The organism is Pseudomonas sp. NBRC 100443 (assembly GCF_030268185.1).
Classification (GTDB): domain Bacteria; phylum Pseudomonadota; class Gammaproteobacteria; order Pseudomonadales; family Pseudomonadaceae; genus Pseudomonas; species Pseudomonas citronellolis.
Genome location: NZ_BSQE01000017.1, coordinates 110,590 through 165,003 on the forward strand (window position 1 = coordinate 110,590; position 54,414 = coordinate 165,003).

The following is a 54,414-nucleotide window of genomic DNA, read 5'->3' on the forward strand; positions in this document are numbered from 1 at the left end:
GCGCCGGCCGTTGCAACCGATCGAAAGAGTGATTCGCCGACGCCATCATGCTTCCTCGCCCGCGGCCAGACGCAGGCCGTGGGCGTCGAGAATCTCGATGCCGGCGTAGCTCAGGCGCAGCACGCCGCGGGCTTCCAGCTCCTTGAGCAGGTGGTTGGTGGTCTGCCGCGACAGCCCGAGCATGGCCGCCAGCTGTTCCTGGGGCAGGTGCAGTTCGCGCTGGCTGGCCTGCGCCTCGCCGTAGCTGGCGGCCAGCATCAGCAGGCGCCGCGCCAGGCGCTGGGCGGCCGGCAGCAGGGCCTGTTCCTCCAGCACGGTGAAGGCCAGGCGCAGCTTGTGGCTCATCAGCAGGGCGAAGTCGCGCCAGTACTGCGGCTTTTCGGCGAGCAGCGCGTGCAGCGCCGGCAGCGGCACCTGCAGCAGGGTGGTGGGGCCTTCGGCGTAGGCGTCGTGGGTGCGCGGCTGGCCGTCGAACAGGCAGATCTCGCCGAACCAGTTGGGCGCTTCCACCAGGGCCAGCAGCGCCTCCTTGCCGCTGGCGCCCACCGCGCCGACGCGCATCCTGCCTTCGACCACGCAATACAGCCCGCAGGGCGCGTCGCCGCGGGCGAACAGGCGCTGCCCGGCGGGCAGGCGGCGGACGATGGCGGCCTGGCCGAGGGCTTCGCGCAGTTCGGCGGGCAGGTGCTGGAACCAGCGGCCGGAGGCGATGCGTTGCAGGCAGTCGGCGGTGTCGGGCATGGGCTTTGTCGGCTAGTTGACAGAGTGGTACGGCAGTCCAAGCCATGATGCCAGTACCTTGCCCGAGAACGACAGAACAATGAAAACACTCGTCGATCACTTGGCGCAGTACGCGGCCTACCACCGCGACCGCCGCAACATCCTCAGCCACTTCATCGGCATCCCGATGATCGTCCTGTCCATCGCCGTGCTGCTGTCGCGCCCGGGTCTTGAGGCCGGCGGCCTGTTGCTGGCCCCGGCGACCCTGCTGGCGCTGGCCGCGCTGGCGTTCTACCTGCGCCTGGACCTGCGCTTCGGCCTGCTCATGGGCGTGCTCCTGGCGCTGTCGCTGTGGGCCGGCGCGGTGCTGGCCGCGGGCTCCACCGCCAGTTGGCTGGCCTGGGGCATCGGCCTGTTCGTGGTGGGCTGGGTCATCCAGTTCGTCGGCCACTGGTACGAGGGGCGCAAGCCGGCCTTCGTCGACGACCTGGTGGGGCTGGTGGTCGGCCCGCTGTTCGTCGCCGCCGAGGCGGCCTTCCTGCTCGGCCTGCGCGACGAGGTGCGCCGCGCCGTGGAAGAGCGCGCCGGGCCGACCTGCATCCGCGAGCGCAAGGCGGCTGCCTGATCTCCCCTAGCCCGCGCCGGTGAGCCGGCGCAGGATTTCCGCGCTGCGCGCATCGGCGGGGAAGAAGGTCTCCAGCGCCAGTTCCGAGAGCGTCACGTCCACCGGCGTGCCGAACACCGTGATGGTGCCGATCAGGCTGAGCACGCCCAGCTCGGTGTTCAGTTGCACCGGTATCAGCACCATGTCGCCGCTGGCCTGCTCTTCGTGGGGCGGCGCCGGGTAGAGCGCGAGTTCGTCGCGCAGGGCCTGCAACTGCGGGTCGCCGCTGGCGTCGATGTCCCGCTGCAGGCGCGCCATCACGTGCGCCTTCCATGGCCCCAGGTTGAGAATGTTCGGCGCCAGGCCGCGCGGGTGCAGGCTCATGCGCAGCACGTTGCAGGGCGCGGCGAGCAGCTCGGGGGCCACGCCGATGAGGAAGACGCTCACCGCGTGGTTGGAGGCCAGCAGGTTCCAGTGGCGGTCCACCACCATCGCCGGGTTCGGTTCGTGGGCCTTGAGCAACTGGTCGATGGCCTGCCGCGCCACGGTCAGCGCCGGGTCGTCCAGCGCCCGCTCGGAATACACAGGCGCGTAACCGGCGGCGCCGAGCAGGCGGTTGCGCTCGCGCAGCGGGATGTCCAGCTGTTCGGCCAGGTGCAGGAGCATCTCGCGGCTGGGCAGGGCGCGGCCGGTCTCGACGAAGCTCAGGTGGCGCGTGGAGATGTCCGCGTCGCAGGCCAGGTCGAGCTGGCTGAGGCGGCGGCGCTGGCGCCATTGGCGCAGCAGGGCGCCGACGGGGAGGGTTTGGCTGTCCATGGGAACGAACGATAGACCTCCGTCCGGGGCCCGGCCATTACCTGGCAGGTAATCGACGCTGTGCCCGCCGCGGCGGATTCTTCGGCCAGGCGCCGCGGACCGGCGGCGCTTCGTTCAGGAGGATTCGCCATGACTCTGCTGCAACCGTCCCCGCTGCTCCGCCGTTCCCTGCAACTCGACGCCCTCGCCGGCGGCGCCACCGGCCTGCTGCTGGCGCTGGCCGCCAACCCGCTGAGCGGCCTGCTCGGCTTGCCCGTGGTACTGCTGATGGTGGCCGGCATCCTGCTGCTGCCCCTCGCCCTGGTGCTGGCCTGGATGGCCAATTGCGAGGTGCTGCCGCGCGCCGGCGTCTGGGCGGTGATCGCCGTCAACCTGCTGTGGGTGGTGGAAAGCCTGGGCCTGCTGGCCAGCGGCTGGGTGCAGCCGACCGTGCTGGGCTGCGCCTTCGTCATCGGCCAGGCGCTGGTGGTCGGGGTGCTGGCCGAGCTTGAGTTCTTCGGCCTGCGCCGCTCCGCCGCGCTGCATACCCTGTGAGGCCCGAGGGGCGGCCTTGCGGGGCCGCCCTTCGCTTCAGGCCAGCGCCTCGCGGACGAAGTCCAGGCGGTCCTGGCCGAAGAACATCTCCTCGCCGACGAACAGGGTCGGCGCGCCGAACATGCCGCGCTTGATGGCCGCCTCGGTGTTGGCCTTGAGCGCGTCCTTCACTTCCTGCTCCGCCGCCAGCGCCAGCAGCGCCTGTGGATCGAAGCCGGCCTCGGCCAGCAGCGGGCCCAGCACCGCCGCGTCGCCCAGGTTCAGGGCGTCCACCCACATGCCCTTGAACACGCAGGCCAACAGCGCCTCGAAGCGTTCCGGCTGGCGCAGCTGCACGCCGGTGGCGGCGCGCATCAGCAGCAGGGTGTTGATCGGGAAGTGCGGGTTCATCTTCAGCGGCACGCCGTAGCGGCGGGCGAAGCGCTGCATGTCGATCAGGGTGTAGCGGCCCTTGGCCGGGACGGCGATCGGCGAGGCGTTGCCGGTGGCCTGGAACACCCCGCCCAGCAGCACCGGGCGGTAGACCAGCTCGGCGCCTGCCGCGGCACAGATGCCCGGCAGCTGGGTGTAGGCCAGGTAGGAGGTGGGGCTGCCGAAGTCGAAGTAGAACTCGACGCTTTTGCTCATGGGTGATCCCTCTTTGTTGTCGTTGTGGATTACCAGCGTTCCATCCAGGGCCGCAGGTCCAGCTCGAAGGTCCAGGCGTCGCGCGGCTGGCTGTGCAGGTACCAGTAGTTGTCGGCGATGTGCTCGGGGTCGAGGATGCCGTCCTGGTCTTTCTGCGCGTACTTCTCCGGGAAGTTGTCGCGGATGAACTCAGTGTCGATGGCGCCATCCACCACCACGTGGGCCACGTGCAGGCCCATGGGCCCCAGCTCGCGGGCCATGCTCTGGGCCAGGGCGCGGATGCCGTGCTTGGCCCCGGCGAAGGCGGCGAACCCGGCGGCGCCGCGCAGGCCGGCGGTGGCGCCGGTGAAGAGCAGGGTGCCACGCTGGCGCGCGACCATGCGCCGGGCCACCGCCTGGCCGGTGAGGAAGCCGGAGAAGCAGGCCATTTCCCAGATCTTGAAGTACTTGCGCGCGGTCTCGTCGAGGATGCTGCAGGGCACGTTGGCGCCGATGTTGAAGACGAAGGCCTCGATGGGGCCGATGTCGCGCTCGATGGTCTCCACCAGTTCCGCCACCTGCTCCTCCTTGCGCGCGTCCGAGGCGAAGCCGTGGGCCTCGCCGCCCTCGGCGCGGATGGCGTCGACCAGCGGTTGCAGCTTGTCCGCCGAGCGGCGGGTGACGCAGGCGACGTAGCCCTCGCGGGCGAAGCGGCGGGCGATGGCGCCGCCGGTGGCGTCCCCGGCGCCGATCACCAGCACCACTTTCTTTTCGTTGGGGGAGGCAGCGCTCATGTTCGTTTCCTCTGTTCGTATGGGTAAACGATCGTTTGGTAAACGGACGTTATGTTATGCTTCCGGCAGCCGTCAAGCCGTTTCCGGAGCCCACGCCATGCGCTACTCAGCCAGCCACAAGGAAGAAACCCGCCAGCGCCTGCTGGAGAGCAGCGGCGCCATCGCCAAGCGCGAGGGCTTCGCCAGCGTCGGTGTGGACGCGCTGATGAAGGCGGTGGGGCTGAGCGGCGGTGCCTTCTACAACCATTTCCCGTCCAAGGATGCGCTGTTCGCCGCCATCGTCGAACGCGAACTGACGCGCAGCGCCGAGCGCCTGGGCAAGGCCGGCGACAGCCACGGCCGCGAGCGCCTGGAGCGCTGCCTGCAGCGTTACCTGACGCTGGCCCACGTGCAGAACGTCGACGGCGGCTGCGCCATTCCCGCTCTGGGCGCGGACATCGCCCGCGCCGACGAGCAGGTGCGCGGCACGGTGGAGGCGGCGATGCTCGGGCTGCAGCAGGCCTGGGCGGAGGAACTGGGGAATGCGGAGGACGCCTGGGCGATGCTTGCCCAGTGCGTGGGGGCGTTGTTGCTGGCGCGGATGACGGCCAGCGAGGAGACGCAGCGGGCGATCATCGAGTCGAGTAAAGCGTTCCTGCTGCGGCGGTTGGAGGATGGGGTTTCTTCGTAGGAGCGAGCTTGCTCGCGAACGGTGCCTCCCGGAAACATCGGTACCAACCGGAACACCGCCCCTCTCCCCAGCCCTCTCCCTGAAGGGAGAGGGGGCTAGTCCGTGCCGGCGTGAAGGCCGTGCCTCATGGAGGTATTAGGCGTTATGCGTAGTGTCAGGGAGAGCTGAAAAATCAGCACACGCCGAACGGCCCCTCTCCCTGAAGGGAGGGCTAGTCCGTGCCGGCGCGAAGGCCGTGCCTCATGGGGGTATCAGGCGTTATGCGTAGTGTCAGGGAGAGCTGAAAAATCAGCACACGCCGAACGGCCCCCTCTCCCTTCAGGGAGAGGGCTGGGGAGAGGGAGCGGAGTCAATCCAAAGCACCGTAGCCAGAGGGAGACACCATTCGCGAGCAAGCTCGCTCCTACGAAAAGCCCCCAGAGCCCCAGGGCCTCAGAGCCCCCGCAGGGCCAGGTCCGCACCAAGCAACAACAACCCCCCGAAGAAGCACCGGCGAAAGGCCGTCGGGCTGATGCGGTTGCGCAGCCACTGCCCCAGGTACATCCCCGCCAATGCCGGCAGCAGCGCCAGCAACGACACTCCCAGCACCGATGCATGCAACAGCGAGCCCTGCTGCCCGAGGGTGAGCGCCAGGGCCAGGGTGGAGACGGTGAAGGACAGCCCGAGGGCCTGCACCAGGTCGTCCTTCTCCAGGCCCAGCGCCTGCAGGTAAGGCACCGCGGGGATCACGAAGACGCCGGTGACCGCGGTGACGGCGCCGGTGGCCAGGCCGATCAGCGGCGACAGCCAGGCCTCGTGTGCCGGCGCCACCTGGAAGCGCTTCGCCGACAGCCCGAGCAGCGCATAGAGGACCAGCGCCACGCCCAGCAGCGGCGTGGCCGCCGCCCAGTGTTCGCCGCCCAGCCACCAGCCCACGGCCAGGGTGCCGGCGACGATGCCGGCGAGCATGCCCCACATCCGCCTGAGCAGCCCGAGGAAGCGCGGCCCGGCGGCCAGTTGCCAGACGTTGGTGACGGTGGAGGGCACCACCAGGATGGCCGCCGCCTGCATCGGCGGCATCAGCAGCCCGAGCAGGCCGACCGCCACCGTCGGCAGGCCGAGGCCGACCACGCCCTTGACCAGGCCGGCGAGGAGGAAGGTAAGGACGATCAGGTCCAGGTGCGCGGGCAGCGAGTCGAACATGGGCGGGCCTTGCCTTGGCGGTGGAGCGGGGCAGGATACCCGCAAACGAAGAACCCCGCCGTGGCGGGGTTCTTCTTCGACGGGCGGTGGCTCAGATATTGGCCACCTGCTGGTAGGCCTTGGGCTTGAAGTACAGCGTCTCGCCGCGGGCCAGGCCGACCAGGCTGTCGTGGTCCTTGACCACCTCGGCCTCGATCAGCTCGTCCTGGCCGTCCACCTTCAGCGTCACCCGGGTGATCGCGCCCAGCGGGCGGATGTCGCGGACTTCCGCCGCGCGGTGCGCTTCCACCGCCTGGCGCGACAGCGAGACCTCGTGCGGGCGGAACAGCAGGTGCTCGTCGTTGCCCAGGTGCAGGCGGTTGGAGTCGCCGAGGAAGTGGTAGACGAAGTCGCTGGCCGGGTTCTCGTAGACCTCGCCCGGCGAGCCGATCTGCTCGATCACGCCCTTGTTCATCACCACGATGCGGTCGGCGACTTCCATCGCCTCTTCCTGGTCGTGGGTGACGAACACGGAGGTGAGGTTGATCTCCTCGTGCAGGCGCGCCAGCCAGCGGCGCAGCTCCTTGCGCACCTTGGCGTCGAGGGCGCCGAAGGGTTCGTCCAGCAGCAGGATCTTCGGCTCCACCGCCAGGGCGCGGGCCAGGGCGATGCGCTGGCGCTGGCCGCCGGAGAGCTGTTCCGGGTAGCGGTCGGCGAGCCAGTCCAGCTGCACCATGTTCAGCAGCTCGTGGACCTTCTCGGCGATGCGGGTTTCGCTCGGACGCTCCTTCTTGGCCTTCATGCGCAGGCCGAAGGCGACGTTGTCGAACACCGTCATGTGGCGGAACAGCGCGTAGTGCTGGAACACGAAGCCGACGTTGCGGTCGCGCACGTCGTGCTGCGAGACGTCCTCGCCGTGGAACACGATGTTGCCGGCGTCCGGCGTCTCCAGGCCGGCGATGATCCGCAGCAGGGTGGTCTTGCCGCAGCCGGAGGGGCCGAGCAGGGCCACCAGCTCGCCGCTGTGGATGTCCAGGTTGATGTCGTCGAGCGCCTTGAAGGCGTTGAAGTTCTTGCTGACGTTACGGATTTCGATACTCATGGCTTATTCCTCGTCAGCTTTGACTTTCAATCGGGACAGGCGCGACTCGCTCCACTGCTTGAGCAGCAGGATGACCAGGGCCATCAGCAGCAGCAGGGTGGCGACGCTGAAAGCGGCGACGTGATTGTATTCGTTGTAGAGGATCTCGACGTGCAGCGGCAGGGTGTTGGTGACGCCGCGGATGTGCCCGGAAACCACCGACACCGCGCCGAACTCGCCCATCGCCCGCGCGGTGCACAGCACCACGCCGTAGATCAGGCCCCATTTGATGTTCGGCAGGGTCACGTGCCAGAACATCTGCCAGCCGTTGGCGCCGAGCAGGCGCGCGGCCTCTTCCTCCTGGGTGCCCTGTTCCTGCATCAGCGGGATCAGTTCGCGGGCGACAAAGGGGAAGGTGACGAAAATGGTGGCCAGGACGATGCCGGGCACGGCGAAGACGATCTGGATGTCGTGGTCGCTGAGCCACGGCCCGAAGTAGCCCTGGGCGCCGAACAGCAGCACGTAGATCAGGCCGGCGATCACCGGCGAGACCGAGAACGGCAGGTCGATCAGCGTCACCAGGATGCTCTTGCCGGGGAACTCGAACTTGGTCACGCACCAGGCGGCGGCCACGCCGAACACCAGGTTCAGCGGCACCGAGATGCCCACGGCGATCAGCGTGAGTTTCAGCGCGGCCAGGGCGTCGGGCTCGATGATGGCCTCGAGGAAGGTGCCGAAGCCCTGCTTCAGCGCCTCGCTCAGGACCACGAACAGCGGCATCAGCAGGAACAGGGCAAAGGCCAGCCAGGCCAGGCCGATGAGCGCCCGGCGGCCCCAGGGGTTGCCACGCCGGGCGGCGTTCGCCGCTTGTGCGGTGGAAAGCGTTACGGAACTCATGGCGCGCTCCTTACGGGGTCTCGATGCGGCGTTGCAGCAGGTTGATCAGCAGCAGCAGGACGAAGGCCACCACCAGCATCAGCACGCCGATGGCGGTGGCGCCGGTGTAGTCGTACTGGTCCAGCTTGACCATGATCAGCAGCGGCAGGATCTCGGTCTTCATCGGCATGTTGCCGGCGATGAAGATCACCGAGCCGTACTCGCCGACGCCGCGGGCGAAGGCCAGGGCGAAGCCGGTCAGCCAGGCCGGCAGCAGCGCCGGCAGCAGCACGTGGCGGAACACCTGCAGCGGCTTGGCGCCCAGGCAGGCGGCGGCTTCCTCGACCTCGCGGGGGATGTCCGCCAGCACCGGCTGCACCGTGCGCACCACGAAGGGCAGGACCACGAAGGTCAGCGCCAGGGTGATGCCCAGCGGGGTGTAGGCGATCTTGAAGCCCAGCTCGGTGGCGAAGCGGCCGATCATGCCGTTGGGGGCGTAGAGCGCGGTCAGGGCGATGCCGGCCACGGCGGTGGGCAGGGCGAAGGGCAGGTCGATCATGGCGTCGATGATCTTGCGCCCGGGGAACCGGTAGCGCACCAGCACCCAGGCCAGCAGAGTGCCGATCACGCCGTTGATCAGGGCGGCGATCAGCGCGGTGCCGAAGCTCAGCTTGAGCGCGGCGAGCACGCGCGGGGCGGTGATGATGGTCCAGAACTGTTCCCAGCTGAGCTCGGTGGTCTTGAGGAACAGGGCCCCCAGCGGAATCAGCACCAACAGGCTGAGATACACCAGGGTGTAGCCCAGAGTCAGCCCGAAGCCGGGTATGACCGGGGAGATGCGTCGTGACATTGAAACCTCGTTAGCTGAAAGCCGGAAGCTGGAAGCCTGAAGCTGAAAGCGGTGCCGAGGTCGACTTCCAGCTTCGCGCTTCCAGCTTCCAGCCCGTATTCACTGCGCCTGGTAGATTTTGTCGAAGATGCCACCGTCGTTGAAGAACTTGGGCTGCGCGACCTTCCAGCCGCCGAAGTCCTTGTCGATGGTCACCAGGTCCAGTTTCGGGAACTGGTTGGCGAACTCGGCGGCGACCTTGGCGTTGCGCGGGCGGTAGAAGTTCTGCGCGGCGATGCGCTGGCCTTCCTCGCTGTACAGGTACTTCAGGTATTCCTCGGCGACCTTGCGGGTGCCCTTCTTGTCGACGGTCTTGTCGACCACCGCCACCGGCGGCTCGGCCAGGATGGACAGCGAGGGTACGACGATTTCGAAGTTCTCGCCGCCCTGTTCCTTCTTGGCCAGGAAGGCTTCGTTCTCCCAGGCCAGCAGCACGTCGCCGATGTTGTTGTTGACGAAGGTGATGGTCGAGCCACGGGCGCCGGTGTCCAGCACGGGCACGTGCTTGTACAGGTCCTTGACGTAGTCCTGGGCCTTGTCGTCGCTACCGTACTGCTTCTTCGCCCAGGCCCAGGCGGCCAGGAAGTTCCAGCGCGCGCCGCCGGAGGTCTTCGGGTTGGGGGTGATGACTTCCACGCCCTGCTTGGTCAGGTCGCCCCAGTCCTTGATGCCCTTGGGGTTGCCCTTGCGCACCAGGAACACGATGGTCGAGGTGTAGGGAGTGCTGTTGTCCGGCAGGCGCGCCTGCCAGTCGGCCGGCAGCAGGTTGCCGAGCTTGTGCAGTTCGTCGATGTCGCCGGCCAGGGCCAGGGTCACCACGTCGGCCTTCAGGCCGTCGATGACCGCGCGGGCCTGCTTGCCGGAGCCGCCGTGGGATTGCTGCACGGTCAGGTCGTCGCCGCCCTGGGCCTTCCAGTGCTTGATGAAGGCCGCGTTGTAGGCCTGGTACAGCTCGCGGGTCGGGTCGTAGGAGACGTTCAGCAGTTGGGTGGCCGCGGCCGCGGGGCCGGCGATCAAGGCACTGGCCAGGGCGGCCAGGGCGAAACGGCGGATGGACATGTGCAGCTCCTGGATACGAATCTTCAGTGTTGTGCTTGTTGGCGTGTTCTTATCGGGGGCGTCGCGGTGGGGCGCGTGGGCCCCGGGGGTCAGCTCTGGCGGCTGGCGGGCTGCTGCAGGCGGAACTTCTCCTTGCGCTCGATCTGCACCACCTGGCCGTTGTGCACGGTGATCTCGACGGCGCCGAAACGCAGACCGCGCAGGGCGCTCTGCACTTCACGCAGGATGTTGGCTTCGTCCTGGCCTTCCAGGCTACGGAGGGTTGCGCTCATGATCTGGGCTCCTTGGTGGGCTTCGCCGGGCCGTCCCGGATGGGCGGCGCGTGCGGTGTGAGCGCATCTTAGGCAGGAGTCGAATATTCTTAAAAATACTATTTAAGAATTTTTATATTCCATCAGGTTTTAATTCGATTCGGTCGCCACCGCCCGGGCCCAGGGCAGCTCGTCGGCCGGCTGCGGACGGCCGTACCAGTAGCCCTGGCCGAAGTCGCAGGCGTGGTCGAGGAGGAAGGCCGCCTGGTCCGGGCGCTCGATGCCCTCGGCCACCACGCTCAGGCCCATGCTGCGGGCCAGGGCGATGATGGCGCGGGCGATGGCGGCGTCCTCGGCGTCGCCGGGCAGGCCGGCGACGAAGCCCTGGTCGATCTTCAGCTTCTGCACCGGCATGCGTTTCAGGCGCATCAGCGAGGAATAGCCGGTGCCGAAGTCGTCGATCGCCAGTTGCACGCCCAGCGCCCGCAGGCGCTGCAGCAGGGCCACCGACTGGTCGATGTTCTGCATGATGGCGCTCTCGGTCACTTCCAGCTCCAGGTGCCGCGGCTGCAGGCCGCTTTCCTGCAGGGCGCGGGCCACGCGCTGTTCCAGGCCGTCGCGGCCGAACAGGCGGCTGGACAGGTTCACCGCGACGAAATCCAGCGCCACGCCGTCGTCCAGCCACTGGCGCATCTGCCGGCAGGCCTGGTCCAGCACCCAGGCGTCGATGGCGGCGATCAGCCCGCATTCCTCGGCCACCGGGATGAATTCGCAGGGCGGCACCAGGCCGCGCTGCGGGTGCTGCCAGCGCACCAGCGACTCCACCCCGACCACCTGGCCGCTGGCCAGGTCGTGCACCGGCTGGTAGTACACGCGCAGCTCGTCGTGCTCCAGCGCCTGGCGCAGGGCGGCTTCCACCTGCACGTGGGAACGCGCGCGGGCGGTCAGCTCCGGGGTGTAGAAGGCGTACAGGTTGCGCCCGCTGGCCTTGGCCTGGAACAGTGCGGCATCGGCGTGGCGCAGCAGGTGGTCGACGTCGCGGGCATCGTCGGGGAACAGGCTGACGCCCATGCTGGCGGAGATGTAGATCGGCTGGCCCTGCACCTCGAAGGGCGCGTGCATGGCCTCCAGCAGGCGCTGGGCGAGGCTGCTGGCATGGTGCGGCTGCTGGCTCTCCAGGACCACGGCGAACTCGTCGCCGCCCAGGCGCGCCAGGGAGGCGTGCTCGTCGAGGCAGCCGCGCAGGCGCTCGGCCACCGTCTTGACCAGTTGGTCGCCGGCGCTGTGGCCGAGGCTGTCGTTGACGTGCTTGAAGTGGTCCAGGTCGAGCAGCAGCAGGGCGCCGCTGCCCTGTTCGCGCTCGGCGCGGGCCAGGGCCTGCTCGATGCGCTCGCGCAGCAGCAGGCGGTTGGGCAGCCCGGTGAGCGGGTCGTGGTGGGCGAGGAAGTCCAGCTCGTGCTGCGAGCGCTTGATGCTGCTGAGGTCGGAGAACACCGCGACGTAGTGCGTCAGGCGCCCCTGCTCGTCGTGCACGGCGCAGATGTGCTGCCACTGCGGGTACACCTCGCCGCTCTTGCGCCGGTTCCAGATTTCCCCGCACCACAGGCCTTCGGCGTTCAGGGCCTGCCACATGCGCTGGTAGAAGGCGTCGTCCTGGCGCCCGGACTTGAGCATCGAGGGGTTGCGCCCCACCACTTCGTCGGCGCTGTAGCCGGTGATGCGCTGGAACGACGGGTTGACGTGCAGGATCATGCCCTTGTCGTCGGTCACCAGCAGGCCTTCCTGGGTCGCCTCGAACACCGCCGCGGCCTGGCGCAGGTGATCGTTGGCCTTGCGCTGCTCGGTGACGTCGCGGCTGACGCCGGTCATGCGCAGCGGCTCGCCGTCGTGGCCGCCGCTCAGGCGCGCGCGGGCATGCACCCAGCGGTAGTTGCCGTCGGCGTGGCGCAGGCGGTAGGTGCATTCCAGGCGCTGGCTGCGCCGCTGCAGCAGGTCGCGGTGCTGGGCCAGCACGCTGTCGCGGTCGTCCGGGTGCAGCCGCTGTTCCCAGGTGGCGAAGCTGTCGCCCAGCGCTTCCTCGCTCAGGCCGAGCAGCCGCGCGTAGCCGGGCGAGTAGAACACCCGGTGGCGCTCGATATCCCATTCCCAGAGGCCGTCGTCCAGGGCGTCCAGGGCCCGCTCGAAGCGCCGTTCGCTGCGCTCGCGGGCGGCGAAGGTGCGCCGCATCCACCTGAACTGCCGGGCCAGCAGCAGGAACAGCACGCCGGCGCTGATGGCAAAGAAAAGATACTTTTTCGCCACCAGCCAGGGCAGCAGGTCGCCATCGCCCACCGCCAGGCGCAACAGCTGGTCGCTGGTCAACCCCCACAGGCAGGCGAACAACAGGTACAGCAGGCAGATGCGGAGGGCACTCGGGCGTGGATTCATTATCGCGAGGGGAGCGAGTTATTGGCTGCGCAGTATAGTGGATGGCCATTGGCCCCGGTTCATATCAAAAAGACCGGATGGTTTTCCCGCCGCGCTTGGTGATAATGCGAGCTGGCCCTTGCCTGGGCTGCCGACCATTTCCGAGGTTCATTATCATTCATGTGGTACAACGGTTTCCTTGACCTGCCGCTGTGGCAACTGATCGTGGTCACGCTGGTGCTCACCCACATCACCATCGTCAGCGTGACGGTCTACCTTCACCGCTATTCCGCCCACCGCGCCCTCGAGCTGCATCCGGCGCTGCAACACTTCTTCCGTTTCTGGCTGTGGATGACCACCGGGATGAACACCCGCGAGTGGACCGCCATCCATCGCAAGCACCACGCCAAGTGCGAGACCGCAGACGACCCGCACAGCCCCGTGTACAAGGGCCTGGGCACCGTGCTGCGCAAGGGCGCCGAGCTCTACCGCGAGGAAGCGAAGAACGCCGACACCCTGCGCATCTACGGCAAGAACTGCCCGGACGACTGGCTGGAGCGCAACCTCTACGGCCGCTTCCCGCTGGGCGGCATCGCCCTGATGGTGCTGATCGACGTGGCCCTGTTCGGCGCCCTCGGCCTGACCGTGTGGGCCGTGCAGATGGCCTGGATCCCGTTCTGGGCGGCCGGCGTCATCAACGGCCTGGGCCACGCCGTGGGCTACCGCAACTTCGAGTGCCGCGACGCCGCCACCAACCTGGTGCCCTGGGGCATCGTCATTGGCGGCGAGGAGCTGCACAACAACCACCACACCTACCCGAACTCGGCCAAGCTGTCGGTGAAGAAGTGGGAGTTCGACCTGGGCTGGGCCTGGATCAAGCTGTTCTGCTTCCTGCGCCTGGCCAAGGTGGCGCGGGTGGCGCCGATCGCCCACCGGGTGGAAGGCAAGGGCAGCCTGGACATGGATACCGCCATGGCCATCCTCAACAACCGCTTCCAGATCATGGCCCAGTACCGCAAGCTGGTGATCGGCCCGCTGGTCAAGCAGGAGCTGGCCAAGGCCGATGCCTCGGTGCGCCACCTGTTCCGCCGCGGCAAGCGCCTGCTCTCGCGCGAGACCAGCCTGCTGGAGGAGCGCCACCACGCGCGCATCGAGCGCCTGCTGCAGCACAGCCAGGCGTTGCAGGTGATCTACGAGAAGCGCCTGGCGCTGCAGCAGATCTGGCAGAAGACCAGCGCCAACGGCCACGACATGCTGGCCGCCATCAAGCAGTGGGTGCAGGAGGCCGAGGCCAGCGGCATCCAGTCGCTGCGCGACTTCGCCGAACAGCTGAAGACCTACTCGCTGCGCCCGGCTGTCTGAGTTGGCCTGATAACTGAGATGTGCATCACAAAAAGCCCGCCGTTCGGCGGGCTTTTTCTTTTTTTGTCGAGCGCTTAGCTAATTTTGCGGTCATAGACCTCTCGATTAGTTGTGGGAAGCTGAGACATGGACGATAGGTACAGGGCGCCGCAGGATCTCGACGAAGCGCTGCTGGCATTGCTGCACAGCCGCGCCGAGGTGGAGCGCCTGAAAGAACGCGAGCAACTCTTCAGCGCCCTGCTGGCCAGCGTCAATGCGGTGCTCTGGGCCTTCGACTGGCAGGCCCAGCGCATGGTCTACGTCAGCCCCGCCTACGAAAGCATCTTCGGCCGCTCGGCGGCCCTGCTGCTGGCCGACTACAACGAATGGCTCAACGCCATCTACCCCGACGACCTCGACTACGCCGCCAGCAGCCTGCTGCAGGTGCTCGAGCGCGGCGCCGTGGAGCAGCGCGAGTACCGCATCCTGCGCGCCGACGGCGAGGTGCGCTGGCTCAGCGACAAGTGCTTCATCAGCCAGCACAGCGAGGCGGGCCTGCCGCTGATGGTGGTCGGCATCGCCGAGGACATCACCGACAAGAAACACCTGGAGAGCGAGCTGCAGCGCCTGGCCACCACCGACGTGCTGACGCAGAGCAGCAACCGCCGCTACTTCTTCGACAATGCCGAGCAGGCCTTCAACGAATCCAAGCAGGCCGGCACGGCCCTGGCCTTCCTGCTGCTGGACGTGGACGACTTCAAGAAGGTCAACGACCGCTATGGCCACCAGGTCGGCGACCGCGTGCTGCAGCGCGTGGCCCAGTGCGCCTCCGGGGCGCTGCGCCGCGGCGACCTGTTCGGCCGCATCGGCGGCGAGGAATTCGCCGTGCTGCTGCCCGGCTGCGACCAGGTGACCGCCCGGCAGATCGGCGAGCGCCTGCAGCGCGAGGTGCAGCGGCTGCGCTTCAAGGAAGACGAGCAGACCTTCGGTATCAGCGTCAGCCAGGGCCTGACCCTGCTGCAGCCCCACGACGAAAACCTCTCGGCGCTCTACGGCCGGGCCGACGCCGCGCTCTACCAGGCCAAGCGCAACGGCAAGGACCGTATCGAACAGGCCTGATCGGCTCCCCGGCCCACTGCCTCTCTTGCGCCCTGCGCGTACCTCTTCCGGGAAATGGACCGGGAAGGGATACGGGCGCATTATTTATTCCAATAAGGAATTACATTTTAATAATTAATTCTTTTTGGATTTATTTCCGATTGCTTATCGTTGCCCCCAGCGTGGCCGCAGGGTCCAGGCAATGAAGTCCGGCGAGCATGGCGACAAACCGCCAGCCAGGCCGGGAAAGGTGGCGGATTTCCGCTGACCAGCGCGCAGCGAAGGACCAGGCTACGGGACGCCAACCCGCGCCAATCCACGTGTCGGGGTGTGCCGGGCCGATTGGCCCGCGGATTGCCATGTCGGGGTGAAGCCTCAGGCTTTGCCCACAAGAACAAGACACGAGCATTCACCATGACGCTGCCATGCCTTTCCGCAAGTTCCTTCCTGCCTGCCCACGTAGAGACCCCGCCCAGGGGCGACCGATCTGACGACCGCCGTTCGCCTGCAGGCCCGGGCCGTGCCCGGCCGCGCGGCTGTCCGGTGGGATTCGCGCCACGCGGCGCCTGGCGCTTTGCCGACTTCACACAAGATCAATAAATGGGGATTACCAATGAAGAGTCGTAACATCACGCAATCCACCCTGGCGTTGGCCGTGGCGGCCGCTGCCCTTGGCGCCCATGTTCCGCTGGCCAGCGCCGGCGGCTTCATCGAGGACAGCAAGGCCAGCCTGACCCTGCGCAACTTCTACATCAACAGCGACAACCGCAACGGCACCGCCGAGCCGAGCAAGCAGGAGGAGTGGGGCCAGGGCTTCCTGCTGAACTACACCTCCGGCTTCACCGAAGGCACCGTCGGCTTCGGCGTCGATGCCCTGGGCCTGCTGGGCGTGCGCCTGGACAGCGGCAAGGGCACCCACTACAACCCGACCAGCTCCAGCTTCTCGGGCACCGTGTTCCCCACCGATGGCGATGGCCGCGCGGTGGACGACTTCTCGCACCTGGGGGCGACCGCCAAGGTGAAGGTTTCCTCCACCGAACTGCGCTACGGCACCCTGCTGCCCAAGCTGCCGGTGGTGACCTACAACGACGGCCGCCTGCTGCCGCAGACCTTCGAGGGCGGCCAGATCACCTCCAACGAGTTCAAGGACCTGACCCTGATCGGCGGCCAGCTGGAACACACCAAGGGCCGCAGTTCGAGCAACAACGAGGGCCTGTCCATCGCCGGCGCCAACAATGCGCGCACCGGCGAGTTCGTCAACAAGTTCTACTACGGCGGCGTCGACTACAAGCTGACCAAGGACCTGACGCTGCAGTACTACTACGGCAACCTGCAGGACTTCTACAAACAGCACTTCCTCGGCCTGCAGCACAACTGGGCGATCGGCCCGGGCGTGCTGAAGACCGACCTGCGCTACTTCAACAGCAGCGACGACGGCAAGAACAGCCACGACTCGCGCTACTACACCTCCGGCTACTACGGCAACGGCGTGACCAAGGGCGAGGTCGACAACAAGGCCTACAGCGGCCTGTTCACCTACATCGTCAGCGGCCACAGCTTCGGCGTCGGCTACCAGCAGCTCAGCGGCGACAGCGACTTCCCGTTCATCAACAACGGCGACGGCGCCACCGCCTACCTGATCACCGACGTGCAGATCGGCAAGTTCCTGCGCGCCGGTGAGCGTACCTGGCAGGCCCGCTACGGCTACGACTTCGCCCAGGCCGGCCTGCCGGGCCTGACCTTCCAGGCCCTGTACCTGCGCGGCGACAACATCGACACCGCCCGCGGCGACCAGAGCGAGTGGGAGCGCGACATCAGCCTGGCCTACGTGATCCCGGACGGCACCTTCAAGGGCCTGGGCTTCACCTGGAAGAACGCCTCGCTGCGCAGCGGCCTGCCGGCCCAGGGCGCCACCCCGGCCCAGCGCGACCAGGACGAGAACCGCCTGATCGTCAGCTACACCCTGCCGCTGTTCTAGGCCCGGGCTTTCCGTAGGAGCGCGCCGGAGGTCGCGGTTATCGCGGACAAGGTCCGCTCCTACGGTTCCAGGAAGCACGGCTTTTCGTAGGATGGCGTTGAGCGAAGCGATACCCATCACCACGACCGCATGGGTTTCGCCAAGGCTCAACCCATCCTACGAGAAGCCAGGCTCGCCTGCGGCGTAGCGGATCTTATCCGCGATCCGGCCGGCGATGAAAAAGGCCGTCTCCCCCCGCGGGCAGACGGCCTTTTCGTTGGCTACCGGCTCAGCGTTTCTGCGGCGCCGGTTGCTGCTGGGTGATGCAGTGGATGTTGCCGCCGCCCAGGAGGATTTCCCGGCCCGGCACCATCACCACTTCGTGCTCGGGGAACACGCGCTGGAGGATGGCCTTGGCCTCGGCGTCCTTCGGGTCGTCGAAGCTCGGCGCGACGATGCCGCCGTTGACGATCAGGAAGTTCACGTAGGAGCCGGCCAGGCGGATCGACGGATCGCGCTCCTGGCTGCCTTCCACCAGGTCGACGCCGGCGCACTCTTCCTCGGTGGCGTGCAGCGGGCCGGGGATCGGCATCTTGTGCACCACCAGCTGGCGGCCCTTGGCGTCGCGGGCCTGCTCCAGCACGCGCATGGCGGCCTGGCAGCGCGGGTAGTTGGGGTCGTTGGCGTCCTCGGTCCAGGCCAGCAGCACTTCGCCGGGGCGCACGTAGCAGCAGAAGTTGTCGACGTGGCCGTTGGTCTCGTCGTTGTACAGGCCGTCCGGCAGCCAGATCACACTGTCCACCGCCAGGTGCTCGCGCAGGACCTGCTCGATCTCCTCGCGGGACAGGTGCGGGTTGCGGTTGCGGTTGAGCAGGCATTCCTCGGTGGTGATCAGGGTGCCTTCGCCATCCACGTGGATGGAGCCGCCCTCGAGCACGAAGCCTTCGGTGCGGTAGCGATCGCAGCGCTCGACCTGGAGGATCTTCGCCGCCACCTGGTCGTCGCGCAGCCAGGGGAAGTAAAGGCCGCCGTCGAGGCCGCCCCAGGCGTTGAAGGTCCAGTCCACGCCGCGCACGCCGCCCTGGTCGTCGACCACGAAGGTCGGCCCGGTGTCGCGCACCCAGGCGTCGTCGTTGCTGATCTCGATCACCCGGACGGCGTCGCTCAGGCGCGCGCGGGCGTTCTCGAACTGCGCGGCGGAAACGCAGACGGTGACCGGCTCGAAGCGCGCGATGGCCTCGGCCACGGCGCTGAAGGCGGCCTGCGCCGGCTTGCCGCCCAGGCGCCAGTTGTCCGGGCGCTCGGGCCAGACCATCCAGGTCTGGGTGTGGGGTTCCCATTCCGCCGGCATGCGGAAGCCATCGGCGCGGGGGGTACTGGTCAGAGTGGTCATGGGGTCACCAGATGCGGGCAGCTACGGACGAAGCGGCGGAAGGGATCGCCTCCCGCCGCGCGAGGTCATTCGGAGAGGTTCTCTCCGTCGAGGGTCGCGATCGGCCAGTATAGGTTCGGACGGCGGTCGCGGAACACACCCCAGGCGGTGCGGACTTTCTCCAGGGCGTCCAGATCGAAGCTGTGCAGCAGGATGCCTTCCTCGGTCTCGTTCAGTTCCTGGACCTTCTTGCCGAATTGATCGGCGATGAAGGAGGAGCCGTAGAAGGTGATGTCGTAGCCGTCCTGCTCTTCCTTGCCGATGCGGTTGGAGGCCACCAGCGGCATCAGGTTGGCGCCGGCATGGCCCTGCTGCACGCGCTGCCAGTGGTCGCGGGAGGTGATGCTGGCGTCGTGCGGCTCGCTGCCGATGGCGGTCGGGTAGAACAGCACCTCAGCGCCCATCAGCGCCATGCTGCGGGCGCACTCGGGGAACCACTGGTCCCAGCAGATGCCGACGCCGATGCGCGCGTAGGCGGTGTCCCAGACCTTGAAGCCGGTGTCGCCGGGGTTGAAGTAGTACTTCTCGTGGTAGCCGGGGCCGTCGGGGATGTGGCTCTTGCGGTAGACGCCCAGGTTGCTGCCGTCGGCGTCGATGATGGCGATGCTGTTGAAGCGCGCGCGGCCGGCGCGTTCGAAGAAACTGATCGGCAGCACGACTTTCAGCTCGGCGGCGACCTTCTGGAAGTGCAGGATCGCCGGGTTCTCTTCCACCGGGGTGGCCAGCTGGGTGTAGTCGGCGTTGGGCTTCTGGCAGAAGTAGGGGGTCTCGAACAGTTCCTGGATCAGGATGATCTGCGCGCCCTGGGCGGCCGCCTGGCGCACCAGCTTCTCGGCGTTGGCGATGTTGGCCTGGACATCCCAGGAGCACGCCATCTGGGTGGCGGCGACGGTGACGGTACGGGTCATGGAACACCTTTTTATTCGGATACTTATCGGCCTTCCGGGTTGGGCGGCGGCCGTGGGGTGCTGCGAGAAGGCGTGAGGTCGACGTCTTTCGCGGCGCTGGGGCGATTTATATCCGATAAAAATCGACTTTTGAAGCGGTATTTCTCTATCGCGGCATCGAATCCGATAAAAAGACAGATAAATATCGGACTTAAGGCTGCGGGCAAGAAGGGACTGGAGGAGCGAGCTTGCTCGCGAACGCCCTGGCACCGCGATGTTCGCGAGCAAGCTCGCTCCTACGAAGAGCCCGTGCCGCTTACAGCTGCCGTTTAGGTAGGAAGGGCGGCAGATACAGCGACAGATAGGCATCGAACACCCGCATCCCTTCCTCGGCCAGGCGCGGTTCTATGCGCCCGTGGCGTTGCACCGAGAGGGCGTAGACGCGGTCGCCCAGTTCCATGGCCAGGCTGAACACTTCGATGTCCCGGGGCAGTTCGGGCAGGTGGAAGTGGTGGTCGAACAGGGCCTGCATGGAGCGGCCCAGCTCCATGTCGTGCTGGCGGTCGGCGAGGGTCACCTCGGCCAGGCCGTGGCTGGCGAGGATCAGCTGGCGCGCCGCGGCGTCGCCGGCGTAGACGGCGAGCATGCGTTCCTCCACCAGCCGCGAGAGGTCGCGCCAGTCGCGCAGGGCGTCGTGGTCCACCGGCGCCGCCAGGCAGGCGCGGAAGGCGGCGTGGACCTCGCCGGTCAGCGCCTGCAGCAGCGCCGGCACGCTGGGGAAGAAGTGGTAGACCGAGGACGGCGGTATGTCCGCCCGCTCCGCCACGGCGTAGATCGACAGGCCGGCGGTGCCGTCTTCGGCGAGCAGCGCGCGGGCGGCGTCGAGGATGCTGGCGATGCGCGCCTGGCTGCTGGCGCGGGGCTTGCGGGAGCTGGTGGGGGCGGGCATGGGGTTCTCCAGGCATGAGCGGGCTATTGGACGCCAGCTCATGCGTCCGGAGCAAGTTCGCAGGCCCTGGCGCGCGGCGCGCCGCTGGCCGTCAGTGGTCGGCCAGCAGCTTGTCCCAGGTTTCCTTGAACACCGGCGCGGTCTTCTCCGGGGCGGTTTCCAGGGCGAACAGGCGGCGCTTGGTCTCCTGGTCCGGGTACAGGCCTGGCTGCTGGCGCAGCTCGGCGTCGAGGAAGGCCGCGGCGTCGACGTTGGCGTTGGGGTAGAGGGTGGCGGCGGTGACCTGGGCGGCGACCTTCGGCTGCAGCATGAAGTCGATGAAGCGCAGGGCCAGGTCCGGATGCTGGGCGCTGCTGGGCACCACCAGGTTGTCGATGAACAGCACCGAGCCCTCCTGCGGCACCATGAAGTGCACCGGCTGCCCGGCGCGGGCCGCATGCAGGGCGTCGCCGACCCAGGCCATGGCCACGCACAGCTTGCCGTCGTTGAGGTCCTGGATGTAGCGCTCGCTGTCGATGTAGCGCAGGTTCGGGCGCAGCGCCTCGAGCACCTGGCCGGCGCGGCGGATTTGCGTCGGCGCGCTGCGGGCGAAGTTGCGCCCCTGGTAGTTCATCAGCACCGAGAAGGTCTCGTCGGGCGCGTCCAGCAGGCTCAGCCCGCAGCTCTTCAGGCGCGCGCTGTATTGCGGGTCGAACAGCAGGCTCCAGCTGTCCGGCACCGGCCCGCCCAGGGCCTTCTCGGCCTGCGGCTGGTTCACCGCCAGGCCCACGGCGCCCCACAGGTAGGGCACGGCGTGGCGGTTGTCGGGGTCGACGGCGGCCAGCTTGCTCATCAGCTGCGGGTCGAGGTGGCTGCGGTTGGGCAGGCGGGTGAAGTCCAGCGGCTGGATCAGCTTGTCCTTGATCAGCTGCGGCAGGTCGTTGTGGGAGGGGACGGCGACGTCGATCTTCTCGCCGGAGCGCAGCGCCTGCTTGAGTTCTTCGGCGGTGCTGTAGGTGTGGTACTCGACGCGGACGCCGCTGGCCTTCTCGAAGTCCTTGAGCGCTTCCGGGGCGATGTAGTCGTTCCAGTTGTAGACGCGGATGACGTCCTCGGCCTGGACGAACAGCGGGCAGAGCAGCAGCAACAGCGGGGCGAGCAGGCGTGGCATTGGCATTCTCCCTATGTCAAGGCACAGCATGGACGGCCGGCGGCCATCCCGGGGGCTTGGTTGCAGCGTGGTGCGGCAGAGCAGGGTACGGCGGGGCGCCCGCCCGGCGGGCAGGGCGGTCAGACGAACGCCGGCGCGGGGCCGGCGTCGCCTGGGGTGTTGCTTATACGGTGTGCAGGTACCAGTTGTACTCGAGGTCGGAGATCGAATACTCGAACTCCTGCATCTCGTGTTCCTTGCACGCGACGAAGATGTCGATGTACTCGGGGCTGATGTACTTGTTCATCACGTCGCTGTCGTCCAGCTCGCGCAGGGCATCGCGCAGGTTGTTCGGCAGGCTCTGCTCCAGCTGATCGTAGGCGTTGCCTTCGATCGGCGCGCCCGGCTCGACCTTGTTGACCAGGCCGTGGTGGACGCCGGCGAGGACCGCGGCCAGCAGCAGGTAGGGGTTGGCGTCGGCACCGGCCACGCGGTGTTCCAGGCGCACCGCTTCCGGCGCGCCGGTGGGCACGCGCAGCGCCACGGTGCGGTTGTCCAGGCCCCAGCTCGGCGCGTTCGGCACGAAGAAGGCCGAGCCGAAGCGGCGGTAGGAGTTGACGTTCGGGCAGAGGAAGGCCATGGAGGCGGGCAGGGTCTCGAGCACACCGCCGATCGCGTGACGCAACGCGGCGTTCTGCTCGGGATCCTCGCTGGCGAAGATGTTCTTGCCATCCTTGTCCAGCAGCGACACGTGGACGTGCAGACCGTTGCCGGCCTGGCCCGGGTAGGGCTTGGCCATGAAGGTCGAGTCCATTTCATGGTCGTATGCCACGTTCTTGATCAGGCGCTTGAGCAGCACCGCGTAGTCGCAGGCCTTGAGCGCGTCGTTGACGTGGTGGAGGTTGACCTCGAACTGCGCCGGGGCGCTCTCCTTGACGATGGCGTCGGCCGGGATGCCCTGGGCGCGGGCGCCGTCGATGATGTCCTGCAGGCAGTCGGCGTACTCGTCGAGGTCGTCGATGGAGTAGACCTGCACCGATTGCGGGCGCTTGCCGGAGATGGGCGAGCGCGGCGGCTGCGGACGGCCGTTCACGTTCTCCTGGTCGATCAGGTAGAACTCCAGCTCGAAGGCCGCGACGATGGACAGGCCCATGTCGGTGAACTTCTGGACGACCTGGCGCAGTACCTCGCGTGGGTCGGCGAAGAACGGCTCGCCTTCCATTTCATGCATGGTCATCAGCAGTTGCGCGGTCGGACGCTTCTGCCAGGGTTCCATGGCGATGGTGTTGGGGATGGGATAGCAGACACGGTCGGCGTCGCCGATATCCAGGCCCAGGCCGGTGCTTTCAACGGTGGAGCCGGTGATGTCGAGGGCGAACAGCGAGGCGGGGAGGTTGATGCCTTTCTCGTAGACTTTCGGCAGGTTGCTGCGCTCGATGCGCTTGCCGCGAACCACGCCATTCATATCTGCAATAAGGAGGTCGACGAACTGGACCTCGGGGTGTTCCTTGAGGAACTCGGTCGCTTCTGAGAGCGGAACGGCACTCGGGGGTACCGACATGGTGCAACACCTTTATTGTTAAAAATATCAATCATGCGGGGGCTAGGCTGTGAGTCAATCCGAAAGGCCTGTTGATGTCAATAGCGCCACTTCCTGCCCCCTGATGGTGCAAGGCGGCCATTTCTGGGGCGTTTCGGCTTGTCTCAGGGGCCGTGAAAGCGTGCTGCCATGGGATGTTCAGAGAGGCGTGTGCAATTTTTTACAGGACTATTGTGTAAAAAAATGAACAGCGCTAAGCTCGGTCGCAACCCATAACACTTACAAGCACGGGTGTCCCATGTCTCGCCTGCCGTTAATCGGCGTGACCGCCTGCGTCAGGCAAGTCGGTCATAAACCCAGCCATACCGTCGGTGACAAATACGTCAGTGCCGTGGTGGCCGGGGCCAATGGTCTACCGCTGATCATTCCAGCCCTGGGCGAATCGCTTGACCAGGACACCTTGCTCTCCAGCCTCGATGGGCTGCTGTTCAGCGGATCACCGTCGAACGTCGAGCCCCATCATTATAGTGGTCCCGAGAGCGATGCAGGCACTTTGCATGACATCGCCCGTGACGCTACTACACTGCCGCTCATTCGCGCTGCGATCGCCGCCGGCGTGCCGTTGCTCGGCATCTGCCGCGGGTTCCAGGAGATCAACGTGGCTCTAGGCGGCACGCTGCACCAGAAGGTGCACGAAACTCCAGGCTTCATGGACCACCGCGAGCCGGCCAACCAGCCGGTCGAGGTGCAGTACGCCCCGCGCCACGTCGTCGACGTGCAGCCGGGCGGCATTCTGGCCGGCATCGGCTTGCCGGCGCAGATCCAGGTCAATTCCATTCATGGCCAAGGCGTTGCACGTCTGGCGCCGGGCCTTCGCGTAGAAGCACTGGCGCCTGACGGGTTGGTCGAGGCCTTCTCCGTAGAAGGCGCCAGGGCCTTCGCCCTCGGTGTGCAGTGGCACCCGGAGTGGCAGGTCCGATCCAATCCCAACTATCTCGCCATCTTCCAGGCATTCGGCAAAGCCTGCGGCAAGAGGGCGAGGCAACGTTGAGTCCGGCGGTTGGGGCCGGGCTCTCAAAACCCTGAGGTCTTTATGACTACCAAGCTAGACCAGCTGACCGGCTGGCTGAAGGAACGCAAGATCACCGAAGTGGAATGCATGATCGCCGACCTGACCGGGATTGCCCGGGGCAAGATCGCGCCGACCAACAAGTTCCTCAACGAGAAGGGCATGCGCCTGCCGGAGTCCGTGCTCCTGCAGACCGTGACCGGTGATTACGTCGAGGACGACATCTACTACGACCTGCTGGACCCGGCCGACATCGACATGGTCTGCCGCCCGGACGAGAATGCCGTGTTCCTCGTCCCCTGGGCCATCGAGCCCACCGCGATGGTCATCCACGACACCTACGACAAGCTCGGCAACCCCATCGAGCTGTCGCCGCGCAACATTCTCAAGCGCGTGCTCAAGCTCTACGCCGACAAGGGCTGGAAGCCGATCGTGGCGCCGGAGATGGAGTTCTACCTGACCAAGCGCAGCGACGACCCCGACTACCCGCTGCAGGCCCCCGTGGGCCGTTCCGGGCGCCAGGAAACCGGCCGCCAGTCCTTCTCCATCGATGCGGCGAACGAATTCGACCCGCTGTTCGAGGACATGTACGACTGGTGCGAGGCCCAGGGCCTGGACCTGGACACGCTGATCCACGAGGAAGGCACCGCGCAGATGGAAATCAACTTCCGTCACGGTGACGCCCTCGACCTGGCCGACCAGATATTGGTGTTCAAGCGCACCATGCGCGAGGCCGCGCTCAAGCACAACGTGGCCGCGACCTTCATGGCCAAGCCGATGACCGGCGAGCCGGGCAGCGCCATGCACCTGCACCAGAGCATCGTCGACATCAAGACCGGCAAGAACATCTTCTCCAATGCCGACGGCACCATGAGCGAGCTGTTCCTGCACCACGTCGGCGGCCTGCAGCGCTTCATCCCCGAGGCCCTGCCGCTGTTCGCCCCGAACGTCAACTCGTTCCGCCGCTTCCTGCCCGACACCTCGGCGCCGGTGAACGTCGAGTGGGGCGAGGAGAACCGCACCGTGGGCCTGCGCGTGCCGGACTCCAACCCGGAGAACCGCCGCGTGGAAAACCGCCTGGCCGGCGCCGACGCCAACCCCTACCTGGCCCTGGCCGCCAGCCTGCTGTGCGGCTACATCGGCATGGTCGAAGGCATCAAACCCAGTGCCCAGGTCAAGGGCCGCGGCTACGAACGACGTAACCTGCGCCTGCCGCTGACCATCGAGGCGGCACTGGAAACCATGGAAGGCAGCAAGACCCTTGAACAGTACCTGGGCAGCAAGTTCATCCGCGGCTACGTCGCGGTGAAACGCGCCGAGCACGAGAACTTCAAGCGGGTGATCAGTTCCTGGGAGCGGGAGTTCCTCCTGCTGTCCGTCTGATCGGCGTGGGGCCCGGCCCTGCCGGCCGGGCCCCGTGTTCATTACAGAGAGGTTTTACCAAAATGACGAAACAGACCAGCGCCCAGACCCAACATTGGCAGGCGCTCAGCCGCGAACACCACCTGGCTCCGTTCACCGACTACAAGCAACTGAACGAGAAGGGTGCGCGCATCATCACCAAGGCCGAAGGCGTGTACCTGTGGGATAGCGAGGGCAACAAGATCCTCGATGGCATGGCCGGCCTGTGGTGCATGAACGTCGGCTATGGTCGCAAGGAGCTTGCCGAGGTCGCCTACAAGCAGATGCTCGAGCTGCCCTACTACAACCTGTTCTTCCAGACCGCGCACCCGCCGGCGCTGGAACTGGCCAAGGCCATCGCCGACATCGCTCCCGAAGGCATGAACCACGTGTTCTTCACCGGTTCCGGCTCGGAGTCCAACGACACCGTGCTGCGCATGGTCCGCCACTACTGGTCGATCAAGGGCAAGCCGCAGAAGAAGGTGGTCATCGGCCGCTGGAACGGCTACCACGGCTCCACCGTCGCCGGCGTCAGTCTTGGCGGCATGAAGGCCCTGCACAGCCAGGGCGACCTGCCGATCCCGGGCATCGTGCACATCGCCCAGCCCTACTGGTACGGCGAGGGCGGCGACATGTCGGCGGAAGAGTTCGGCGTCTGGGCCGCCGAGCAGCTGGAGAAGAAGATCCTCGAAGTCGGCGAGGAGAACGTCGCCGCCTTCATCGCCGAGCCGATCCAGGGCGCCGGCGGCGTGATCGTTCCGCCGGACACCTACTGGCCGAAGATCCGCGAGATCCTCGCCAAGTACGAAATCCTGTTCATCGCCGACGAAGTCATCTGCGGCTTCGGCCGTACCGGCGAATGGTTCGGCAGCCAGTACTACGGCAATGCCCCGGACCTGATGCCGATCGCCAAGGGCCTGACTTCCGGCTACATCCCCATGGGCGGCGTAATCGTCCGCGACGAGATCGTCGATACCCTGAATGAGGGTGGCGAGTTCTACCACGGCTTCACTTACTCTGGTCACCCGGTGGCCGCGGCAGTGGCCCTGGAGAACATCCGCATCCTGCGCGAGGAGAAGATCGTCGAGACCGTGAAGGCGGAAACGGCACCTTACTTGCAAAAGCGCTGGCAGGAACTGGCCGACCACCCGCTGGTGGGCGAGGCCCGTGGCGTCGGCATGGTCGGCGCGCTGGAGCTGGTGAAGAACAAGAAGACCCGTGAGCGCTTCGAGAACGGCGTGGGGATGCTGTGCCGCGAGCACTGCTTCCGCAACGGCCTGATCATGCGCGCGGTGGGAGACACTATGATTATTTCGCCGCCGCTGGTCATCACCAAGCCGGAGATCGACGAGTTGATCACCCTGGCGCGCAAGTGCCTCGATCAAACCGCCGCCGTAGCGCTGTCTTGAGTCTTTCACCGGACCTTTGACAGACTGCGCCTGTGCGTTGGCCAGGCTCACCGGGTGGTGAAGGCGGAAAGCCGCCGACGCCACCCGGAACATCAAAAACAATTGGAGCTACCCGCATGTTCAAAACCTTCGGCAAGACCCTGCTCGCCGTGACTCTGGCGGGCGCTGTGGCCGGTATGGCACAGGCCGATGACAAGGTACTGCACGTTTACAACTGGTCCGACTACATCGCCCCGAACACGGTCGACGAGTTCACCAAGGCCACCGGCATCAAGGTCGTCTACGACGTCTACGACAGCAACGAAGTGCTGGAGGCCAAGCTGCTGGCCGGCAAGTCGGGCTACGACGTGGTGGTTCCCTCGAACTCCTTCCTCGCCAAGCAGATCAAGGCCGGCGTCTACCAGCCGCTGGACCGCGACAAGCTGCCGAACTGGAAGAACCTGAACCCGGACATCATGAAGACCCTCGAGGTCAGCGACCCGGGCAACAAGTTCGCCATCCCCTACATGTGGGGCACCATCGGCATCGGCTACAACCCGGACAAGGTCAAGGCCGCCCTGGGCGACGGCGCCCCGGTGGATTCCTGGGACCTGGTGTTCAAGCCCGAGAACATCCAGAAGCTGAAACAGTGCGGCGTGAGCTTCCTCGACTCGCCCACCGAGATGATCCCGGCGGCCCTGCACTACCTGGGCTACAAGCCGGACAGCCAGGATCCCAAGGAAATCAAGGCCGCCGAAGAGCTGTTCCTGAAGATCCGTCCGTACATCACCTACTTCCACTCCTCCAAGTACATCTCGGACCTGGCCAACGGCAACATCTGCGTCGCCATCGGCTACTCGGGCGACATCTACCAGGCCAAGTCCCGCGCCGTGGAAGCCAAGAACAAGGTGAAGGTGGCCTACCACATTCCGAAGGAAGGCGCCGGCGCCTTCTTCGACACCGTGGCCATTCCGAAGGACGCCGAGAACCCCGAAGGCGCTCTGAAGTGGATCAACTTCCTGCTCGAGCCGAAGGTGATCGCGGAAATCTCCGATACCGTTTCCTACCCCAACGCCAACTCCGCGGCCACGCCGCTGGTGAACGAGGAAATCCGTAACGACCCGGGCATCTACCCGAGCGACGCGGTCATGAAGAAGCTGTACGCCTTCCCGGACCTGCCGGCGAAGACCCAGCGCCTGATGACCCGCAGCTGGACCACCATCAAGTCCGGCAAGTGACGCCCCGGCCCGGTCGTTCGTCCCGAACGGCCGGGCAGGGCGCAGGGTGGTGGCGGCGCGGTCGCAGGCCCGCCACCGCTCTGCAGGCACGGATCATCTGCAGTGGGATGGCCGTTGGTTGCAGCTAGGGCTGCAGAAGCGCTCGCGCGCGCCACGGAAGGCCCGGACAAGCTGTAAACGCCAACACAAAGAAGCTTCATGACAACAGAGAGGACCGACGTGTGCGCATTCCCTTCCGCAAAACCCTGATCGCCGCCATCTCGACCCTGGGCCTGGGCGCCGCCGTTGCGCAGGCCGAGCCGACCGTCCACGTGTACAACTGGAGCGACTACATCGGCGAGACCACTCTGGCCGATTTCGAGAAGGAAACCGGCATCAAGCCGGTGTACGACGTCTTCGACTCCAACGAAACCCTCGAAGGCAAGCTGCTGGCCGGCCGCACCGGCTACGACATCGTGGTGCCGTCCAACCACTTCCTCGGCCGCCAGATCAAGGCCGGCGCCTTCCAGAAGCTGGACAAGAGCCAGCTGCCGAACTGGAAGAACCTCGACCCGCACCTGATGAAACAACTCGAGGCCAACGACCCGGGCAACCTCTACGGCGTGCCCTACCTGTGGGGCACCAACGGCATCGGCTACAACGTCGACAAGGTCAAGGCCGTGCTCGGCGTCGACAAGATCGACTCCTGGGCCGTGCTCTTCGAGCCCGAGAACATGAAGAAGCTCAGCCAGTGCGGCGTCGCCTTCCTCGATTCGGGCGACGAAATGATGCCGGCCGTGCTCAAATACCTGGGCCTGGACCCCAACAGCACCAACCCGGCCGACTACGAGAAGGCCGAGGCCAAGTTGATGGCGGTTCGCCCCTACGTCACCTACTTCCATTCCTCCAAGTACATCTCGGACCTGGCCAACGGCAACATCTGCGTCGCCGCCGGGTTCTCCGGCGACGTGTTCCAGGCCGCCAACCGCGCCAAGGAAGCCGGCAAGGGTGTGAACATCGCCTATGCGATTCCGAAGGAAGGCGCCAACCTGTGGTTCGACATCCTCGCCATCCCGAAGGATGCGTCGAACCCGAAGGAGGCCCACGCCTTCATCAACTACCTGCTCAAGCCCGAGGTGATCGCCAAGGTCAGCGATTACGTCGGTTACGCCAACCCGAACCCCAAGGCTGGCGAATTCATGGATGAGTCCGTGCGCGACAATCCCGAGGTCTACCCGCCTCAGGAAGTACTCGACAAGCTCTTCGTGCAGCACGAGCTGCCGCCGAAGATCCTGCGCCTCATGACCCGTTCCTGGACCAAGATCAAGTCCGGTAAGTAATCCAAGTACGCCCGGCCGCGGGGGCCGGGCGTCCAAAAGTTGGGAGTTGTGGTAAATGGCTATAGCCTCCGGTGCCTACAAGAAAGCCCTCGCGGGCGACCAGCAGCCCAAAGAGGTGTTGGTAAAAATCGACCGGGTCACCAAGCAGTTCGACGAAACCCTTGCGGTGGACAGTGTTTCCCTGACCATCAAGAAGGGCGAAATCTTCGCATTGCTCGGCGGTTCCGGTTCCGGTAAATCCACCCTGTTGCGCATGCTGGCCGGCTTCGAGCGGCCGACCGAAGGTCGCATCTTCCTGGATGGCCAGGACATCACCGACCTGCCGCCCTACGAGCGGCCGATCAACATGATGTTCCAGTCCTACGCGCTGTTCCCGCACATGTCGGTTGCGCAGAACATCGCCTTCGGCCTGAAGCAGGACGGCCTGCCCAAGGCCGAGATCGACAAGATTGTCGAGGAAATGCTCAAGCTGGTGCAGATGACCCAGTACGCCAAGCGCAAGCCGCACCAGCTCTCCGGCGGCCAGCGCCAGCGCGTGGCCCTGGCCCGTTCGCTGGCCAAGCGGCCGAAGCTGCTGCTGCTCGACGAGCCCATGGGCGCCCTGGACAAGAAGCTGCGCTCGCAGATGCAGCTGGAACTGGTGGAGATCATCGAGCGCGTCGGCGTGACCTGCGTGATGGTGACCCACGACCAGGAAGAGGCCATGACCATGGCCCAGCGCATCGCCATCATGCACCTGGGCTGCATCGAGCAGATCGGCAGCCCGATGGACATCTACGAGACCCCGGCCAGCCGCCTGATCTGCGAGTTCATCGGCAACGTCAACATGTTCGACGGCCAACTGGTCGAAGACCTGCAGGACCACGCGGTGATCGCCTGCCCGCAGCTGGAAAACCCGATCTACATCGGCCACGGCATCAGTACCCGCGCCGAAGACAAGCGCATCACCTACGCGCTGCGTCCGGAGAAGGTCATGGTCAGCGCGCAGAAGCCGGAAAACCTCGAGCACGAAGGCTTCAACTGGGCCCAGGGCACCGTCTACGACATCGCCTACCTGGGCGGCCACTCGGTGTACTACATCAAGCTGGCCTCGGGGATGATCGTCCAGGCCTTCATGGCCAACGCCGAGCGCCACGTGGCCCGCCCGACCTGGGACCAGCCGGTGTACATCAGCTGGTACGACGACAGCGGTGTGGTGCTGCAATCATGAACATCAGCAAATCGCTCATGAAGCGCCTGCCGCGTGGCCGGCACGCCGTGATCGGTGTGCCGTTCATCTGGCTGTTCCTGTTCTTCCTGCTGCCCTTCGCCATCGTGCTGAAGATCAGCCTGGCGGCAGCGGACGTGGCCATCCCGCCGTACACCGAAGTGTTCCAGTACGCCGACCAGACCCTGCAACTGGTGCTGAACCTCGGCAACTACCTGATGCTGACGGACGACCCGCTCTACATCGACGCCTACCTGGGCTCGCTGAAGATGGCGGCGATCAGCACCTTCCTGTGCCTTCTGATCGGCTACCCGATGGCCTACGCCATCGCCCGCGCCAGCAAGGAAATGCAGACCGTGCTGCTGCTGCTGATCATGATGCCGACCTGGACGGCGATCCTGATCCGCGTGTACGCCTGGATGGGCATCCTCTCCAACAACGGCCTGCTCAACGGCTTCCTGATGTGGCTGGGGGTGATCAACGAACCGCTGACCATCCTCAACACCAACCTGGCGGTGTACATCGGTATCGTCTACTCGTACCTGCCGTTCATGGTGATGCCGCTGTACGCCAACCTGGTGAAGCACGACATGAGCCTGCTGGAGGCCGCTTCCGACCTGGGCGCGCGCAACTTCACCAGCTTCTGGAAGATCACCGTGCCGCTGTCGAAGAACGGCATCATCGCCGGCTGCATGCTGGTGTTCATCCCGGCGGTGGGCGAATTCGTCATCCCGGAACTGCTCGGCGGCCCCGAGACGCTGATGATCGGCAAGGTGCTGTGGCAGGAGTTCTTCAACAACCGTGACTGGCCGGTGGCGTCCGCCCTGGCGGTGGTCATGCTGGCGATCCTCATCGTGCCCATCATCCTGTTCAACAAGAACCAAGCCAAAGAACTGGAGGGCAAGGTATGAACAAGCGTTGGTCCTTCTCCAACATCATGCTTGTCCTCGGCCTGCTGTTCATCTACGTGCCGATGGTCATCCTGGTCATCTACTCGTTCAACGGCTCCAAGCTGGTGACCGTGTGGGGCGGCTGGTCGGTGAAATGGTACGTCGGCCTGCTGGACAACACCCAGCTGATCAGTTCGGTGTTCCGCTCCCTGGAAATCGCCGTGTACACGGCGGTCTCCTCGGTGATCCTGGGCACCCTGGCGGCCTTCGTGCTGACGCGCATCCCGCGTTTCCGCGGCCGCACGCTGTTCGGCGGCATGGTTACCGCGCCGCTGGTCATGCCCGAGGTGATCACCGGTCTGTCGCTGCTGCTGCTGTTCGTGGCCATGGCCCAGCTGATCGGCTGGCCGCAGGAGCGCGGCATCGTCACCATCTGGATCGCCCACACCAGCTTCTGCTCGTCCTACGTGGCGGTGGTGGTGTCGGCGCGCCTGCGCGAGCTGGATCTGTCCATCGAGGAAGCGGCCATGGACCTGGGCGCCAAGCCCTGGAAAGTGTTCCTGCTGATCACCATCCCGATGATCGCGCCTTCGCTGGCGGCCGGCGGCATGATGTCCTTCGCCCTGTCGCTGGACGACCTGGTGCTGGCCAGCTTCGTCTCCGGCCCCGGTTCCACCACCCTGCCGATGGAAGTGTTCTCCGCCGTGCGCCTGGGCGTGAAGCCGGAGATCAACGCGGTGGCCAGCCTGATCCTGCTGACCGTCTCGCTGTTCACCTTCTTCGCCTGGTACTTCACCCGCCAGGCCGAGGAGCGCCGCAAGCGTGCCGTCCAGGAGGCCATGGAAGCCACGGCCACCGACTGGCAGAAAGGTTCGCCGGCCACCGTCTGAGGTCGTCTTGTCGGCCGGCTGCAGCCGGTGCCTGCGAAAACCATGGGCCACCTTCGGGTGGCCCATGTTTTTGGGGGAGACGGACATATGCCGAAGGGCAAGAAGAGTCGGTCTTCTCAGAAGAATCTGACAGCTAATCGCCGCAACTTCCCTGCATTTGCCAACTACTATTCAGTGTGTCCGTTGGCGGTTGCCGGCTATTCCCCGCAGCTTGGTCGGCCTCCGTGATCCCGGGCAATTTGCCAGTGCTTTCCACAGCACCCAGGCGGGAGGTGGCGCCCAATACAACACCCCAATAGTTATCCCTAGGGGGAATAACGCGCCAGGGAGCTTCGGCGCCTCCCGCAGTCCCTTCTCACGGAAACGACGAACCCCGCAGCATGCGGGGTTCGTCGTTTCTGGCGCGGCCTAGCGGGCCTGCGGCACCAGCCTGAGCAGTCCGTGGCTGTTGGCGGCGACCTCGTCGGGCGCGAAATGCTCGGCGTGGTAGCGGCCTTCGACGTAGTCCTCGGCCTGGTCCTTGTAGTGCGCATCGAAGAGCACGCCGCTCTGGCCCACCGGGTTGATGCCCAGGGCGTGGGTGGGGTCGGCGAAGTCCACCAGGCGCCGCGTCGAGGGCCCGTAGGTGACGGCCCAGGGCGCCGGGCCGATGGGCGCCGAGAGGTTGTTGGGCACCTCGTGGCCGCCGGGCGCGGCGAAGGGGCCGATGTTGAACAGGCGGTCCAGCGGCTTCTGCATGCCCAGCGGGTGCACGTGGGTGAGGGTGTGCGCCGCGCCCCATTGCCAACTGGCCGGGTCCTCGCCGAAGGTGTCGCGCAGGTGCTTCAGGCTGGCCTGCCAGGCGGCCTTGACGATGTCCGCGCGGCTTTCCTTCTGCGCCGTGGCGCGGTCGTCCCACCAGGGCGAAGCGTCGTCGGCGGCCAGCCGTGGCAGGGCGCTGTCGATGGCCCGGGTGCTCAGCAGGGTGTTGAAGAAGGCGTCGCCCATCTCGTCGTGCATGGCGCCGTAGGCCAGTTGGTAGAGGAACTGGCTGAACAGGGTGGCGGCCAGCGAATCCAGCGGGTAGTCGCCCTTCCAGGCCGCCAGCTGCTCCACCAGCGCCTTCTCCTGCTCGCCGCTCGCCGCCTGGCGCAGGCTCGGCAGCAGCGGCGCCAGGGTGCGCGGGCCGTAGTCGGTGCCGGTGTCCAACTGCAGCGCCTGGCTGTTCTGCAGGTCCCACTTCACCGAGGCGTCGGCCAGGTGCCGGTCCAGGCGCTGGCCGCGGTCGGCCAGGTTGTAGTAGCCGGGCACCGGCCGGCCGTTGGCGGGCACCGGCTGGAAGTTGGCCGAGACGATGTAGCCGCGCGCCGGGTTCTCTTCGTGGGGGTTCTCGACGAAGGGGTAGAAGCCGTCCTTGTCCGCCGCGGCGGTGCTGCCGTCGAGGATGAAGTTCGGATCGACGCCGGCCGGGCGCTTCGGCAGTTGCGCCGAGGCCCACCAGGCGATGTCGCCGCGGGCATTGGCCCAGACCACGTTGAGCCCCGGCGCGTGGATCTGCGCGGCAGCGGCGCGGGCCTTGTCCAGGGTGTCGGCGCGGTCGAGGTGGTAGAAGGCGTCCAGCAGCGGGTTCTCGGTCTGCAGGAAGCCCCACCACATGGCGATGGGCGTCTTGCCCGAGGCGGCGCCCAGGGCGTCGTTGACGATCGGCCCGTGGGGCGAGCTGCGCAGCACCAGCTTGACCGGCGCCTGGCCCTTCACCGCAATGCTCTGCTCCTCGCGCGCGAGGTCCACCCACTGGCCGTGGTACCAGACCTGCTCGGGGTTGGCCGGGTTGGTCTTCTCGGCCACCAGGTCCATGTCGTCGTTCTGGAACATGGTCAGGCTCCAGCCGAAGTCCTTGTTATGGCCGAGCATGGCGAAGGGCACCAGGGCCTGGTGGTGGCCGTAGAGTTCGAAGCCAGGGGCGCTGAGCTGCGCCTCGTACCACACCGAGGGCGCGGCGAAGCGGATGTGCGGGTCGCCCGCCAGCAGCGGCCGGCCGCTGCGCGTGCGGCTGCCGGAGACCACCCAGGCGTTGCTGCCCTCGTACTGCGGCAGGCCGGCGGCTTCCAGGGCCTGCTGGCTGATCTGCGCCAGGGCGCCGAGGTCCTTCCAGTCGCCGGCGGCCAGCGCGGTGGGGCGTTGCAGCACGCCCTCCGGGTGCCAGGCCAGGTCGAAGGCCTTCAGGTAGCCGGCGCCCAGGTCGTCGCGGATGTAGGTGAGCACCGGCTCGGTGCGCAGGGCCACGGCGAAGCTGTAGGCCAGGTAGCCGGACACGGCGAGGGTGTCCTCCACCGTGAAGGGCCGCTTGGGAATGCCCAGCACGTCGAATTCCAGCGGCTTCGGGTGGCTGGCCTGGTACTGGTTGATGCCGTCCAGGTAGGCCTCCAGGGCTTTCCAGGCGGGCGACTGCCTGTCCTGGCGGGCGGCGTACTCGGCGGCATGGTCGCGCAGGCGCAGGGTGCGGAACAGGCGGTCGGTGTCCACCAGCTTGGGCCCCAGCACCTCGGCCAGCTCGCCCTTGGCCAGGCGGCGCAGCATCTCCATCTGGAACAGCCGGTCCTGGGCGTGCACGTAGCCCAGGGCGCGGTACAGGTCGCTTTCGTTCTGCGCACGGATGTGCGGCACGCCACGCTCGTCGTAGCGCACCTCGACCTCGGCCTGCAGCCCGGGCAGCCCGGCCAGGCCGTCGCGGATCGGCTGCTTGCCATGCAGGTACCAGGCGCCCCCGGCGGCAGCGGCCGCCACCAGTACGGCAAGAACGGTCAACGTGCGTTTCATGTAGCGGCTCTCCTTGTTGTTCTGGGCGGATTCTGCGCATTCGCGCCGGGCGCTTTCATTGACCAAACGCGCGCAAGCTGCAAGTCTTCGGTCAAAAGGAGGCTGCATGTCCCTCGCCAGCGCGCCACTCACCCATTCGGCCACCCTGCGCCGCCTGCTCTACGAGGCGCTTACCAGCCTGGGGCTGGAGCCGGCGCGCATCTACCGCCAGGCGCTGCGGCGCGTGCGCCTGGCGCCGGTGAGCGCCGACGGCCGCCTGCTGCACGACGAGGTGCCGCTGTTCTGGGCGGCGCTGCCGGAGCTGAGCGGTGACGTGGACATCGGCCTGCACCTGGCCGAGGCGATGAAGCCGCGCCTGCTCGATGTGGTCGGCTATCTGCTGCTGGCCAGCCGCGACCTGGAGCAGGCGCTGCACAGCTTCCTGCGCTTCCAGCACATCCTCTCCGGCGGCCTGGCCGCGCAGTTGCGCGAGGAGGGCGAGCAGGCGCGGCTGGTCCTCGACATCCATTACCGCGACTGCCCGCCGCTGCGCCAGCAGATGGAGTGCCTGCTGCTGCTGTTCATCAAGCTGCTGAAGGCGGTCAGCGACGACGAGTTCGCCTGTTCCGCCATCGAGTTCCGCCATGCCGCGCCACGGCGCCTGGCCGAGCACCGCCGGCTGTTCGGGCTGACGCCGCGGTTCGCCTGCGCACACGACGCCTTGCTGTTCCCGCGCGCCCTGCTGCGGCGACCGTCGCGCACGGCCAACGCCGCCTTGCACGGCGTGCTCACCCGCTATGCGGAGGAGGAACTACAGCGCCTGCAGGAGAACGACCTGCTCAACCGCCTGCGCTATCTGCTGGCCCATCGCCTGGGCCGCGAACCCTGCACCCTGCAGGCCTGCGCCGAGCTGCTGGGCCTGCCGGCCAGCGCCTTGCAGCGCAGCCTGGCCGGGCAGGGCAGCGGTTTCCGCGAACTGCACGAGGAAGTGCGCCGCCAGCGCGCCACCGAGCTGCTGGCCGAAGGCGTGGCCATCCGCGAAGTGGCGCGGACCTGCGGTTTCGCCGAGCTGTCGCCGTTCTATCGCGCCTTCCGGCGCTGGTTCGGGGTGCCGCCGGAGGTGTACCGGCGGCGTTTGCAGGAGATGGCGCAGGCGCACTGAGGCGTCCCGCGCCGGGCTCATTCGGCCAGCGGGATCTCGCTGGCCATGTCCAGCAGGGCCATGGCGTCGAGCTGCGTCTCGATCTGCAGGAAGCGCATGGCGCGGGTCGGCGAGACGGCCTTGGCCATGCGCGCGATGTAGCGGTTGCGCAGGTCCAGGCGCAGTTGCTGGAGCTTCTCGGCGCGCTTGAGCAGGGCGCTGGCGTCTTTGTCGGAGACCTTGCCGGTGTTGTAGGACTTGGCGTAGTCGAGGATCAGCGCCAGGTGGTGCTTGCTCAGCTTCTCGGCCTCGCTGCGGTAGGTGTTGTAGATCGGCCAGAACGCCTCGCCTTCCTTGCCGGTGAGGTTCATGTTGGCTTCGACGATGCGTTTGCGCTTGTAGTCGATGTCGGCCAGGCGGTTGTCGATCTCCGCCTTGTGCTCGGACATCACCTGGTCGGGACTGGGCGCCTGGTCGTCGGCGCCGGCCAGCAGCGGCAGGCTGAGCAGGGCGCACAGGGCGAGGGTGGGGCGTAGCGGCATGGGAGGCTCCTTGTAGTCGCGCGCCGGCCCTTCATGGGCCGGCTCCGGCTAGTGTAGATGCTGGCGCCCGGCTGTCCGCCCGCCAGGGGCAATAGCAGCCTTGGGCGAGGCTCTGGGTGGACTGCACCGGGCGGCCGTCGATCAGCGCCTGCAGCACCGGTTCGATGAAGCTGTTGGCCGAGCTGCACACCGCGCCCTCGCTGTAGGGGCCGAAATAGGCCAGGCGGCCCTGGCGGTCCCAGATAGCCACCGCCGGGCTCGCCGGCAGCGCCTCGGCGCCAGGCGGCGTGGCCAATGGCCGCAGGGCCTGGAGGGTGGCGGGCAACTGGCCGTGGCTGCCGGGCTTCTGCACGGCGAAGAACTGCACGCCGAGCGGGGCGAAGCGCGCCAGCAACTCGGCGAGGTGCTGCTGGTTGCCGACGTTGCACGGGCAGGCCGGGTCCCAGAAATGCACCAGGCGGATGGCGCCGGGGCCGGCCAGTTCGGCCGGCAGCTGCAGGCCGGCGCCGCTGAACAGCGTCGGCTGCGCGTCGAAGGGGCGGATGTAGCGCTGCTGGAACCACTGGTAGGCGCCCAGCAGCATGGCGGCGAGCAGCGCGGCCAGGCAGGCGAGGATGAGCGTGCGGCGGGCAGGCATGGCGAATCCCGGTAAGATAGCCCCCAAGAGTGCCATGCCGTCGCTTGTGGCAGAACCGCCCGGATGCTGCCGGGCGCTTGTCCCAGCGTCACCGGAAACCGCGGAAAACCCCGATGCCAGAAGCCTTCCAGCCCGATCTGCTGCGCCAGCGCCTGCGACCCCTGACCGCAGCCGAACGCGACGCCCAGGTCCTCGCCTACCAGTCCTTCTACGGGCTCGACCTGGCGGCCCGCTACCCGGGCCTGGAAAGCCGCCTGGGCTACTTCGAGTGCGCCGGCTACCGCATCGCCGCGCAGCTGTGGCGCCCGCCCCTGGCCCGCGGCAGCCTGCTGCTGCTGCACGGCTACTACGACCACATGGGGCTCTATGGCCACGTCATCGACTGGGCGCTGGACCTGGGCCTGGCGGTGATCGCCTGCGACCTGCCGGGCCACGGCCTGTCCAACGGCGCGGCGGCCAGCATCAACGACTTCGCCGAGTACCAGGCGGTGCTTGCCGGCCTGCTGGACGCGGCGGCGCAGCTGGACCTGCCGCAGCCCTGGCACCTTTTCGGGCAGAGCACCGGCGGCGCCATCCTGCTGGACTACCTGCTCACCGGCGCGCCGCGCCCGGAGCTGGGCCACACCCTGCTGCTGGCGCCGCTGGTGCGGCCGCGCGCCTGGGGCTGGTCGAAGCTCAGCTACCAACTGCTGCGGCCCTTCGTCGACTCCATCCCGCGCAAGTTCACCGACAACTCCAACGACGCCGGCTTCCTCGCCTTCCTCCGCGATCGCGACCCGCTGCAGCCGCGCATCCTGCCCACCGCCTGGGTGGGCGCGCTGGCGCGCTGGATTCCGCACATCGAGGGCGCGCCGCCCAGCGCGCGCAACCTGCTGGTGGTGCAGGGCGACGCCGACGAGACGGTGGATTGGCGCTACAACCTGAGGGTGCTGGAGGAGAAGTTCGAGCGCATCGAGTGCCTGCTGCTCACCGGCGCGCGGCACCACCTGGCCAACGAGAGCGAGGCGCTGCGCCGGCGCTACTTCGATTTCCTCGGCGAGCGCCTGAGCTAGTTCGAGGGGGCGGAAGCCAGCCCGGCCTTCACCGCGGCTAGGGCCGCCTGGTAGTAGGCCTGGCCGGCGGGCGACTCGGCGAAGTCGGCGAACTGCTGCAGCTCGGCGTCGGAGAGCCCGCGATAGACGTACAGCAGGGTGTTGTCGAGGTCGGCGCCGATCTGCTGCACGACATTCTGCCGCTGCCCTTCGAGCAGCCCCTGGCCCTGGCCGAGCAGGCCGGGGAGCATCTGGCTGAGGCTGTCGGCGGCCACGCTGGCCAGCGCCATGCTGACCTCGGCGCCGGCCTCGCTGGCCGGCAGGGCCCGGCTCAGGCGCTGGGCCAGCTGCTGGCGCTGCGGCGTGGCCTGCTGGCGCGGCAGGCCGTTGGCGTACTGGGCGAGCTGGTCGCTGCGGGTGGCGAGGGTTTCCGCGGCGGCGATCTTGCGCCCCAGGGGCGATTCGAAGAAGGCCAGCGCCGGGCCGCTGTCCGCCAGGTTCCGGCGCAGGCCGGCCAGCGCCCGGGCGTCGATCTGCGCCGGGGCGAAGCGCTGGTCGCTGTTGTTCACCAGGGCCTGGTACAGCGCCGGCGGCAGGTTGGCCTGGTAGCGCTTCTGCGCGGCGTGCAGGGCATCGTTGAAGTGCGCGCGTTGTTCCGGCCAGCCGGCGGCCTGGTAGAGGCGCTGGTAATCGTCGGCCAGTACGGGTAGGCCCAGCATCAGCAGGGCAAGGGCAAGCAGTGCACGCAAATCGGGTCCTCCTGGCGGCAGTGGCCATCCGCCGCGGCTATTGTCGGCAAGCCCGGCCCCGCTTGTCGAGGCGCTTGTCGCCGGCGTTACAATAGCGCATGAACCCGCACGCCGATTCCTCCCCCCTGCAAAACGCCGTCGACGACCTGGCCGAACGCGGCTGGTCGCTGCAACGCGACTTCCTGCCCGCGGACCTGATCGCCGCCCTGGCCGCGGAGTGCCGCAACCGCGCCGCCGCCGGCGAGCTGGCCTCGGCCTCGGTGGGGCGCGGCGCTGGCCAGGCGGTGCGCGAGGGCATCCGCGGCGACCGCATCCAGTGGCTGGGGCCGGGGCAGGCCGAGGCCTGCGACCGCTACCTGGGGCTGATGGACGAACTGCGCGTGGCGCTCAACCGCGCGTTGTTCCTGGGCCTGGAGGACTTCGAGTGCCACTTCGCCCTGTATCCGCCGGGCGCCTTCTACCAGAAGCACCTGGACCGTTTTCGCGACGATGACCGCCGCTGTGTGTCGGCGGTGCTCTACCTCAACGACGACTGGCTGCCCGAACATGCCGGCGAACTGCGCCTGTACTTCGCCGACGGCAGCCACGACGATGTGCCGCCGCTGGGCGGCAGCCTGGTGCTGTTCCTCTCCGGCGAGTTCCCCCACGAGGTGCTGCCGGCCCACCGCGAACGCCTGTCGCTGACCGGCTGGTTCCGCCGCCGCAGCGACGCCCCGCTCTAGGGCTCAGTGGCCCCAGACGCGGATGGTGCCGCTGATGTCCTGGATGTCGCGCACCTCCAGGCTGCCCAGGCGGCTTTCACCGACGTAGAGGTCGCCGGCCACGCGCACGCGGATGGTCTGCGCCGGCAGGCCGCCGTCATTGAGCTGCCTGTTGATGGTGGTCAGGTCCGGCAGGGTCAGCGCCAGCTGCTGCTGGCCGTTGCTGCCCTGGACCACGTCGACCTGCAGGGTCGGCAGCTCGACGCCGAAGAACGGCAGGCTCAGGCCCAGCTGCGCCGCGCCCAGGGGCAGCGCGCCGCCGCGGCCGTCCGGGCAGACGGCGGCGCTGGTGCAGCCGTTGTCGATCTTCAGGTTGCGCAGCGAGACGCTGCCGCCGTCGTCGACCCAGGCGGCCTTGCCGATGCTGGCCATGACGTCGGCGCGGATGCTCAGGCCCTCCTGGCCGGTGATGCGGCCGAGGTTTTCGTTGTCCAGCGGTTCGAGCGCGGCCTGGCTGGCGCCGGCGGCGCACAGCAGCAGGCCGCCGAGCAGGTGCGGCAGGCTGAGAGGCTTGAGCATGGTGGCGGTTCCCTCGCGGTGGGCGACATGGCGAGGCAGTCTGCGCGCGATGCGCCCGGCCCGCCATGCCGGCGCGGCAGTTCCAGCCGAAGGATGGGCCCGACCATCGGCGGGTGGCCGCCATCGGTTGCCAGGTGACCGGGTCCGATGTGCGGGCTAGTCTGTTGCGATCGAAAAGGGAGTGTTTCGCCCATGCAGAAGATTCTCGTCAGCCGCTGCCTGCTGGGCCACCGGGTGCGCTACGACGGTGGCAGCCACGGCCCCTTCGACCTGCTGGAACGCTGGCAGGCCCAGGGCCGGGTGGTCGCGCTGTGCCCGGAAGTGGCCGGCGGCCTGCCCACGCCGCGCGCGCCGGCGGAGATTCCCGGCGGCCGCGGCGCCCTGGTGCTGGAAGGCCAGGCGCCGGTGGTGACGGTGGATGGCGTGGACGTCACCGGCGCCTTCGTCCGCGGCGCCGAACAGGCCATGGCGCTGGTCGACCGCCATGGCATCCGCCTGGCCATCCTCAAGGCGCGCAGCCCTTCCTGCGGCAACCGCGAGAACTACGACGGCAGCTTCTCCGGCCTGCGCGTGCCCGGCGAGGGCGTCACCGCGGCGGCGCTCAAGCGCATGGGCGTGCTGGTGTTCAGCGAGGAGGAACTGGACGCCGCGGCGGTCTGCCTGGCTGGCCTGGAAGCCGGCGGCTGAGTTCGTTGTGATAGCCTGCAAGGCTCGGCGTAGAGCCTTCCGACAGCCCTTGTTGCACTCTTTCCCTTGAGCCGTCGGCGTGGCGACCTATGCTGAAGAGTCCCGCCGGAGGTTCGCTGCAGCGTGCCGGGCCTCCCCATCCCGCTCATAAGGAGAACTCCATGAAGCTCACGTTGCCTTGCCTGGGCCTTGCCGGCCTGCTGCTCGCCGCCTCCACCGCCGCGCTGGCGGCCGGCATGCCGCGTACCCCGGCGCCCGAGGGGGCCAAGGTGTATTTCATCGAACCGCAGGACGGCGCCACCGTCGGCCAGACCTTCACCGTCAAGTTCGGCCTGGAAGGCATGGGCGTGGCCCCGGCCGGCGTCGACTCGCCGAGCACCGGGCACCACCACCTGCTGGTGGACCTCAAGGAGCAGCCGGCCATGGACATGCCGCTGCCGATGACCGACAACATCCGCCACTTCGGCAAGGGCCAGACGGAAACCAGGATCACCCTGCCGCCGGGCAAGCACACCCTGCAACTGCTGCTGGGCGACAAGAACCACGTGCCCTTCGAGCCGAACGTGGAATCCAAGCAGATCACCGTCAACGTGAAATGATGGTTGGGTCTCGGGCCGGCGAGATCGGGCTGATATGCCTGTAGGAGCGGATTCATCCGCGATGCTCTTGAGCGGCGGAGAACCTCTCGCGGACGGAGTCCGGCAATGCACCACGTAGGATGGGTTGAGCGGAGCGATACCCATCAACCACCGCATGGGTTTCGCAGGCTCAACCCATCCTACGAAAAGCGCCCCGGCGCGGCGGGCAAGACAGCCGCTCCTGTGTGGCAGTGGAGACCCTTCCAGAAACGAAAAAAGGAGGCCGAAGCCTCCTTTTTTCTTGCCGCCGAGCGGTCCTTAGAACAGGACGCGGCTGCGGATGGTGCCGTTGACGTGCTGCAGCTTCTCCAGCGCCAGGTCCGAGTACTCGGCGTCGACGTCGATCACCACGTAGCCGACCTTCTCGTTGGTCTGCAGGTACTGGCCGGAGATGTTGATGCCGTTGTCGGCGAACACCTTGTTGATCTCGCTCATCACGCCCGGGATGTTGGCGTGGATGTGCAGCAGGCGGTGCTTGCCCGGGTGCGACGGCAGGGCGACTTCCGGGAAGTTGACCGAGGACACCGAGGTGCCGTTGTCGCTGTACTTGACCAGCTTCTCGGCCACTTCCAGGCCGATGTTGGCCTGGGCCTCGGCGGTGGAGCCGCCGATGTGCGGGGTCAGGATCACGCGGTCCAGGCCACGCAGCGGGCTTTCGAACTCTTCGTCGTTGGACTTGGGCTCGACCGGGAACACGTCGATGGCGGCGCCGATCAGGTGCTCGTCCTTGATGGCGTTGGCCAGGTGGTCCAGCTCGACCACGGTGCCGCGGGCGGCGTTGATCAGGATGCCGCCCTTCTTCATGGCGCGGATTTCCTTCTCGCCGATCATCCACTGGGTGGACGGCAGTTCCGGCACGTGCAGCGAGACGATGTCGCACAGGCCCAGCAGCTCGTGCAGCGAGCCGATCTGCTGCGCGTTGCCCAGCGGCAGCTTGGTCACCACGTCGTAGAAGAACACCTGCATGCCCAGGGCTTCGGCCAGGACCGAGAGCTGGGTGCCGATGGAGCCGTAGCCGACGATGCCCAGCTTCTTGCCGCGGATCTCGAAGGAGTTGGCCGCCGACTTGATCCAGCCGCCGCGGTGGCAGGAGGCGTTCTTCTCCGGGATGCCGCGCAGCAGCAGGATGGCTTCGGCCAGCACCAGTTCGGCCACCGAGCGGGTGTTGGAGTAGGGCGCGTTGAACACCGCGATGCCGCGTTCGCGGGCGGCGTTCAGGTTGACCTGGTTGGTGCCGATGCAGAAGCAGCCCACCGCGATCAGCTTCTTGGCGCAGTCGAAGACTTCCTCGGTGAGCTGGGTGCGGGAGCGAATGCCGATGAAGTGGGCGTCGGCGATCTTTTCCTTCAGCTCGTCGCCGGACAGCGCGGTCTTGAGGTACTCGATGTTGGTGTAGCCGGCGGCCTTGAGGGTATCAACGGCATTCTGGTGCACGCCTTCCAGGAGAAGGAATTTGATCTTGCTCTTGTCGAGAGAAGTCTTGCTCATCTGCTTGAACCTGTAGTCCCGGGATAATGGCTAGAAAATGAACAGCTCTGGCCGAACCGGCCGGTGCCGCAGCTCGGCGCCAGGTGGCGAACTGCGTGGGGTGCGTATGCTAGCATGTTCTCCCTTTTCCTTGTCCGGTTGCGACCTGAGCTGTTCTCAGGACGACCATGAACCATTTGAGAGTTCCCTCGATGACCCGCGAAGCCCTGATCGAATCGCTCAAGCCCCTGCTGGAGCCCGGCAAGCTGCTGACCGATGCCGATTCCCTGGATGCCTATGGCAAGGACTGGACCAAGCACTTCGCCCCGGCGCCGCTGGCCATCGCCTTCCCCAAGAGCATCGAGCAGGTGCAGGCCGTGGTGCGCTGGGCCAACGAGCACAAGGTCGGCCTGGTGCCTTCGGGCGGGCGTACCGGGCTCTCCGCCGCCGCCGTCGCCGCCAACGGCGAGGTGGTGGTGTCGTTCGACTACATGAACAGGATCCTCGACTTCAACGCCTTCGACCGCACCGTGGTGTGCCAGCCGGGCGTGGTGACCAAGCAGCTGCAGCTGTTCGCCGAGGAGCAGGGCCTGTACTACCCGGTGGACTTCGCTTCCTCCGGCTCCAGCCAGATCGGCGGCAACATCGGCACCAATGCCGGCGGGATCAAGGTGATTCGCTACGGCATGACGCGCAACTGGGTGGCCGGCATGAAGGTCGTCACCGGCAAGGGCGACCTGCTGGAGCTGAACAAGGACCTGATCAAGAACGCCACCGGCTACGACCTGCGCCAGCTGTTCATCGGCGCCGAAGGCACCCTGGGCTTCGTGGTCGAGGCCACCATGCGCCTGGAGCGCACGCCGAAGAACCTCACCGCGATGGTCCTCGGCACCCCCGACTTCGACTCGATCATGCCGGTGCTGCACGCCTTCCAGAGCAAGCTCGACCTGACCGCCTTCGAATTCTTCTCCGACAAGGCCCTGGCCAAGGTCCTGGCCCGCGGCGACGTGCCGCCGGCCTTCGAGACCGACTGCCCGTTCTACGCGCTGCTGGAGTTCGAGGCCAGCACCGAGGAAGTGGCCAACGAGGCCCTGGCCACCTTCGAGCACTGCGTCGAGCAGGGCTGGGTGCTGGACGGCGTGATGAGCCAGAGCGAGCAGCAGCTGCAGAACCTGTGGAAGCTGCGCGAGTACATCTCCGAGACCATCTCGCACTGGACGCCGTACAAGAACGACATCTCGGTCACCGTCAGCAAGGTCCCGGCCTTCCTCAAGGACATCGACGCCATCGTCGAAGCCAACTACCCGGACTTCGAAGTGGTCTGGTTCGGCCACATCGGCGACGGCAACCTGCACCTGAACATCTTGAAGCCGGAGAACCTGTCCAAGGACGAGTTCTTCGCCAAGTGCGCCACCGTCAACAAGTGGGTGTTCGAGACCGTGCAGAAGTACAACGGCTCCATCTCCGCCGAGCACGGCGTGGGCATGACCAAGCGCGACTACCTGGGTTACTCTCGCTCCGAAGCCGAGATCGGCTACATGAAGGCGGTCAAGGCGGTGTTCGATCCCAACGGGATCATGAACCCCGGCAAGATCTTCGCCGAGTAAGCCAGTCATCCCAGAAGGGCCGGTTCACCGGCCCTTCTCGTGTTCGGGGCCGACGGAACGGCCGGCAGCGCCCGCGGGAGGCGGGCACCGCGCAGCGCCACGAGCGCCGCGGGGCATCCCATTCATCCGTCCAGGAGTCGGTCATGAGTTACCAGCATCAGTACGTCGACGGCACCCGCATCCACTTCCCGCTGGGCAAGGTGGTCTGCGTCGGGCGCAACTACGCCGAGCACGCCAGGGAGCTGAACAACCCGGTGCCCACCGAGCCGCTGCTGTTCATCAAGCCCGGCTCCTGCACCGTGCCGGCCGAGGGCGGCTTCGCCATTCCCGAGGGTCGTGGCGACGTGCACTACGAAGCGGAGATCGCCGTGCTGATCGGCAAGCCGCTGTCGCGCACGCCCAGCCGCGAGGAAGTGCTGGACGCCATTTCCGGCTACGCCCCGGCGCTGGACCTGACCCTGCGCGACGTGCAGGCCAAGCTCAAGGAAAAGGGCCTACCCTGGGAGCTGGCCAAGTCCTTCGACGGCGCCTTCGTGCTGGCGCCCTTCGTCAGCGCCGACCGCTTCCCCGACCCGGCCGACATCGGCATCCGCCTGAGCATCGACGGCGAAGTGCGCCAGGACGGCAACAGCCGCGACATGCTCAACCCGATCGTGCCGCTGATCCAGCACGTCGCCGGGCACTTCTCGCTGCAGCCGGGCGACGTGGTCTCCACCGGCACGCCGGTGGGCGTGGGCCCGCTCAAGCGCGGCAGCGAGCTGGTGCTGGAACTTCCCGGCGCCAGCCGGTTCGAAAGCCGCGTCCTCTGAGCCGTACCCCGCCAAAGGCCGCCATTCGTGCGGCCTTTGCGTTCTGCGGGGCGTTCCCACCCAGACAACAAGAACTCCCCGATGACCCAGGTCCGATCCTCTCGTCTTCTGCGCTGGCTGCTGCTGGCCTTGCTCTTCGCCGCCGTGGTGCTGGTGGTCCTGACCAAGCTGTTCCACTGGGACGACCGCGCCCGCCTGTGGTGGCAGGAAGAGAACACCAGCGAGCAGGCGCGCGCCGACAGCGTCTGGCTGCCCGGCTACCGCGCGGTGATCCAGGGCAAGCCGCTCAAGGGCGGGCTGGAAGGCCAGGAAACCTCCGATCTGGCCTACAACCCGGTGACCCGCACGCTGTTCACCGTGACCGGCAAGAAGCCGCTGCTCGGCGAGCTGTCGCTGGACGGCGAGGTGCTGCGGGTGATCCCGCTGCTGGGCCTGGAGAACCCCGAAGGCGTGGCGGTGCTGCCCAACGGCAACGTCGCGGTGACCGACGAGCGGCAGAACTCCCTGACCATCTTCCACCTCGACCCGCAGACCCACGAGCTGAGCACCGCCAAGCTGGCCAGCTTCGACCTGGGCAACCTCGGCGAAAAGAGCAACAAGGGCTTCGAGGGCATCGCCTGGGACCCGGCGCAGAAACGCCTGCTGCTGGGCCGCGAGCGCGACCCCATGACCCTCTTCAGCTGGACCAGCGACGGCAGCCCGGGGCTGACCGGCAGCATGCGGCCGCTGCCCAGCGAGCAGCTGTACATGCGCAACGTCTCGGCGCTCAGCGTCGACCCGCGCACCGGCCATACCCTGGTGCTGTCGGCGGAGTCGCACCTGCTGCTGGAGCTGGACGAGAAAGGCGAGCCGGTCAGCTTCATCAGCCTGCTCGGCGGGCTCAACGGCCTGCACGACAAGATCCCGCGCGCCGAGGGCGTGGCCATCGACGAGCAGGGCACCATCTACATGGTCAGCGAGCCTGAACTGTTCTACGTGTTCCGCAAGCTCAAGGACGACGACAAGGGCGGTTAAGCCTGGATTAAGGGCGGATTCAGGCTGGTTTCAGCCTGTTCGGCTAATCTGATTTCAACGAAAACAGCCAGGAGGCTACTTCATGAAATCCATCCGTCTTCCCCTGATCGCCGCCATCGCCCTGTTCTCCGGCGCCACCTTCGCCGCCGGCTACACCGGCCCGGGCAGCAATGCCGCCAAGCCCGCGGCGACCGGCCCGGTGAACACCGTGAAAGCCGCCCAGGCCGCCGCCGACGACGCCCCGGCCGTGCTGGAAGGCGTGATCACCAAGCGCCTGCACGGCGAGCACTACGAGTTCAAGGACGCCACCGGCAGCATGCAGGTGGAGATCGACCACGAGGACTGGCCGCAGGGCGTGGACGTCTCCGACAAGACCAAGGTGCGCCTGACCGGCGAGGTCGACCATGACCGCAAGGGCGTGGAGATCGATGTGGATCGCGTGGACGTCCTGCAGTAACGAGACGCATATGAAAAGGCCGCGCCGGGAGCGATCCTGGCGCGGCCTTTTTGCATTCGGCTTTTCGTAGGAGCGAGCTTGCTCGCGAACCGCGTCTCCCGGCGGCTCTAGCGCGCCAGGTTGACTCCGCTCCCTCTCCCCAGCCCTCTCCCTGAAGGGAGAGGGGGCTAGCCCGTGCCGAGAGAAGGAATGGTTTCAGCCGGAAACTGCAGAGCTGCCGGCTGACTCTGAAATATCCGAGCACGCCGAACGGTCCCCTCTCCCTTCAGGGAGAGGGTTAGGGAGAGGGCGCTCTAAGCCCCGGCATCCTGCGTCACCAGGAAACACCATCCCCGCTCAACCAACACTCTCAAACCCCTGCAACACATTCACCGCATTGACCCCGATCTCCTCCACCGCATATCCCCCCTCCATGACGAATAACGTCGGCAGCCCCAGCTTGCCGATGGCCTCGCCCATGCGCAGGTAATCCGGCGAGTCCAGCTTGAACTGCGAAATCGGGTCTTCCTTGAAGGTATCCACCCCCAGGGAAACCACCAGCACATCCGGCCCATACGCCGCGATCTGGCGGATCGCCGCCTGCAGCGCCAGGCTCCATACCGACCAGTCGCTGCCCGAGGCCAGCGGGTAGTTGAAGTTGAAGCCTTCGCCCACGCCCCGGCCCTTTTCGTCGGCGTAGCCGAGGAAGTAGGGGTACTCGAAGCGCGGGTCGCCGTGGATCGAGGTGAAGAGCACGTCGGCGCGGTCGTAGAAGATGTCCTGGGTGCCGTTGCCGTGGTGGTAGTCGACGTCGAGGATGGCCACCCGCGCCGCGCCCTGGTCGAGGATGGCCTGGGTGGCGATGGCGGCGTTGTTGAAGAAGCAGTAGCCGCCCATGTAGTCGGCCGAGGCGTGGTGGCCCGGCGGGCGGCACAGGCTGAACACCGAGCGGGCGCCCTTGGCCAGTTCGGCCTGGCCGGTCAGGGCCACGTTCGCCGAGCTGGTGATGGCCTGCCAGGTGCCGGCGGTGATCGGCGCGCCGGCGTCGAAGCTGTAGTAGCCCAGGCGCCCGTCGATGCTGTCGGGTTCCTTCTGCAGCAGGCGGCGGGTCGGCCAGGCGATGGGCAGCATGTCGTGGCTGCGGCCGGTGGCCAGCCAGTCGCGCCAGGCGTGCTGGAGGAAGTTGACGAAACCCTCGGTGTGGATGCGCCGGATCGGCTCCAGGCCGAAGTCGCGCGGGGCCCGGATCTCACCCAGGCCCACCGCCTTGACGCGGTCCAGGACCATGTCGGCGCGGCTGGGCTTCTCGAAGCAGGGGGTGAACTGGCCGCCGATCAGCTCATGCTGGCCGTGGTGCAAGCGATGGTCGTCGGTGTAGATCGTCAGCATCATGCACTCCTGGGGGCGCCCGGCGGCGCCCGGTGGGTCCGTGGGGTATCAGGCGTTTTCCTCGAAGTTCACGCTCGGCGCCTTGCGGCGGAAGCCGCCGGTGTGCAGCGCCAGGTAGACGAAGCCGACGGCGAACCAGCTCAGGCCGACGATCAGCGTCAGCTGCGACAGGCTGGTCCACAGCCAGAGCGTCAGGCACAGGCCGATGAAGGGCACCAGGCCGTAGCGCAGCAGGTCGGCCGGCGCACGGCGTCCTTCGACGCCCAGGTAGGTGCGGATCACCGCCAGGTTGACCACCGAGAAGGCCACCAGGGCGCCGAAGCTGATCATCGAGGCCAGGGTGGTCAGGTCCAGCACCAGGGCCAGCAGGGAGATGGCCGAGACCACCAGGATCGCCACCACCGGCGTCTGGAAGCGCGCGTGCAGGGTGCCGAACAGGCTGCGCGGGAGGATGCCGTCGCGGCCCATGGTGAAGAGGATGCGCGACACCGAGGCCTGGGACGCCAGCGCCGAGCCGATGCAGCCGGCGATGTAGGCGGCGGTGAAGAAGTTGCCGAGGAACTGGCCGCCGGCCTTGAGCATCACCTCGTTGGCCGCCGAGTCGGCGTTCTCGAACACGCTGCCGGGGAACACCAGTTGGCTGATGATCGCCAGCAGGGTGAACATCAGGCCGGCCAGCACCGTGGTGATGATGATCGCCCGCGGGATGTCGCGGCGCGCGTCACGGGTTTCCTCGGCCATGGTGGAGACCGCGTCGAAGCCCAGGAACGACAGGCACAGCACCGCGGCGCCGGCCATCAGCGGGGCGAAGCCGGGCTTGCTGCCGTCGCCGACGAAGGGCGCGGCCAGGTCCAGGGCCGGGGCGCCGGCCAGGCTCTTCAGCGACATGCCGACGAACACCACGATGAACACCAGCTGGGCGCCGACGATGGCGTTGCTCATGCCGGCCACCTGGCTGATGCCCACCACGTTGAGCACGGTGACCAGGGCGATGGAGGCGACCACGAAGACCCAGGCGGGAATCTCCGGGAAGGCGATGTTCATGAACAGGCCGATCAGCAGGTAGTTGATCATCGGCAGGAACAGGTAGTCGAGCAGCAGCGACCAGCCGGAGAGGAAGCCCACCGCCGGGCCGAAGCTCAGGCTGGTGTAGGAATAGGCGGAGCCGGCGATCGGGTACTTGCGCACCATGAAGCTGTAGGAGGCGGCGGTGAACAGCATCGCCAGCAGGGTGATCAGGTAGGCGCTGGCGGTGCGTCCGCCGGTCATCTCGGTGACCACGCCGTAGGTGGTGAACATGGTCAGCGGGACCATGTAGACCAGGCCGAAGAAGACCAGGGCAGGCAGCCCCAGGATGCGTTTGAGGCGGGCGTCCGCCTGGGCTTGGGGGGCGTTGCCGGTGCTGGCGCTCATGCGTGCGCCTTGTTCGATGGCCATCGATGTTTCCTCGCGAATTCTTGTCGTTGTTGCGCTGGCGCGGGGCGCCGCTGGCGGCCGCGCGAAGGGAGCGGGGCGGTCAGCCGCAGCGCTGCCGGCGGGCGTAACGGGCGAGGAAGGGGTGGGCGCGGTGACGGCCGCGAACCGGGGTGGAGCAAGGGCTGGTCATGAGCGTTCTCGGGGCATTGTTCTTGTGGATGCTCGCTGGCGGCGCTCCCTGGATACCGGCGCGGCGCGTGCTGCGCCGGTGATCGCGGCCCTGGCGGCCATTCCCTGGGCGAGTACCCGGACTTTAGGCCGCCGCGCCGCCCCGCAGAACCCTGTAAAGGGTCAAAAAGGGATCGAAGTGGCCAAATTGACTGTCAGGCCCGGCGGCGGGCGCCCGTCCCGCCGCCGGACCGGCCGGTCATTTCTTCAGCTTGGTCCAGACCTTGGCGCGCAGCGACAGGGATTTCGGCGAGCACAGCTGGAAGGGCTTCAGGCGGTCGATCTTGTCTTCCGGGGTGTTGATCGCCGGGTCGTCGAACAGCTCCTTGTCCATGAACTTCTCGGAACCGGTGATGGCGTTGTTGTACTTGGCGAAGTTGGAAGCAGCGGCGATGTTTTCCGGCTGCATCATCCAGTTGAGGAAGACGTGGGCTTCCTTGATGTTGGTGGCGTCCTTGGGAATGGCCAGGTTATCGATGAACAGGCGCACGCCTTCCTTCGGATAGACGTAGACCAGGCTGGCGCGCTGGGCGTGGGCGCGGTGGTAGGCGCCGTTCCACTGCTGGTGCATGTACACCTCGCCGGCGGCCATGCGCTCGATGGTGCCGTCGCTGTTGTACATGGCCAGCAGCGGCTTCTGCCTGAGCAGCAGGTCGAGGACCTTCTCGGCCTGTTTCGGGTCCTCGGTGCATTCGTCGACGCCGAGGTAGTAGGTGGCCGGGGCCCACAGCTCCTCGATGGAGTTGAGCGCCACCACCTTGCCCTTGAACGCCTCCGGTGGTTCGAAGAACGGCTTCCAGCTCTCGTCGAACTTGCCGCCCGGGGCCTTGGCGCTGTCGTAGCTGTAGCCGGTGCTGCCCCACAGGTAGGGCACGGTGTAGTCGTGGCCGGGATCGTAGGAGAGCGTCTTGAACTTGTCCTTGAGGTTGGCCAGGTTCGGCAGCTGCGACTTGTCCAGCTTCTGCAGCAGGCCTTCCTTGACGAAGATCTCGATGAAGCTGTCCGAGGGCACCACCACGTCGTAGGCGCCGCCGCCGGCCTTGAGCTTGGCCAGCAGGGTCTCGTTGCTGTCGTAGGAGTCGAGGGTGGCGTGGATGCCGGTGTCCTTCTCGAACTTCTTCAGCAGCTCCGGCGGGAAGTAGTCCGACCAGTTGGCGAAGTGCAGTGTGCCGTCGGCGTGGGCCTGGCTGGCCAGGGTCAGGCCCGCCAGGGCGGCGGCCTTGAGGGCCAGGGGAAGGCGGCGGATGGTCATCGGTGAAGCTCCTGTGCGAATGGTTTTTATCGGGAGGCAGTCAACGCCGGCGCTGGCCGACGTAGTACGACAACGCAACGAACGCGATGGAAATCAGCAGGATGATCGACGAGATCGCGTTGATCTTCGGCGATATCCCCATTCTTATGGAACTGAAGATGTACACCGGCAGGGTGGTGGCCCCGGCGCCGGCGACGAAGTAGGTGATGACGAAGTCGTCCATCGAGATGATGAACGCCAGCATCGCCCCGGAGAGGATGCCGGGCATCAGCAGCGGGCAGGTCACCTTCCAGAAGGCCTTCCACGGCGAGGCGTAGAGGTCCGCCGCGGCTTCCGCCAGGCGCGGGTCCATGCCCTCCAGGCGGGCGCGGATCGGCAGGTAGGCGAAGGGGATGCAGAACACCACGTGGGCGATGAGGATGGTGAACAGCGACAGCTTCAGGCCGATGAAGGCGAAGAACATCAGCGTGGCCACCGCCACTACTATCTCCGGCACCAGCAGCGGCAGGCCGAGCACGCCGTTCATCAGGCTCTGCCCGCGGAAGGCGCGGCCGCGCATGCCCAGCGCCGCCAGGGTGGCCAGCAGGGTGGCGAAGACCGTGGCCAGGCTGGCCACTATCAGCGAGTTCTTCGCCGCGCGGACGATCTCCGGGTCGTTGGCCACCACCGCGTACCACTTGAAGCTGAAGCTTTCCCAGAGCGTTGCCGACTGGCCGCTGTTGAAGCTCAGCACCACCAGCACCAGGATCGGTACGTAGAGGAAGGCGAAGAACAGCCAGGCGGCCGGGCGCACGCCGGCGAAGCGCCACAGCGGGTTCAGCGAATTCATGGGTGACCTCCAGCGGCGCCCTGCCTGAAGCGCATGCTGTAGACCAGCATGGCGGCGAGGACGAAGGCGAGCAGGGCGAAGGACAGCGCCGCGCCGAACGGCCAGTTGTGCGCCGTGCCGAACTGCAGCTGGATCAGGTTGCCGATCATCAGCGACTTACCGCCGCCGAGCAGCTCGGGAATGATGTAGTTGCCCAGCGAGGGGATGAACACCAGGATGCAGCCGGCGACGATGCCGGGCATCGCCAGCGGGATGATGATCCGCTTGAGCGCCTTCCAGCGGTTGGCGCCGAGGTCGAAGGCGGCCTCCACCAGGCGCCAGTCCATCTTCTCCAGGCTGGTGTAGATGGGCAGCACCATGAACGGCAGGTAGGTGTAGAGCAGGCCGATGATCACCGCGTTGTCGGTGTACAGCAGGCCGATGGCGGCCTCGCTGAAGCCCAGCTTGTGCAGGCCCTCGTCTATCAGCCCGCCGTTGCGCAGCAGCAGTATCCAGGCGTAAACGCGCACCAGCAGGTTGGTCCAGAACGGCACCGTGACCAGGAACAGCAGCATGTTGCGCCGGCGCTCGTCCTGCAGCGCCAGGTACAGCGCGGTGGGGAAGCCGATCAGCAGGCAGCCGGCGGTGGTCAGGATGGACAGCCAGAAGGAGCGCTGGAAGATGCCCAGGTAGTCGGTGTTGAACACCAGGGCGTCGTCCAGGTCGCGTTCCCAGAGGAAGTTGATGTACGCCTCCAGGGTGTGCTGACCCCACTTCACGCCGCCGTAGTCGCCGGGGGCCTGGACCGACACGGCGAACATGATGCCCAGCGGCAGCACCAGGAACACCAGCAGCACCAGCATGGCCGGGGTGGTCAGCGCCAGCCGGGCGCGCAGGCTCTTGCGCTCGGCTTGCAGGCGCAGCGTGCTCATTCGGCCAGCACCCGGATGGCGTCGCCGGGTACCCGCACGCGCACCCGCGCGCCGGGCTGGTGCGCGCCCACCGCGCCCTGGCGGTTCTGCTGGCGCACGCGGAAGCCGGGGGCGCCTGCGACCTTCAGGTGGTAGACGGTGTCGGTGCCGACGTAGACCACGGTTTCCACCACGCCTTCCAGCTCGCCGTCCTGGGCCAGCTCGGTGCGTTCCGGGCGGATCGCCAGGGTCACCTTGCCCGGCAGCGTGGTGGCGGCGGCCAGGCGCTGGCCGTCGGCGAGGACCACGCCGTCACCGTTGGCCTCGGCCTCGAGGAAGTTGGTCTCGCCGATGAAGTCGGCCACCCAGCGGTTGGCCGGGGCGTCGTAGATTTCGGTGGGGGTGCCGATCTGCAGGACCTGGCCCTTGTTCATCACCGCGATGCGGTCGGACATGGTCAGGGCTTCTTCCTGGTCGTGGGTGACGAAGATGAAGGTGATGCCGGTCTCGTGCTGCAGGCGCTTGAGTTCGATCTGCATTTCCTTGCGCAGCTTCAGGTCCAGCGCCGAGAGCGACTCGTCCAGCAGCAGCACCTTGGGCCGGCTGGCCAGCGCGCGGGCCAGGGCGATGCGCTGCTGCTGGCCGCCGGAGAGCTGGTCGGCGCGGCGCGAGCCGACGTCGGGCAGGCGCACCAGTTCGAGCATGGCCTTCACCGTGGCCTCGGTCTCGGCCTTGGGCTTGCCCTGCATCTCCAGGCCGAAGGCGATGTTCTGCGCCACGGTCATGTGCGGGAACAGCGCGTAGCTCTGGAACACGGTATTGACCGGGCGGCGGAAGGGCGGGAGGCCCTGCATGGGCTCGCCGTAGAGGCGGATGCTGCCAGAGGTGGGTTGTTCGAAGCCGGCGATGAGCCGCAGGAGGGTGGTCTTGCCGCAGCCCGAGGGGCCGAGGAGGGTGAAGAATTCGTTGGCGCGGATGTCCAGGGACACGTCGTCCAGGGCCTTGAGGCCTTGGCCGGGGGTACCGAATTCCATGCCGATTCGCTCGATGGCAATCGCGCTGGTCATGCTTCAATACCATGCAGTTAAGCAGTTGTTATTGTTTGCGGTTTTACGGCTCTGGCGGCCGCTTCACCTAGCTGCGGCTTGATAATGGCCCTCCTTTTCGCAGCGGCAGAACGATAGAACAGGCCAATAAGGGATAAATCAGGCCAAGTTGAGGGGCCGTTTTCACCAGCCTGGCCGGCTCTTCGCAGGAGCGGGCTTGCTCGCGATAGCCGGAGGTTCCGGCGCGTTTCGCGGATGGGATCCGCTCCTACGATGCGCCCACCGTCGACCCCTCCTGTAGGAGGCCCTGCCCGCGATTTCGCGCGCAGGGCGCGCTCCTACAAGG

51 protein-coding genes are annotated in these 54,414 nt (G+C 66.9%); 23 read left to right on the forward strand and 28 right to left on the reverse strand.

Features of this window, described 5'->3' with window-relative positions:
• Nucleotides 1-45: 45 nt before the first annotated feature.
• A complete protein-coding gene (locus QSJ95_RS21585; protein WP_043315039.1) occupies nt 46-741 on the reverse strand; it encodes a Crp/Fnr family transcriptional regulator in 696 nt (231 codons plus the stop codon).
• Between the two features lie 79 nt (nt 742-820).
• Between QSJ95_RS21585 and QSJ95_RS21590 the strand changes: the two genes are divergently transcribed.
• Nucleotides 821-1,345, forward strand: a complete 525-nt coding sequence (locus QSJ95_RS21590; RefSeq protein WP_285645203.1) for an Mpo1 family 2-hydroxy fatty acid dioxygenase — start codon at nt 821-823, stop codon at nt 1,343-1,345.
• Nucleotides 1,346-1,351: 6 nt separating this feature from the next.
• On the opposite strand, the gene QSJ95_RS21595 is transcribed toward QSJ95_RS21590, so the two are convergent.
• Nucleotides 1,352-2,140: an MmyB family transcriptional regulator gene (locus QSJ95_RS21595; protein ID WP_043268189.1), complete on the reverse strand. Its 789-nt coding sequence runs from the start codon at nt 2,138-2,140 to the stop codon at nt 1,352-1,354.
• A gap of 129 nt (nt 2,141-2,269) precedes the next feature.
• Between QSJ95_RS21595 and QSJ95_RS21600 the strand changes: the two genes are divergently transcribed.
• On the forward strand, nt 2,270-2,674 hold the full coding sequence (locus QSJ95_RS21600) for a hypothetical protein (protein ID WP_058488059.1): 405 nt from the start codon (nt 2,270-2,272) through the stop codon (nt 2,672-2,674).
• A 36-nt stretch (nt 2,675-2,710) separates the two neighbouring features.
• Here QSJ95_RS21600 and QSJ95_RS21605 read toward each other — a convergent pair whose 3' ends face one another.
• Both QSJ95_RS21605 and QSJ95_RS21610 read right to left on the reverse strand, forming a co-directional pair.
• Nucleotides 2,711-3,301, reverse strand: coding sequence for a 2-hydroxychromene-2-carboxylate isomerase (locus QSJ95_RS21605; RefSeq protein WP_058488060.1), 591 nt, complete (start codon nt 3,299-3,301; stop codon nt 2,711-2,713).
• A gap of 29 nt (nt 3,302-3,330) precedes the next feature.
• Nucleotides 3,331-4,074 carry an SDR family oxidoreductase gene (locus QSJ95_RS21610; protein ID WP_061563079.1) on the reverse strand — a complete coding sequence of 248 codons (744 nt, stop codon included), beginning with the start codon at nt 4,072-4,074 and terminating at the stop codon, nt 3,331-3,333.
• Between the two features lie 97 nt (nt 4,075-4,171).
• Here QSJ95_RS21610 and QSJ95_RS21615 point away from each other — a divergent pair, with 97 nt between their 5' ends.
• Nucleotides 4,172-4,744 (forward strand): TetR/AcrR family transcriptional regulator, encoded by a 573-nt coding sequence (locus QSJ95_RS21615; protein ID WP_069863029.1) that lies wholly within the window; start codon nt 4,172-4,174, stop codon nt 4,742-4,744.
• A gap of 432 nt (nt 4,745-5,176) precedes the next feature.
• Here the strand turns inward: QSJ95_RS21615 and QSJ95_RS21620 are convergent, their stop codons facing one another.
• The 7 genes from QSJ95_RS21620 to QSJ95_RS21650 all read right to left on the reverse strand — a co-directional run bounded on the left by QSJ95_RS21620 (nt 5,177) and on the right by QSJ95_RS21650 (nt 12,488).
• Nucleotides 5,177-5,926, reverse strand: a complete 750-nt coding sequence (locus QSJ95_RS21620; RefSeq protein ID WP_253392400.1) for a sulfite exporter TauE/SafE family protein — start codon at nt 5,924-5,926, stop codon at nt 5,177-5,179.
• A 91-nt stretch (nt 5,927-6,017) separates the two neighbouring features.
• Entirely contained in the window at nt 6,018-7,007 is a 990-nt protein-coding gene (locus QSJ95_RS21625; protein ID WP_285645210.1) for a sulfate/molybdate ABC transporter ATP-binding protein, read from the reverse strand.
• Between the two features lie 3 nt (nt 7,008-7,010).
• The gene (cysW, locus tag QSJ95_RS21630; protein ID WP_285645212.1) at nt 7,011-7,883 is read right to left on the reverse strand and encodes a sulfate ABC transporter permease subunit CysW; all 873 of its coding nucleotides are present in this window, start codon (nt 7,881-7,883) and stop codon (nt 7,011-7,013) included.
• Between the two features lie 10 nt (nt 7,884-7,893).
• Nucleotides 7,894-8,712, reverse strand: coding sequence for a sulfate ABC transporter permease subunit CysT (gene cysT / locus QSJ95_RS21635; RefSeq protein ID WP_009614019.1), 819 nt, complete (start codon nt 8,710-8,712; stop codon nt 7,894-7,896).
• Nucleotides 8,713-8,811: 99 nt separating this feature from the next.
• Complete coding sequence (locus QSJ95_RS21640) at nt 8,812-9,810, reverse strand: sulfate ABC transporter substrate-binding protein (protein WP_043268206.1); 999 nt, start codon at nt 9,808-9,810, stop codon at nt 8,812-8,814.
• 89 nt (nt 9,811-9,899) lie between these two features.
• Nucleotides 9,900-10,082: a sulfur starvation response protein OscA gene (gene oscA, locus QSJ95_RS21645; protein WP_009614015.1), complete on the reverse strand. Its 183-nt coding sequence runs from the start codon at nt 10,080-10,082 to the stop codon at nt 9,900-9,902.
• 129 nt (nt 10,083-10,211) lie between these two features.
• Nucleotides 10,212-12,488, reverse strand: a complete 2,277-nt coding sequence (locus QSJ95_RS21650) for a putative bifunctional diguanylate cyclase/phosphodiesterase (protein WP_043268208.1) — start codon at nt 12,486-12,488, stop codon at nt 10,212-10,214.
• Nucleotides 12,489-12,647: 159 nt separating this feature from the next.
• Here QSJ95_RS21650 and desA point away from each other — a divergent pair, with 159 nt between their 5' ends.
• The 3 genes from desA (at nt 12,648) to QSJ95_RS21665 (ending at nt 16,884) form a co-directional block, all read left to right on the forward strand.
• Nucleotides 12,648-13,829 (forward strand): delta-9 fatty acid desaturase DesA, encoded by a 1,182-nt coding sequence (desA, locus tag QSJ95_RS21655; protein ID WP_009614012.1) that lies wholly within the window; start codon nt 12,648-12,650, stop codon nt 13,827-13,829.
• A gap of 126 nt (nt 13,830-13,955) precedes the next feature.
• Nucleotides 13,956-14,927, forward strand: a complete 972-nt coding sequence (locus QSJ95_RS21660) for a GGDEF domain-containing protein (protein WP_009614010.1) — start codon at nt 13,956-13,958, stop codon at nt 14,925-14,927.
• A 592-nt stretch (nt 14,928-15,519) separates the two neighbouring features.
• On the forward strand, nt 15,520-16,884 hold the full coding sequence (locus QSJ95_RS21665; RefSeq protein ID WP_009614008.1) for an OprD family porin: 1,365 nt from the start codon (nt 15,520-15,522) through the stop codon (nt 16,882-16,884).
• Between the two features lie 268 nt (nt 16,885-17,152).
• Here QSJ95_RS21665 and aguA read toward each other — a convergent pair whose 3' ends face one another.
• From aguA to QSJ95_RS21690, 5 genes are all read right to left on the reverse strand, one after another.
• A complete protein-coding gene (gene aguA / locus QSJ95_RS21670; protein ID WP_043317426.1) occupies nt 17,153-18,256 on the reverse strand; it encodes an agmatine deiminase in 1,104 nt (367 codons plus the stop codon).
• A gap of 65 nt (nt 18,257-18,321) precedes the next feature.
• Nucleotides 18,322-19,203 (reverse strand): N-carbamoylputrescine amidase, encoded by an 882-nt coding sequence (gene aguB, locus QSJ95_RS21675; protein WP_285645233.1) that lies wholly within the window; start codon nt 19,201-19,203, stop codon nt 18,322-18,324.
• Between the two features lie 295 nt (nt 19,204-19,498).
• Nucleotides 19,499-20,131, reverse strand: coding sequence for a TetR/AcrR family transcriptional regulator (locus tag QSJ95_RS21680; protein ID WP_009614000.1), 633 nt, complete (start codon nt 20,129-20,131; stop codon nt 19,499-19,501).
• Nucleotides 20,132-20,222: 91 nt separating this feature from the next.
• Nucleotides 20,223-21,281 carry a polyamine ABC transporter substrate-binding protein gene (locus QSJ95_RS21685; RefSeq protein WP_285645235.1) on the reverse strand — a complete coding sequence of 353 codons (1,059 nt, stop codon included), beginning with the start codon at nt 21,279-21,281 and terminating at the stop codon, nt 20,223-20,225.
• 163 nt (nt 21,282-21,444) lie between these two features.
• Entirely contained in the window at nt 21,445-22,821 is a 1,377-nt protein-coding gene (locus QSJ95_RS21690; protein ID WP_009613998.1) for a glutamine synthetase family protein, read from the reverse strand.
• A gap of 277 nt (nt 22,822-23,098) precedes the next feature.
• Here QSJ95_RS21690 and QSJ95_RS21695 point away from each other — a divergent pair, with 277 nt between their 5' ends.
• From QSJ95_RS21695 to QSJ95_RS21730, 8 genes are all read left to right on the forward strand, one after another.
• On the forward strand, nt 23,099-23,851 hold the full coding sequence (locus QSJ95_RS21695) for a gamma-glutamyl-gamma-aminobutyrate hydrolase family protein (protein ID WP_276216263.1): 753 nt from the start codon (nt 23,099-23,101) through the stop codon (nt 23,849-23,851).
• A 42-nt stretch (nt 23,852-23,893) separates the two neighbouring features.
• The gene (locus QSJ95_RS21700) at nt 23,894-25,252 is read left to right on the forward strand and encodes a glutamine synthetase family protein (protein ID WP_009613996.1); all 1,359 of its coding nucleotides are present in this window, start codon (nt 23,894-23,896) and stop codon (nt 25,250-25,252) included.
• Between the two features lie 62 nt (nt 25,253-25,314).
• On the forward strand, nt 25,315-26,679 hold the full coding sequence (locus QSJ95_RS21705) for an aspartate aminotransferase family protein (RefSeq protein ID WP_009613995.1): 1,365 nt from the start codon (nt 25,315-25,317) through the stop codon (nt 26,677-26,679).
• Between the two features lie 116 nt (nt 26,680-26,795).
• Complete coding sequence (locus QSJ95_RS21710; RefSeq protein WP_058070851.1) at nt 26,796-27,896, forward strand: polyamine ABC transporter substrate-binding protein; 1,101 nt, start codon at nt 26,796-26,798, stop codon at nt 27,894-27,896.
• A gap of 245 nt (nt 27,897-28,141) precedes the next feature.
• Complete coding sequence (locus QSJ95_RS21715) at nt 28,142-29,215, forward strand: polyamine ABC transporter substrate-binding protein (protein ID WP_178132450.1); 1,074 nt, start codon at nt 28,142-28,144, stop codon at nt 29,213-29,215.
• A gap of 55 nt (nt 29,216-29,270) precedes the next feature.
• Nucleotides 29,271-30,425, forward strand: coding sequence for an ABC transporter ATP-binding protein (locus QSJ95_RS21720; protein ID WP_009613989.1), 1,155 nt, complete (start codon nt 29,271-29,273; stop codon nt 30,423-30,425).
• A gap of 26 nt (nt 30,426-30,451) precedes the next feature.
• Entirely contained in the window at nt 30,452-31,333 is an 882-nt protein-coding gene (locus tag QSJ95_RS21725) for an ABC transporter permease subunit (RefSeq protein ID WP_173427895.1), read from the forward strand.
• A complete protein-coding gene (locus QSJ95_RS21730; RefSeq protein WP_009613985.1) occupies nt 31,330-32,202 on the forward strand; it encodes an ABC transporter permease subunit in 873 nt (290 codons plus the stop codon). The genes QSJ95_RS21725 and QSJ95_RS21730 overlap by 4 nt, the downstream gene beginning before the upstream one ends.
• A 408-nt stretch (nt 32,203-32,610) precedes the next feature.
• Here the strand turns inward: QSJ95_RS21730 and QSJ95_RS21735 are convergent, their stop codons facing one another.
• Nucleotides 32,611-35,001, reverse strand: coding sequence for a penicillin acylase family protein (locus QSJ95_RS21735; protein WP_285645239.1), 2,391 nt, complete (start codon nt 34,999-35,001; stop codon nt 32,611-32,613).
• A 106-nt stretch (nt 35,002-35,107) separates the two neighbouring features.
• Here QSJ95_RS21735 and QSJ95_RS21740 point away from each other — a divergent pair, with 106 nt between their 5' ends.
• Complete coding sequence (locus tag QSJ95_RS21740) at nt 35,108-36,142, forward strand: AraC family transcriptional regulator (protein WP_009613981.1); 1,035 nt, start codon at nt 35,108-35,110, stop codon at nt 36,140-36,142.
• Between the two features lie 17 nt (nt 36,143-36,159).
• On the opposite strand, the gene QSJ95_RS21745 is transcribed toward QSJ95_RS21740, so the two are convergent.
• Complete coding sequence (locus tag QSJ95_RS21745) at nt 36,160-36,663, reverse strand: transcriptional regulator (RefSeq protein ID WP_285645241.1); 504 nt, start codon at nt 36,661-36,663, stop codon at nt 36,160-36,162.
• 31 nt (nt 36,664-36,694) lie between these two features.
• The gene (locus QSJ95_RS21750; RefSeq protein WP_052058982.1) at nt 36,695-37,336 is read right to left on the reverse strand and encodes a DUF6436 domain-containing protein; all 642 of its coding nucleotides are present in this window, start codon (nt 37,334-37,336) and stop codon (nt 36,695-36,697) included.
• A gap of 77 nt (nt 37,337-37,413) precedes the next feature.
• Between QSJ95_RS21750 and bipL the strand changes: the two genes are divergently transcribed.
• Entirely contained in the window at nt 37,414-38,352 is a 939-nt protein-coding gene (bipL, locus tag QSJ95_RS21755) for a phospholipase BipL (RefSeq protein WP_043317445.1), read from the forward strand.
• Here the strand turns inward: bipL and QSJ95_RS21760 are convergent.
• The gene (locus QSJ95_RS21760; RefSeq protein ID WP_043268232.1) at nt 38,349-39,080 is read right to left on the reverse strand and encodes a DUF2059 domain-containing protein; all 732 of its coding nucleotides are present in this window, start codon (nt 39,078-39,080) and stop codon (nt 38,349-38,351) included. The two genes, bipL and QSJ95_RS21760, sit on opposite strands and share 4 nt — an antisense overlap.
• Before the next feature lie 98 nt (nt 39,081-39,178).
• Between QSJ95_RS21760 and QSJ95_RS21765 the strand changes: the two genes are divergently transcribed.
• Complete coding sequence (locus tag QSJ95_RS21765; RefSeq protein WP_285645246.1) at nt 39,179-39,802, forward strand: 2OG-Fe(II) oxygenase; 624 nt, start codon at nt 39,179-39,181, stop codon at nt 39,800-39,802.
• A gap of 3 nt (nt 39,803-39,805) precedes the next feature.
• Here the strand turns inward: QSJ95_RS21765 and QSJ95_RS21770 are convergent, their stop codons facing one another.
• On the reverse strand, nt 39,806-40,360 hold the full coding sequence (locus QSJ95_RS21770; protein WP_043268236.1) for a DUF6160 family protein: 555 nt from the start codon (nt 40,358-40,360) through the stop codon (nt 39,806-39,808).
• A 192-nt stretch (nt 40,361-40,552) separates the two neighbouring features.
• Between QSJ95_RS21770 and QSJ95_RS21775 the strand changes: the two genes are divergently transcribed.
• Nucleotides 40,553-41,047, forward strand: a complete 495-nt coding sequence (locus QSJ95_RS21775) for a 2-thiouracil desulfurase family protein (RefSeq protein ID WP_043268238.1) — start codon at nt 40,553-40,555, stop codon at nt 41,045-41,047.
• Between the two features lie 161 nt (nt 41,048-41,208).
• The gene (locus QSJ95_RS21780; protein WP_069863039.1) at nt 41,209-41,646 is read left to right on the forward strand and encodes a DUF4399 domain-containing protein; all 438 of its coding nucleotides are present in this window, start codon (nt 41,209-41,211) and stop codon (nt 41,644-41,646) included.
• Between the two features lie 297 nt (nt 41,647-41,943).
• Here the strand turns inward: QSJ95_RS21780 and serA are convergent, their stop codons facing one another.
• Nucleotides 41,944-43,173: a phosphoglycerate dehydrogenase gene (gene serA, locus QSJ95_RS21785; RefSeq protein WP_009613962.1), complete on the reverse strand. Its 1,230-nt coding sequence runs from the start codon at nt 43,171-43,173 to the stop codon at nt 41,944-41,946.
• A gap of 191 nt (nt 43,174-43,364) precedes the next feature.
• On the opposite strand from serA, the gene QSJ95_RS21790 reads away from it, so the two are divergent.
• The 4 genes from QSJ95_RS21790 to QSJ95_RS21805 all read left to right on the forward strand — a co-directional run bounded on the left by QSJ95_RS21790 (nt 43,365) and on the right by QSJ95_RS21805 (nt 47,039).
• Nucleotides 43,365-44,759: a D-2-hydroxyglutarate dehydrogenase gene (locus tag QSJ95_RS21790; RefSeq protein ID WP_024128084.1), complete on the forward strand. Its 1,395-nt coding sequence runs from the start codon at nt 43,365-43,367 to the stop codon at nt 44,757-44,759.
• Between the two features lie 143 nt (nt 44,760-44,902).
• A complete protein-coding gene (locus QSJ95_RS21795) occupies nt 44,903-45,568 on the forward strand; it encodes a fumarylacetoacetate hydrolase family protein (protein ID WP_285645251.1) in 666 nt (221 codons plus the stop codon).
• 81 nt (nt 45,569-45,649) lie between these two features.
• On the forward strand, nt 45,650-46,582 hold the full coding sequence (locus tag QSJ95_RS21800) for an SdiA-regulated domain-containing protein (RefSeq protein ID WP_009613956.1): 933 nt from the start codon (nt 45,650-45,652) through the stop codon (nt 46,580-46,582).
• Nucleotides 46,583-46,664: 82 nt separating this feature from the next.
• Complete coding sequence (locus QSJ95_RS21805; protein WP_043268248.1) at nt 46,665-47,039, forward strand: NirD/YgiW/YdeI family stress tolerance protein; 375 nt, start codon at nt 46,665-46,667, stop codon at nt 47,037-47,039.
• 336 nt (nt 47,040-47,375) lie between these two features.
• Here QSJ95_RS21805 and QSJ95_RS21810 read toward each other — a convergent pair whose 3' ends face one another.
• From QSJ95_RS21810 to QSJ95_RS21835, 6 genes are all read right to left on the reverse strand, one after another.
• A complete protein-coding gene (locus QSJ95_RS21810; protein ID WP_276214498.1) occupies nt 47,376-48,407 on the reverse strand; it encodes a histone deacetylase family protein in 1,032 nt (343 codons plus the stop codon).
• Between the two features lie 48 nt (nt 48,408-48,455).
• Complete coding sequence (locus tag QSJ95_RS21815; RefSeq protein WP_051878658.1) at nt 48,456-49,820, reverse strand: APC family permease; 1,365 nt, start codon at nt 49,818-49,820, stop codon at nt 48,456-48,458.
• 430 nt (nt 49,821-50,250) lie between these two features.
• On the reverse strand, nt 50,251-51,303 hold the full coding sequence (locus QSJ95_RS21820) for an ABC transporter substrate-binding protein (protein WP_285645252.1): 1,053 nt from the start codon (nt 51,301-51,303) through the stop codon (nt 50,251-50,253).
• A gap of 40 nt (nt 51,304-51,343) precedes the next feature.
• Nucleotides 51,344-52,132 carry an ABC transporter permease gene (locus QSJ95_RS21825; protein WP_009613945.1) on the reverse strand — a complete coding sequence of 263 codons (789 nt, stop codon included), beginning with the start codon at nt 52,130-52,132 and terminating at the stop codon, nt 51,344-51,346.
• Nucleotides 52,129-53,043 (reverse strand): ABC transporter permease, encoded by a 915-nt coding sequence (locus tag QSJ95_RS21830; RefSeq protein ID WP_058488074.1) that lies wholly within the window; start codon nt 53,041-53,043, stop codon nt 52,129-52,131. Before QSJ95_RS21830 ends, QSJ95_RS21825 begins: the two co-directional genes overlap by 4 nt.
• Nucleotides 53,040-54,089, reverse strand: coding sequence for an ABC transporter ATP-binding protein (locus QSJ95_RS21835; RefSeq protein WP_069863044.1), 1,050 nt, complete (start codon nt 54,087-54,089; stop codon nt 53,040-53,042). Before QSJ95_RS21835 ends, QSJ95_RS21830 begins: the two co-directional genes overlap by 4 nt.
• Nucleotides 54,090-54,414 lie beyond the last annotated feature (325 nt).

What these genes read in the sequence shown, in the direction of transcription:
- QSJ95_RS21610 (WP_061563079.1), bottom strand. Translation starts at nt 4,074, where the DNA reads ATGAGCGCTGCCTCCCCCAACGAAAAGAAAGTGGTGCTGGTGATCGGC.
- QSJ95_RS21750 (WP_052058982.1), bottom strand. Translation starts at nt 37,336, where the DNA reads ATGGCACTCTTGGGGGCTATCTTACCGGGATTCGCCATGCCTGCCCGC.
- cysW (WP_285645212.1), bottom strand. Translation starts at nt 7,883, where the DNA reads ATGAGTTCCGTAACGCTTTCCACCGCACAAGCGGCGAACGCCGCCCGG.
- QSJ95_RS21790 (WP_024128084.1), top strand. Translation starts at nt 43,365, where the DNA reads ATGACCCGCGAAGCCCTGATCGAATCGCTCAAGCCCCTGCTGGAGCCC.
- QSJ95_RS21810 (WP_276214498.1), bottom strand. Translation starts at nt 48,407, where the DNA reads ATGCTGACGATCTACACCGACGACCATCGCTTGCACCACGGCCAGCAT.
- QSJ95_RS21625 (WP_285645210.1), bottom strand. Translation starts at nt 7,007, where the DNA reads ATGAGTATCGAAATCCGTAACGTCAGCAAGAACTTCAACGCCTTCAAG.
- QSJ95_RS21685 (WP_285645235.1), bottom strand. Translation starts at nt 21,281, where the DNA reads ATGCCACGCCTGCTCGCCCCGCTGTTGCTGCTGCTCTGCCCGCTGTTC.
- QSJ95_RS21585 (WP_043315039.1), bottom strand. Translation starts at nt 741, where the DNA reads ATGCCCGACACCGCCGACTGCCTGCAACGCATCGCCTCCGGCCGCTGG.
- QSJ95_RS21700 (WP_009613996.1), top strand. Translation starts at nt 23,894, where the DNA reads ATGACTACCAAGCTAGACCAGCTGACCGGCTGGCTGAAGGAACGCAAG.
- aguB (WP_285645233.1), bottom strand. Translation starts at nt 19,203, where the DNA reads ATGACCCGTACCGTCACCGTCGCCGCCACCCAGATGGCGTGCTCCTGG.
- cysT (WP_009614019.1), bottom strand. Translation starts at nt 8,712, where the DNA reads ATGTCACGACGCATCTCCCCGGTCATACCCGGCTTCGGGCTGACTCTG.
- QSJ95_RS21825 (WP_009613945.1), bottom strand. Translation starts at nt 52,132, where the DNA reads ATGAATTCGCTGAACCCGCTGTGGCGCTTCGCCGGCGTGCGCCCGGCC.
- bipL (WP_043317445.1), top strand. Translation starts at nt 37,414, where the DNA reads ATGCCAGAAGCCTTCCAGCCCGATCTGCTGCGCCAGCGCCTGCGACCC.
- QSJ95_RS21650 (WP_043268208.1), bottom strand. Translation starts at nt 12,488, where the DNA reads ATGAATCCACGCCCGAGTGCCCTCCGCATCTGCCTGCTGTACCTGTTG.
- QSJ95_RS21595 (WP_043268189.1), bottom strand. Translation starts at nt 2,140, where the DNA reads ATGGACAGCCAAACCCTCCCCGTCGGCGCCCTGCTGCGCCAATGGCGC.
- QSJ95_RS21660 (WP_009614010.1), top strand. Translation starts at nt 13,956, where the DNA reads ATGGACGATAGGTACAGGGCGCCGCAGGATCTCGACGAAGCGCTGCTG.
- QSJ95_RS21745 (WP_285645241.1), bottom strand. Translation starts at nt 36,663, where the DNA reads ATGCCGCTACGCCCCACCCTCGCCCTGTGCGCCCTGCTCAGCCTGCCG.
- QSJ95_RS21695 (WP_276216263.1), top strand. Translation starts at nt 23,099, where the DNA reads ATGTCTCGCCTGCCGTTAATCGGCGTGACCGCCTGCGTCAGGCAAGTC.
- QSJ95_RS21690 (WP_009613998.1), bottom strand. Translation starts at nt 22,821, where the DNA reads ATGTCGGTACCCCCGAGTGCCGTTCCGCTCTCAGAAGCGACCGAGTTC.
- serA (WP_009613962.1), bottom strand. Translation starts at nt 43,173, where the DNA reads ATGAGCAAGACTTCTCTCGACAAGAGCAAGATCAAATTCCTTCTCCTG.
- QSJ95_RS21780 (WP_069863039.1), top strand. Translation starts at nt 41,209, where the DNA reads ATGAAGCTCACGTTGCCTTGCCTGGGCCTTGCCGGCCTGCTGCTCGCC.
- QSJ95_RS21600 (WP_058488059.1), top strand. Translation starts at nt 2,270, where the DNA reads ATGACTCTGCTGCAACCGTCCCCGCTGCTCCGCCGTTCCCTGCAACTC.
- QSJ95_RS21835 (WP_069863044.1), bottom strand. Translation starts at nt 54,089, where the DNA reads ATGACCAGCGCGATTGCCATCGAGCGAATCGGCATGGAATTCGGTACC.
- QSJ95_RS21815 (WP_051878658.1), bottom strand. Translation starts at nt 49,820, where the DNA reads ATGAGCGCCAGCACCGGCAACGCCCCCCAAGCCCAGGCGGACGCCCGC.
- aguA (WP_043317426.1), bottom strand. Translation starts at nt 18,256, where the DNA reads ATGACCACTCTGACCAGTACCCCCCGCGCCGATGGCTTCCGCATGCCG.
- QSJ95_RS21730 (WP_009613985.1), top strand. Translation starts at nt 31,330, where the DNA reads ATGAACAAGCGTTGGTCCTTCTCCAACATCATGCTTGTCCTCGGCCTG.
- QSJ95_RS21795 (WP_285645251.1), top strand. Translation starts at nt 44,903, where the DNA reads ATGAGTTACCAGCATCAGTACGTCGACGGCACCCGCATCCACTTCCCG.
- QSJ95_RS21820 (WP_285645252.1), bottom strand. Translation starts at nt 51,303, where the DNA reads ATGACCATCCGCCGCCTTCCCCTGGCCCTCAAGGCCGCCGCCCTGGCG.
- QSJ95_RS21800 (WP_009613956.1), top strand. Translation starts at nt 45,650, where the DNA reads ATGACCCAGGTCCGATCCTCTCGTCTTCTGCGCTGGCTGCTGCTGGCC.
- QSJ95_RS21830 (WP_058488074.1), bottom strand. Translation starts at nt 53,043, where the DNA reads ATGAGCACGCTGCGCCTGCAAGCCGAGCGCAAGAGCCTGCGCGCCCGG.
- QSJ95_RS21805 (WP_043268248.1), top strand. Translation starts at nt 46,665, where the DNA reads ATGAAATCCATCCGTCTTCCCCTGATCGCCGCCATCGCCCTGTTCTCC.
- oscA (WP_009614015.1), bottom strand. Translation starts at nt 10,082, where the DNA reads ATGAGCGCAACCCTCCGTAGCCTGGAAGGCCAGGACGAAGCCAACATC.
- QSJ95_RS21605 (WP_058488060.1), bottom strand. Translation starts at nt 3,301, where the DNA reads ATGAGCAAAAGCGTCGAGTTCTACTTCGACTTCGGCAGCCCCACCTCC.
- QSJ95_RS21735 (WP_285645239.1), bottom strand. Translation starts at nt 35,001, where the DNA reads ATGAAACGCACGTTGACCGTTCTTGCCGTACTGGTGGCGGCCGCTGCC.
- QSJ95_RS21620 (WP_253392400.1), bottom strand. Translation starts at nt 5,926, where the DNA reads ATGTTCGACTCGCTGCCCGCGCACCTGGACCTGATCGTCCTTACCTTC.
- QSJ95_RS21720 (WP_009613989.1), top strand. Translation starts at nt 29,271, where the DNA reads ATGGCTATAGCCTCCGGTGCCTACAAGAAAGCCCTCGCGGGCGACCAG.
- QSJ95_RS21740 (WP_009613981.1), top strand. Translation starts at nt 35,108, where the DNA reads ATGTCCCTCGCCAGCGCGCCACTCACCCATTCGGCCACCCTGCGCCGC.
- desA (WP_009614012.1), top strand. Translation starts at nt 12,648, where the DNA reads ATGTGGTACAACGGTTTCCTTGACCTGCCGCTGTGGCAACTGATCGTG.
- QSJ95_RS21615 (WP_069863029.1), top strand. Translation starts at nt 4,172, where the DNA reads ATGCGCTACTCAGCCAGCCACAAGGAAGAAACCCGCCAGCGCCTGCTG.
- QSJ95_RS21640 (WP_043268206.1), bottom strand. Translation starts at nt 9,810, where the DNA reads ATGTCCATCCGCCGTTTCGCCCTGGCCGCCCTGGCCAGTGCCTTGATC.
- QSJ95_RS21710 (WP_058070851.1), top strand. Translation starts at nt 26,796, where the DNA reads ATGTTCAAAACCTTCGGCAAGACCCTGCTCGCCGTGACTCTGGCGGGC.
- QSJ95_RS21665 (WP_009614008.1), top strand. Translation starts at nt 15,520, where the DNA reads ATGAAGAGTCGTAACATCACGCAATCCACCCTGGCGTTGGCCGTGGCG.
- QSJ95_RS21590 (WP_285645203.1), top strand. Translation starts at nt 821, where the DNA reads ATGAAAACACTCGTCGATCACTTGGCGCAGTACGCGGCCTACCACCGC.
- QSJ95_RS21775 (WP_043268238.1), top strand. Translation starts at nt 40,553, where the DNA reads ATGCAGAAGATTCTCGTCAGCCGCTGCCTGCTGGGCCACCGGGTGCGC.
- QSJ95_RS21765 (WP_285645246.1), top strand. Translation starts at nt 39,179, where the DNA reads ATGAACCCGCACGCCGATTCCTCCCCCCTGCAAAACGCCGTCGACGAC.
- QSJ95_RS21705 (WP_009613995.1), top strand. Translation starts at nt 25,315, where the DNA reads ATGACGAAACAGACCAGCGCCCAGACCCAACATTGGCAGGCGCTCAGC.
- QSJ95_RS21770 (WP_043268236.1), bottom strand. Translation starts at nt 40,360, where the DNA reads ATGCTCAAGCCTCTCAGCCTGCCGCACCTGCTCGGCGGCCTGCTGCTG.
- QSJ95_RS21680 (WP_009614000.1), bottom strand. Translation starts at nt 20,131, where the DNA reads ATGCCCGCCCCCACCAGCTCCCGCAAGCCCCGCGCCAGCAGCCAGGCG.